At 37.7% G+C, this 57671-nt stretch carries 60 protein-coding genes, 1 tRNA gene, 1 riboswitch and 1 other annotated feature (2 of these 63 running past the window's edge); of the genes, 19 read left to right on the plus strand and 42 right to left on the minus strand.

Annotated features, from left to right (window positions below; translation table 11 throughout):
* Positions 1 to 506 carry the 5' portion of a helix-turn-helix domain-containing protein gene (locus tag ACQKN2_RS07460; RefSeq protein WP_427414405.1) on the minus strand. 1525 nt of this gene lie to the left of the window's left edge, so 506 of the gene's 2031 nt are visible here — the first part of the coding sequence; the start codon lies at positions 504 to 506; its stop codon lies off the left edge, out of view.
* A gap of 137 nt (positions 507 to 643) precedes the next feature.
* Between ACQKN2_RS07460 and ACQKN2_RS07465 the strand changes: the two genes are divergently transcribed.
* Together ACQKN2_RS07465 and ACQKN2_RS07470 are read left to right on the plus strand one after the other, a co-directional pair.
* Entirely contained in the window at positions 644 to 1885 is a 1242-nt protein-coding gene (locus ACQKN2_RS07465) for an MFS transporter (protein ID WP_427414406.1), read from the plus strand.
* A 12-nt stretch (positions 1886 to 1897) separates the two neighbouring features.
* Positions 1898 to 3340, plus strand: coding sequence for a M20 family metallopeptidase (locus tag ACQKN2_RS07470; RefSeq protein WP_427414407.1), 1443 nt, complete (start codon positions 1898 to 1900; stop codon positions 3338 to 3340).
* Positions 3341 to 3497: 157 nt separating this feature from the next.
* Here the strand turns inward: ACQKN2_RS07470 and ACQKN2_RS07475 are convergent, their stop codons facing one another.
* The 4 genes from ACQKN2_RS07475 to ACQKN2_RS07490 all read right to left on the minus strand — a co-directional run bounded on the left by ACQKN2_RS07475 (position 3498) and on the right by ACQKN2_RS07490 (position 5825).
* The gene (locus tag ACQKN2_RS07475; protein ID WP_427414408.1) at positions 3498 to 4223 is read right to left on the minus strand and encodes a metallophosphoesterase family protein; all 726 of its coding nucleotides are present in this window, start codon (positions 4221 to 4223) and stop codon (positions 3498 to 3500) included.
* A gap of 22 nt (positions 4224 to 4245) precedes the next feature.
* On the minus strand, positions 4246 to 4749 hold the full coding sequence (locus ACQKN2_RS07480) for a DinB family protein (RefSeq protein WP_427414409.1): 504 nt from the start codon (positions 4747 to 4749) through the stop codon (positions 4246 to 4248).
* A 105-nt stretch (positions 4750 to 4854) separates the two neighbouring features.
* A complete protein-coding gene (locus ACQKN2_RS07485; protein ID WP_427414410.1) occupies positions 4855 to 5397 on the minus strand; it encodes a TlpA family protein disulfide reductase in 543 nt (180 codons plus the stop codon).
* 50 nt (positions 5398 to 5447) lie between these two features.
* Positions 5448 to 5825 (minus strand): hypothetical protein, encoded by a 378-nt coding sequence (locus tag ACQKN2_RS07490; protein ID WP_427414411.1) that lies wholly within the window; start codon positions 5823 to 5825, stop codon positions 5448 to 5450.
* Between the two features lie 619 nt (positions 5826 to 6444).
* Here ACQKN2_RS07490 and ACQKN2_RS07495 point away from each other — a divergent pair.
* Both ACQKN2_RS07495 and ACQKN2_RS07500 read left to right on the plus strand, forming a co-directional pair.
* The gene (locus tag ACQKN2_RS07495) at positions 6445 to 6924 is read left to right on the plus strand and encodes a DUF6530 family protein (protein ID WP_427414412.1); all 480 of its coding nucleotides are present in this window, start codon (positions 6445 to 6447) and stop codon (positions 6922 to 6924) included.
* 20 nt (positions 6925 to 6944) lie between these two features.
* Positions 6945 to 8321, plus strand: a complete 1377-nt coding sequence (locus tag ACQKN2_RS07500; protein WP_427414413.1) for an MATE family efflux transporter — start codon at positions 6945 to 6947, stop codon at positions 8319 to 8321.
* 100 nt (positions 8322 to 8421) lie between these two features.
* Here ACQKN2_RS07500 and ACQKN2_RS07505 read toward each other — a convergent pair whose 3' ends face one another.
* Both ACQKN2_RS07505 and ACQKN2_RS07510 read right to left on the minus strand, forming a co-directional pair.
* On the minus strand, positions 8422 to 8757 hold the full coding sequence (locus ACQKN2_RS07505; RefSeq protein ID WP_427414414.1) for a hypothetical protein: 336 nt from the start codon (positions 8755 to 8757) through the stop codon (positions 8422 to 8424).
* A 267-nt stretch (positions 8758 to 9024) separates the two neighbouring features.
* The gene (locus ACQKN2_RS07510; protein ID WP_427414415.1) at positions 9025 to 9225 is read right to left on the minus strand and encodes a cold-shock protein; all 201 of its coding nucleotides are present in this window, start codon (positions 9223 to 9225) and stop codon (positions 9025 to 9027) included.
* A gap of 501 nt (positions 9226 to 9726) precedes the next feature.
* Between ACQKN2_RS07510 and ACQKN2_RS07515 the strand changes: the two genes are divergently transcribed.
* Positions 9727 to 10779, plus strand: a complete 1053-nt coding sequence (locus ACQKN2_RS07515) for an ABC transporter ATP-binding protein (RefSeq protein WP_427414416.1) — start codon at positions 9727 to 9729, stop codon at positions 10777 to 10779.
* Between the two features lie 61 nt (positions 10780 to 10840).
* Here ACQKN2_RS07515 and ACQKN2_RS07520 read toward each other — a convergent pair whose 3' ends face one another.
* Entirely contained in the window at positions 10841 to 11755 is a 915-nt protein-coding gene (locus ACQKN2_RS07520; RefSeq protein WP_427414417.1) for a substrate-binding domain-containing protein, read from the minus strand.
* Positions 11756 to 11919: 164 nt separating this feature from the next.
* Here ACQKN2_RS07520 and modA point away from each other — a divergent pair, with 164 nt between their 5' ends.
* Entirely contained in the window at positions 11920 to 12705 is a 786-nt protein-coding gene (modA, locus tag ACQKN2_RS07525; protein ID WP_427414418.1) for a molybdate ABC transporter substrate-binding protein, read from the plus strand.
* 3 nt (positions 12706 to 12708) lie between these two features.
* A complete protein-coding gene (gene modB / locus ACQKN2_RS07530; protein ID WP_427414419.1) occupies positions 12709 to 13365 on the plus strand; it encodes a molybdate ABC transporter permease subunit in 657 nt (218 codons plus the stop codon).
* Positions 13366 to 13456: 91 nt separating this feature from the next.
* Here modB and moaD read toward each other — a convergent pair whose 3' ends face one another.
* The 5 genes from moaD to ACQKN2_RS07555 form a co-directional block, all read right to left on the minus strand.
* Positions 13457 to 13690 (minus strand): molybdopterin converting factor subunit 1, encoded by a 234-nt coding sequence (gene moaD / locus ACQKN2_RS07535; RefSeq protein ID WP_427414420.1) that lies wholly within the window; start codon positions 13688 to 13690, stop codon positions 13457 to 13459.
* Positions 13683 to 14162, minus strand: coding sequence for a molybdenum cofactor biosynthesis protein MoaE (locus ACQKN2_RS07540; protein WP_427414421.1), 480 nt, complete (start codon positions 14160 to 14162; stop codon positions 13683 to 13685). The genes moaD and ACQKN2_RS07540 overlap by 8 nt, the downstream gene beginning before the upstream one ends.
* A gap of 181 nt (positions 14163 to 14343) precedes the next feature.
* Positions 14344 to 14874 carry a molybdopterin-guanine dinucleotide biosynthesis protein B gene (gene mobB, locus ACQKN2_RS07545; protein WP_427414422.1) on the minus strand — a complete coding sequence of 177 codons (531 nt, stop codon included), beginning with the start codon at positions 14872 to 14874 and terminating at the stop codon, positions 14344 to 14346.
* Positions 14835 to 16127: a molybdopterin molybdotransferase MoeA gene (locus tag ACQKN2_RS07550; RefSeq protein ID WP_427414423.1), complete on the minus strand. Its 1293-nt coding sequence runs from the start codon at positions 16125 to 16127 to the stop codon at positions 14835 to 14837. The genes mobB and ACQKN2_RS07550 overlap by 40 nt, the downstream gene beginning before the upstream one ends.
* Positions 16128 to 16140: 13 nt before the next feature.
* On the minus strand, positions 16141 to 17157 hold the full coding sequence (locus tag ACQKN2_RS07555) for a thiazole biosynthesis adenylyltransferase ThiF (RefSeq protein WP_427414424.1): 1017 nt from the start codon (positions 17155 to 17157) through the stop codon (positions 16141 to 16143).
* A 120-nt stretch (positions 17158 to 17277) separates the two neighbouring features.
* On the opposite strand from ACQKN2_RS07555, the gene ACQKN2_RS07560 reads away from it, so the two are divergent.
* The 3 genes from ACQKN2_RS07560 to moaC are packed head-to-tail and all read left to right on the plus strand — an operon-like array spanning position 17278 to position 18837.
* Complete coding sequence (locus ACQKN2_RS07560; protein WP_427414425.1) at positions 17278 to 17772, plus strand: MogA/MoaB family molybdenum cofactor biosynthesis protein; 495 nt, start codon at positions 17278 to 17280, stop codon at positions 17770 to 17772.
* Positions 17769 to 18362 carry a molybdenum cofactor guanylyltransferase gene (locus ACQKN2_RS07565; protein WP_427414426.1) on the plus strand — a complete coding sequence of 198 codons (594 nt, stop codon included), beginning with the start codon at positions 17769 to 17771 and terminating at the stop codon, positions 18360 to 18362. The genes ACQKN2_RS07560 and ACQKN2_RS07565 overlap by 4 nt, the downstream gene beginning before the upstream one ends.
* Positions 18355 to 18837 carry a cyclic pyranopterin monophosphate synthase MoaC gene (moaC, locus tag ACQKN2_RS07570; protein ID WP_427414427.1) on the plus strand — a complete coding sequence of 161 codons (483 nt, stop codon included), beginning with the start codon at positions 18355 to 18357 and terminating at the stop codon, positions 18835 to 18837. Before ACQKN2_RS07565 ends, moaC begins: the two co-directional genes overlap by 8 nt.
* Before the next feature lie 78 nt (positions 18838 to 18915).
* Here moaC and moaA read toward each other — a convergent pair whose 3' ends face one another.
* The 3 genes from moaA to ACQKN2_RS07585 are packed head-to-tail and all read right to left on the minus strand — an operon-like array spanning position 18916 to position 21109.
* Positions 18916 to 19932 (minus strand): GTP 3',8-cyclase MoaA, encoded by a 1017-nt coding sequence (gene moaA, locus ACQKN2_RS07575; RefSeq protein WP_427414467.1) that lies wholly within the window; start codon positions 19930 to 19932, stop codon positions 18916 to 18918.
* 1 nt (position 19933) lies between these two features.
* Positions 19934 to 20749: a formate dehydrogenase accessory sulfurtransferase FdhD gene (gene fdhD, locus ACQKN2_RS07580; protein ID WP_427414428.1), complete on the minus strand. Its 816-nt coding sequence runs from the start codon at positions 20747 to 20749 to the stop codon at positions 19934 to 19936.
* Between the two features lie 12 nt (positions 20750 to 20761).
* Positions 20762 to 21109 carry a DUF2294 domain-containing protein gene (locus ACQKN2_RS07585; RefSeq protein ID WP_323651379.1) on the minus strand — a complete coding sequence of 116 codons (348 nt, stop codon included), beginning with the start codon at positions 21107 to 21109 and terminating at the stop codon, positions 20762 to 20764.
* Positions 21110 to 21724: 615 nt separating this feature from the next.
* Between ACQKN2_RS07585 and fdhF the strand changes: the two genes are divergently transcribed.
* From fdhF to ACQKN2_RS07600, 3 genes are read left to right on the plus strand one after another with little or no spacing between them, the layout of a single operon-like run.
* Positions 21725 to 24658 carry a formate dehydrogenase subunit alpha gene (gene fdhF / locus ACQKN2_RS07590; protein WP_427414429.1) on the plus strand — a complete coding sequence of 978 codons (2934 nt, stop codon included), beginning with the start codon at positions 21725 to 21727 and terminating at the stop codon, positions 24656 to 24658.
* Positions 24659 to 24662: 4 nt separating this feature from the next.
* A complete protein-coding gene (locus tag ACQKN2_RS07595; protein ID WP_427414430.1) occupies positions 24663 to 25139 on the plus strand; it encodes a DUF1641 domain-containing protein in 477 nt (158 codons plus the stop codon).
* A 16-nt stretch (positions 25140 to 25155) separates the two neighbouring features.
* Positions 25156 to 26199 (plus strand): Mrp/NBP35 family ATP-binding protein, encoded by a 1044-nt coding sequence (locus tag ACQKN2_RS07600; protein WP_427414431.1) that lies wholly within the window; start codon positions 25156 to 25158, stop codon positions 26197 to 26199.
* 93 nt (positions 26200 to 26292) lie between these two features.
* Here ACQKN2_RS07600 and ACQKN2_RS07605 read toward each other — a convergent pair whose 3' ends face one another.
* Together ACQKN2_RS07605 and ACQKN2_RS07610 are read right to left on the minus strand one after the other, a co-directional pair.
* Positions 26293 to 26580: a hypothetical protein gene (locus ACQKN2_RS07605; protein WP_049667586.1), complete on the minus strand. Its 288-nt coding sequence runs from the start codon at positions 26578 to 26580 to the stop codon at positions 26293 to 26295.
* A 162-nt stretch (positions 26581 to 26742) separates the two neighbouring features.
* On the minus strand, positions 26743 to 28101 hold the full coding sequence (locus tag ACQKN2_RS07610) for a lytic polysaccharide monooxygenase (RefSeq protein WP_427414432.1): 1359 nt from the start codon (positions 28099 to 28101) through the stop codon (positions 26743 to 26745).
* 2055 nt (positions 28102 to 30156) lie between these two features.
* Between ACQKN2_RS07610 and ACQKN2_RS07615 the strand changes: the two genes are divergently transcribed.
* From ACQKN2_RS07615 to ACQKN2_RS07625, 3 genes are all read left to right on the plus strand, one after another.
* Positions 30157 to 30375 (plus strand): hypothetical protein, encoded by a 219-nt coding sequence (locus tag ACQKN2_RS07615; RefSeq protein ID WP_427414433.1) that lies wholly within the window; start codon positions 30157 to 30159, stop codon positions 30373 to 30375.
* A 379-nt stretch (positions 30376 to 30754) separates the two neighbouring features.
* Complete coding sequence (locus tag ACQKN2_RS07620) at positions 30755 to 30952, plus strand: hypothetical protein (protein WP_427414434.1); 198 nt, start codon at positions 30755 to 30757, stop codon at positions 30950 to 30952.
* A 442-nt stretch (positions 30953 to 31394) separates the two neighbouring features.
* Positions 31395 to 31709 carry a hypothetical protein gene (locus ACQKN2_RS07625; protein ID WP_427414435.1) on the plus strand — a complete coding sequence of 105 codons (315 nt, stop codon included), beginning with the start codon at positions 31395 to 31397 and terminating at the stop codon, positions 31707 to 31709.
* 389 nt (positions 31710 to 32098) lie between these two features.
* Here the strand turns inward: ACQKN2_RS07625 and ACQKN2_RS07630 are convergent.
* Positions 32099 to 32172 (minus strand) — tRNA-Arg (locus ACQKN2_RS07630).
* Between the two features lie 643 nt (positions 32173 to 32815).
* On the opposite strand from ACQKN2_RS07630, the gene ACQKN2_RS07635 reads away from it, so the two are divergent.
* On the plus strand, positions 32816 to 33481 hold the full coding sequence (locus ACQKN2_RS07635; RefSeq protein ID WP_427414436.1) for a hypothetical protein: 666 nt from the start codon (positions 32816 to 32818) through the stop codon (positions 33479 to 33481).
* A gap of 14 nt (positions 33482 to 33495) precedes the next feature.
* On the opposite strand, the gene ACQKN2_RS07640 is transcribed toward ACQKN2_RS07635, so the two are convergent.
* The 9 genes from ACQKN2_RS07640 to ACQKN2_RS07680 form a co-directional block, all read right to left on the minus strand.
* Positions 33496 to 34185, minus strand: coding sequence for a YqjF family protein (locus tag ACQKN2_RS07640; RefSeq protein WP_427414437.1), 690 nt, complete (start codon positions 34183 to 34185; stop codon positions 33496 to 33498).
* Between the two features lie 61 nt (positions 34186 to 34246).
* Positions 34247 to 34420 carry a DUF2639 domain-containing protein gene (locus tag ACQKN2_RS07645; RefSeq protein WP_427414438.1) on the minus strand — a complete coding sequence of 58 codons (174 nt, stop codon included), beginning with the start codon at positions 34418 to 34420 and terminating at the stop codon, positions 34247 to 34249.
* Between the two features lie 726 nt (positions 34421 to 35146).
* A complete protein-coding gene (locus ACQKN2_RS07650; RefSeq protein WP_427414439.1) occupies positions 35147 to 36607 on the minus strand; it encodes a protein adenylyltransferase SelO in 1461 nt (486 codons plus the stop codon).
* Between the two features lie 321 nt (positions 36608 to 36928).
* Positions 36929 to 37432 (minus strand): metallophosphoesterase, encoded by a 504-nt coding sequence (locus ACQKN2_RS07655; protein ID WP_427414440.1) that lies wholly within the window; start codon positions 37430 to 37432, stop codon positions 36929 to 36931.
* A gap of 12 nt (positions 37433 to 37444) precedes the next feature.
* The gene (locus ACQKN2_RS07660; RefSeq protein WP_427414441.1) at positions 37445 to 38038 is read right to left on the minus strand and encodes an XTP/dITP diphosphatase; all 594 of its coding nucleotides are present in this window, start codon (positions 38036 to 38038) and stop codon (positions 37445 to 37447) included.
* A gap of 1 nt (position 38039) precedes the next feature.
* The gene (gene rph, locus ACQKN2_RS07665; protein ID WP_427414442.1) at positions 38040 to 38789 is read right to left on the minus strand and encodes a ribonuclease PH; all 750 of its coding nucleotides are present in this window, start codon (positions 38787 to 38789) and stop codon (positions 38040 to 38042) included.
* Between the two features lie 131 nt (positions 38790 to 38920).
* A complete protein-coding gene (gene racE / locus ACQKN2_RS07670; protein ID WP_427414443.1) occupies positions 38921 to 39718 on the minus strand; it encodes a glutamate racemase in 798 nt (265 codons plus the stop codon).
* Positions 39719 to 39728: 10 nt separating this feature from the next.
* Positions 39729 to 40181 carry a MarR family winged helix-turn-helix transcriptional regulator gene (locus tag ACQKN2_RS07675; protein ID WP_053484913.1) on the minus strand — a complete coding sequence of 151 codons (453 nt, stop codon included), beginning with the start codon at positions 40179 to 40181 and terminating at the stop codon, positions 39729 to 39731.
* 75 nt (positions 40182 to 40256) lie between these two features.
* On the minus strand, positions 40257 to 40478 hold the full coding sequence (locus ACQKN2_RS07680; RefSeq protein ID WP_107923449.1) for a helix-turn-helix domain-containing protein: 222 nt from the start codon (positions 40476 to 40478) through the stop codon (positions 40257 to 40259).
* 404 nt (positions 40479 to 40882) lie between these two features.
* Between ACQKN2_RS07680 and ACQKN2_RS07685 the strand changes: the two genes are divergently transcribed.
* Entirely contained in the window at positions 40883 to 41197 is a 315-nt protein-coding gene (locus ACQKN2_RS07685; protein WP_427414444.1) for a hypothetical protein, read from the plus strand.
* Here the strand turns inward: ACQKN2_RS07685 and ACQKN2_RS07690 are convergent.
* The 4 genes from ACQKN2_RS07690 to ACQKN2_RS07705 all read right to left on the minus strand — a co-directional run bounded on the left by ACQKN2_RS07690 (position 41174) and on the right by ACQKN2_RS07705 (position 45421).
* A complete protein-coding gene (locus ACQKN2_RS07690) occupies positions 41174 to 41632 on the minus strand; it encodes an acyl-CoA thioesterase (RefSeq protein WP_427414445.1) in 459 nt (152 codons plus the stop codon). The genes ACQKN2_RS07685 and ACQKN2_RS07690 overlap by 24 nt on opposite strands.
* A 574-nt stretch (positions 41633 to 42206) precedes the next feature.
* On the minus strand, positions 42207 to 42986 hold the full coding sequence (sdhB, locus tag ACQKN2_RS07695) for a succinate dehydrogenase iron-sulfur subunit (RefSeq protein ID WP_427414446.1): 780 nt from the start codon (positions 42984 to 42986) through the stop codon (positions 42207 to 42209).
* Positions 42987 to 42991: 5 nt separating this feature from the next.
* Complete coding sequence (gene sdhA / locus ACQKN2_RS07700; RefSeq protein ID WP_427414447.1) at positions 42992 to 44746, minus strand: succinate dehydrogenase flavoprotein subunit; 1755 nt, start codon at positions 44744 to 44746, stop codon at positions 42992 to 42994.
* 66 nt (positions 44747 to 44812) lie between these two features.
* The gene (locus tag ACQKN2_RS07705; protein WP_427414448.1) at positions 44813 to 45421 is read right to left on the minus strand and encodes a succinate dehydrogenase cytochrome b558 subunit; all 609 of its coding nucleotides are present in this window, start codon (positions 45419 to 45421) and stop codon (positions 44813 to 44815) included.
* A gap of 272 nt (positions 45422 to 45693) precedes the next feature.
* Here ACQKN2_RS07705 and ACQKN2_RS07710 point away from each other — a divergent pair, with 272 nt between their 5' ends.
* The gene (locus ACQKN2_RS07710; protein ID WP_323648969.1) at positions 45694 to 46128 is read left to right on the plus strand and encodes a YslB family protein; all 435 of its coding nucleotides are present in this window, start codon (positions 45694 to 45696) and stop codon (positions 46126 to 46128) included.
* Between the two features lie 50 nt (positions 46129 to 46178).
* Here ACQKN2_RS07710 and ACQKN2_RS07715 read toward each other — a convergent pair whose 3' ends face one another.
* From ACQKN2_RS07715 to ACQKN2_RS07760, 10 genes are all read right to left on the minus strand, one after another.
* Positions 46179 to 47438: a methyl-accepting chemotaxis protein gene (locus ACQKN2_RS07715; protein WP_427414449.1), complete on the minus strand. Its 1260-nt coding sequence runs from the start codon at positions 47436 to 47438 to the stop codon at positions 46179 to 46181.
* A gap of 126 nt (positions 47439 to 47564) precedes the next feature.
* A complete protein-coding gene (locus tag ACQKN2_RS07720) occupies positions 47565 to 48791 on the minus strand; it encodes an aspartate kinase (protein WP_427414450.1) in 1227 nt (408 codons plus the stop codon).
* Between the two features lie 235 nt (positions 48792 to 49026).
* Positions 49027 to 49205: riboswitch (Lysine riboswitch) on the minus strand.
* A gap of 140 nt (positions 49206 to 49345) precedes the next feature.
* Positions 49346 to 51136 (minus strand): excinuclease ABC subunit UvrC, encoded by a 1791-nt coding sequence (gene uvrC / locus ACQKN2_RS07725; RefSeq protein ID WP_427414451.1) that lies wholly within the window; start codon positions 51134 to 51136, stop codon positions 49346 to 49348.
* Between the two features lie 133 nt (positions 51137 to 51269).
* Positions 51270 to 51581 (minus strand): thioredoxin, encoded by a 312-nt coding sequence (gene trxA / locus ACQKN2_RS07730; RefSeq protein WP_004226420.1) that lies wholly within the window; start codon positions 51579 to 51581, stop codon positions 51270 to 51272.
* Between the two features lie 133 nt (positions 51582 to 51714).
* Positions 51715 to 53064 (minus strand): amino acid permease, encoded by a 1350-nt coding sequence (locus ACQKN2_RS07735; protein ID WP_427414452.1) that lies wholly within the window; start codon positions 53062 to 53064, stop codon positions 51715 to 51717.
* 191 nt (positions 53065 to 53255) lie between these two features.
* Positions 53256 to 53489: a binding site (T-box leader), on the minus strand.
* Between the two features lie 236 nt (positions 53490 to 53725).
* A complete protein-coding gene (locus ACQKN2_RS07740) occupies positions 53726 to 54703 on the minus strand; it encodes an electron transfer flavoprotein subunit alpha/FixB family protein (RefSeq protein WP_427414453.1) in 978 nt (325 codons plus the stop codon).
* 51 nt (positions 54704 to 54754) lie between these two features.
* Positions 54755 to 55528 carry an electron transfer flavoprotein subunit beta/FixA family protein gene (locus tag ACQKN2_RS07745; protein WP_427414454.1) on the minus strand — a complete coding sequence of 258 codons (774 nt, stop codon included), beginning with the start codon at positions 55526 to 55528 and terminating at the stop codon, positions 54755 to 54757.
* A 117-nt stretch (positions 55529 to 55645) separates the two neighbouring features.
* A complete protein-coding gene (locus ACQKN2_RS07750) occupies positions 55646 to 56419 on the minus strand; it encodes an enoyl-CoA hydratase (protein WP_427414455.1) in 774 nt (257 codons plus the stop codon).
* A 14-nt stretch (positions 56420 to 56433) separates the two neighbouring features.
* Positions 56434 to 57015 (minus strand): TetR/AcrR family transcriptional regulator, encoded by a 582-nt coding sequence (locus ACQKN2_RS07755; protein WP_323648982.1) that lies wholly within the window; start codon positions 57013 to 57015, stop codon positions 56434 to 56436.
* Between the two features lie 188 nt (positions 57016 to 57203).
* Positions 57204 to 57671: the end of an AMP-binding protein gene (locus tag ACQKN2_RS07760; protein WP_427414456.1), read on the minus strand. Its footprint extends 1224 nt past the window's final position; 468 of the gene's 1692 nt are visible here — the last part of the coding sequence; its start codon lies beyond the right edge, outside the window; it ends in the stop codon at positions 57204 to 57206.

The following is a 57671-nucleotide window of genomic DNA, read 5'->3' on the forward strand; positions in this document are numbered from 1 at the left end:
CCCCCTGCCCACGCTTTTGGTATAAGTGCATCTTCTTCTTCTTCGTACATCCAAAGAACACCAATATCTGCTGACGGAATAACCGAAAGAGCATTTTCTAGAATTTTTGTCAGTAAGGTATTTATATCATTTAAAATAGAAATCTCCCGAATACTTTCCATCATTTTTTTTCTAATAAATTGCTCTTTTTTTAACATTGTCTCCGAATAATATGCATGCAGCAATGTATTTAAAGCGTGTTCTTCTGCTAACGAAAGGGAACAATTTGTCTTTAATCGAATAACAAAAATGCACTTTTCCTGAAGGTAATAATAATAGTCGGTATAATCAGAAGTTCGCCACTCCTTTTCCACTTTTGTATAGCAATAAGGAGCTGGCAAATGTGCTTCCATCTCTTCAGAAATAACAAGAGAGAAATGATCGTCATGGATGTTCTGCCATAGCTGAAAATGTGTAAGGTTACATGTTTCTATGAAAAACTGTTTTAGTCTTTTCTTATTTGTCATTACGTTTCTCCTCTATTTAATGTGTAAGTATCTATATTTAATAACTATATTATATGGAAATACACATTGTCTGAAAAGTCCGATTTTTTTATACTTTGCATTATACACAAACCTAGATAGCACAGAGGAGGGGGAAAATGGTGAAAGCAACAAGATCGCAAAATATGAAGTATGTCGTTATTGCCATGTTGTTTTTAGGTTGGTCATTAGGGAACTTCGATCGTTTTATCATAAATTTTGCTATTCTTGATATTTCTAAAGAGCTAAGCCTCACTGATTCATTAACAGGAATAGTGTTAAGTAGCTTTTTTGCTGGATATGCTTTAATGCAAATTCCAGGAGGATGGCTTGCGGATCGCTTTGGTTATAGAAAAGTACTTGTCATTACCATTTTAGTGTGGTCGATTTTTACAGTTCTAACTGGCGTAGCATGGTCATTTATTTCTCTAATTATCATTCGATTTCTTTTCGGAGTCGGGGAAGGAAGTTATTTCCCTGCTGCATCAAAAGGAATTGTCAATTGGTTTCCTAAGAACGAGCGCAGTAAAGCTATGTCGTTTATGTTAATATCAGGCTCAGTAATGGGGGTTGTTGCACCTATTGTAGGAACATTTCTGATGAAGCAAATGGGCTGGCGAGCGATTTTTTACAATGTAGGTGCAATCGGTGTGCTCGTGACAATGTGTTTCGTTTTCTTCGTGAAAGAGCGGAAAACTTCAAATTCGGTACAAAATGAACAAATTCCTCAAACAAAAACACCTTTAAAAGATGTTTTGAGGACACCGATGATATGGCAATTATTTATTTCTTATTTTAGTATTTACGCTGTAAACTGGGGATTAATGTCTTGGATGCCTATGTATTTATCGAAGGTAAAAGGTTTAGATTTAACAGCGGTCGGAATCTATTCGGCGATCCCCCCTTTTGTAGGCATATTCGCTATGCTATGTAGCGGCTATATTTTAGATAAAATGTCACAAAGGAAAGATAAAATAGTTGCTGGTATATTCGCACTCGTAGCAGGAGCCTTTCTTTTATTAATGGCAACCGCATCAAATATGCTAATATTTACTCTTTGTCAGTGCGTTGTAACAGTCATGCTGTCATTTAATATTATTTTAATTACAACCGTTCCACTGAAAACGCTTCCAGAAGGAATTGTAGGAACAGCGAATGGCTTTATTAATACAGGCGCACAGTTTGCAGGCGTATTAACACCTATGTTAATTGGATTTTTAGTTGAGGCTTTCGGAGGGTCCTATAATGCAGCATTTACGATGCTTATTTGTTTTACCATTGTGTGTGCTGTGTCGTTATTTATGATTAAACAGAACAAACAAACTGTTGCCATCCATTCTACCAATGAATTAATAGATTGAGGAGCTGAAAAAATGAAATTCACGGATAAAATTGCAAATTTAGTTGATGAAAAGAGTGAACTATACAAACAAGTGAGTGATAAAATTTGGGAGTTTGCAGAGATAAGATTTGAAGAAATGAACTCCGCAAATTTATTATGTGAGACCTTAACGAGTGAAGGATTCAACGTTGAGCGAGGGGTTGCAAACCTAGAGACTGGGTTCATCGGAACATTTGGTAGCGGGAAACCTGTGATTGCAATACTTGGAGAATATGATGCATTAGCTGGTCTAAGTCAACGTGCTGATAATATTGAATATGACCCAATCACACCAAATGGTAATGGACATGGCTGTGGACATAACTTACTAGGTGTCGGTGCATTGGCAGGCGCAATTGCTGTTAAAGATTACTTAAAAGAAAATAGCCTATCTGGAACGGTGAAATATTTCGGATGTCCCGCAGAAGAAAGTGGCTATGGCAAAACATTTCTAGCAAGAGACGGTTATTTTAAGGATATAGATATTGCACTTTCTTGGCATCCTGGAACGGTTAATATAGTCTTACATGCACGAGCAAATGCTGTTATTAACGCTACTTTTAAATTTAAAGGTCGTAGTTCGCACGCAGCTGCTTCACCACATCTCGGAAGAAGTGCGCTAGATGCTGTAGAACTAATGAATGTTGGCGTTAACTATTTAAGAGAACACACCGTGGATGAAGCAAGAATTCATTATGCTGTCACGAACACAGGTGGAATTGCACCAAATGTTGTACAAGCAGAAGCAGAAGTAACTTATCTTATTCGAGCACCAAAGCCATATCAAGTAAAAGATTTATATCATCGCGTCCTTAATTGTGCAAAAGGTGCAGCAATTATGACGGAAACTACAGTAGAAGAGCAAATTGTCGGCTCTTGTCATAACTTAATTCCAAACAAAACATTAGAGGAAGTCATGTATCAACATATGCAGGATTTAAGCAAGGTTAAACTGACTGAGGAAGATATTCATTTTGCACAGAAAATATACGATACACTTTCAGAAGAAGAGAAACATGTAGCAGCTTTACAGGTAGGCAAAGAAGTTACGCAGCAATTGGATAAAAGACCAATCATAGATTTCATTACACCACTTCCAGAGGAGCCATTTTTCATGGGAGGCTCAACAGATGTTGCCGATGTCAGCTGGAATGTACCAACCGCACAATGCTCGACAGCTACTTGGGCATTTGGTACACCATTCCACACATGGCAGGTTGTCGCACAAGGAAAGTCAGCATATGCACATCAAGCGACACTTCTTGCAGGTAAAGCTATTGCTTGCACAGCGATTTCTACACTAGAAAATCCGACGTTAATCGAAAAAGCAAAAGAAGAGCTGAAACAACGCCTCGACGGGAAAACATATGAAGCATTGATTCCAAAGGACTTAATACCTCCTAAACTTACAGAAGCAATTCCTGTAAGGGTGTAAATGTAAGAAGTATTTTGTAAGACTTTCTATACGAGAAAGTCTTACTTTTTTGTTTGAGCATAAAAAAATATAGCGTGTTGTAAAGCTCACGACAGTATTTAAGTTGATTGAAAATAGGACTTGTTTTTTGATTTACCAACAAGTCCTTTTACTCACTTTAAACTCTTCCACATTTTAATGCTCTGGCCCAATCAGATCTATTTTGACCTTCGCTTTGTTTAATCACTTCCGTAGTATCATAAGGGATGCTTACCTGTTCAATAATCCATTCAACATTCCGTTTTTCTACAACTGTATAATTTGCAAATGGGGTGCCTGATTCAATCTTATAATAGAACGGTTCAACTTCTTCATAGGCTGGCAAACCGACACTGCCTGGATTAATAATGATTTTGTTATTAGGTAAATAAACAATCGTTGGTAAATGGGAGTGACCACAAAAAATAATATGTTGAGGGATATCTTTTACTAAATACATTATTTCTTCTGTCTTTTTTAATGTAACACCATTTGGCTTAATGTCATTCAACATATATAGCTCATCATTTTCCGGTGATGCATGACAAAAGTAAAAGTCATCTGTCTGAATCGAAAATGGCAGGTTAATTAACCAGCTTTTATGTTCTTCCTTGAGCATGTCTACTACATTTTGAACGGTTGGATTTTCCGATGAAGATTGCAATAATATCCGATCACAATTCCCACTTATACTTTTAATATTTGTACTCATTATCAATTCATATGTTTCTAACGGGAATAATGGTCCATAAAGAGTGTCGCCTAAATTATAAACCTTATCGATATTTCTATATTTTATATCCTCTAACACTGCTTTTAATGCATCTTTGTTTCCATGAATATCTGATATAACGGCTATTTTCACAATTTCCTCACCCTCATTCATTTTACATTTCTGGAGCTTCCATACCGAAATTTGCCCATTCCTCTTTAGCCGGACCATAAATGCCGGGAACAGTTAATCCCGCCTGCCGCATAAGAACCGTCATTTGTCCTCGATGGTGATTCTGATGTTGAATCAAAAACATTAACAGTATACCGATTTGCATTTCTTGACCGAAAAATTGGATGTGCTCACGAAGGGTTTGATCGGTCCAATTTGTTTTTACCGCTTGCACAAACGCATTATTAGCTTGAGAATAGCTCTCTGCAATAAATTGTGCTGAAGTAGGAACAGGATAATCTTTAGTTGGAGCTTCAAATGTTAAATTTGTATTTAAAGTAATAATGCGAATTGCAGCAACCGTATGCCAAGCAATACGTCCTAAAGTCCAATTTTCAGACGTTATTTCCTGCTTAAGTGATTCATCAGTTAGATTATTCAATAACTTCTGTGTACAATTTGCTTCGAACTCCCAAGACTTTAAAAAACCATTTAAAGTCTGATACATAATAATATCCCCTCTTTTCTTGCATAATTATTTAAAAATTCCACCTATCAATTACGCCTCGGCATAATCGCGTCTGGAATCGGCAAGGAGCTGTGCGTTTACAAATTAGTAAAGTTTATCAATATAATCATTTAATTCTTTTTGATTAATCGATCCCTTTATCGTGTACTTTAATATACCTTTAGAATCAAAAATCAAAGTTGTTGGATAAGCCACTATTTCAAATGATTTTTGAAGTGTACCATCTAAATCAAGAAATATAGGGAAATTCAAGTTGTATGTATCTTGAAATTCCATAGCCTTTTCACTACTATCATGAGAAGTTGCATTAATCGCTAACAGCTCAACATTTTCAGATTTATTATTATAAAAATCCCTTAATTCAGGAGCCTCTTCTTGACAAGGCCCACACCAAGATGCCCAAACGTTAACGATTAAGACCTTTCCATTGTATTCTTTAAATGTTGTTGTTGATTCGTCTAATCGTGTTAACTTTGCATCATAAACTAGCTGTTTTGTTCCATCTTCATTTCCTACTATTGGGTTAACTGCTACTTCTTTTAGGAATACATTTTTCAAAACAATTCCAACAAGTAACACGATTAACAAAGCTGAGAAATATAAACCTAAACGCTTTTTAAACTGCATAAGTGATCACCTATATTACCCCTTTAAATATCATTTTTCTTCAAACGTACCTAGATTGAATTTTGATAAGCTACTATTAATTTTTCTTTGGCTTTCTGACCAGTCAATCCTGTTTTTAATAATTCATTAGATTTTTGATGATCTACTATTTTTATAAATTGTTTTAATAAGTTATCTATCAAAACATCGGGCATCTCGCCTGTGCTTTGATCTGAGTCATGTCCCTTTGGTAATTTGGTTTCTTTAATCATTACTCTTTCACCATTTAATTTTGTGACATAATGACGAATATAGCCACCTTCCTTTTTAATTTCGTATTTTGCTTTGCTCTGTTTATTTTTATCTAAAAATAAATCTGGCGATAGTCTATTTAGTTCATCTTTTTTAATAGTATCTATGTAATTATTATTTGTAGATTGGATCATCATTCGTTCGACCTCCTTCATTCGTTTTTTATTCTCCACTATATAAATTAATTGGATCATCACCATTACGTGTGGTTGATCTCCGTTCCAACTGCGCACTTTCCTAGGAGCGTCCGAGCCGCTTGTGCCAACAAATGTTTTCTGTGCGAAAGCGACGCGGCAGCGATGTTGGTCACGAAGGCGTTATCACAGAACGTGATGCTTTTAGCTTTCGTTCCCCTATTGCTGCCCCCAAGGAGTCGCCCGGTCTCCACTTCATTCAACAAATGGCACCCACAACTTTCAATGACCAACCGATTATTTACCATTTTATCCAATTTTATTAACTCAGTCTACTCTCTATAGAACGTAGTGTCTATCTCCTCTTTTATTCAATACAATCTGGCAAGATGACATTTTTCAGCTGCGGAAAAATTTTTCTAACAAATCCGTAGTGATTTCCATATTAATATTGCGAAGATCATCTTGATGTTTTCCTTTTATAACTGGTTTGTTTATGCGATCCATGTTACGAAAAAATTTCCATATAAAAATTGACCTCCGAATTTGTCCAATGTTATATTTACTGATGCAGTAATTTACTAAATTACTAAATTTTTGAACAAAAAAGGGGTTGCAATTGATGAAAATACCTACACATTTAAAGCATAAACCTGTTATTGTTGCTGAGAATTATGCCGATATTGATGGGCGCACTGCTTATCATACAGACGCACAGGGGCTTTCACTTGGCTTAGCTCAATGGAATGACAGAGGCAAGGTTGATATTTCGGCTAAAGTGTGGCGCCATACAGGTGGTAAATGGTCACGTCAATCGGAGGAACTACCGCTTCATCGCGTACTTGACCTAGCTATTTTAGTTTGTGAGTCTCAGCTTTATTTTAAGGAAGCTTATCGCTACGATAATTTATATGATGAAGAAAATCCTATTATTAAGCGTGTTGGCTTACAAGGGGATGCAATGACCGTGGAAGTATGTACGGAAAATGAACAAATTAATGAGGACATTCAGCTCTTTAATCAAGCATTAAGTGCGGATGGTGAACTAATTGGCGAACGCCTGCGCACGCTATCACATATTTTAAAGGAAATGGGTTATTAAAACCCAGGAGGGCAAAAAAAATGGACCAACAAATTTTACATGATGATAAAAAGCTACAGAAAGCTTTTTTTAACTTTTTAATCCCTGTAATGCTAGCGAATGTGTTGCAATCATTAGGGCAAGTCTTTGGCATGTTTATAGTTGGGCGCAATTTAGGGGTCGATGCGCTAGCGGCGATTTCAGCATTTTTCCCGTTCTTCTTCTTTTTAATGGCGTTTGCTATTGGGATTGGCTCAGGTAGCTCGATTTTAGTAGGGCAAACATATGGAGCTGGCAATCATGAGAAGATGAAGGAGGTTGTTGGGGTAACCCTAGCCTTTACGACGATTTTATCAATTGTCGTCGCAATTTTTGGTGGCTTTTTCATTGAGTGGATTTTACGCTTTATGCAAACTCCTGCAAACATTTTAGATATGAGTATTAGTTATGCTCAAATTTTATTTTTCACACTACCAATTATGTTTTGGTATATGGTGTACACAACCTTTATGCGTGGTGTAGGCGACTCTAAAACACCCTTTTTATTTTTAGTCACAAGTGTTATTTTAAATATCGCATTCCTACCACCTTTAGTTTTTGGCTGGCTTGGTCTGCCTGAGTTTGGCTTAAACGGCGCTGCTTATGCCTCTGTTTTATCCAATCTGGTGACGATGTTATTATTATTTGCCTACTTGCATAGAACAAAGCATATTTTGCGCTTAGACAAATCGATTTTACAGCATTTTAAATTAAAGAAGGATATTTTAGCTTCATTATTAAAGTTAGCCATTCCAGCAAGCATTAGTATGGTTGCGATCTCTGTAGCAGAAATTGCTGTCATTGGCTTCGTTAATGTTTACGGCTCTGATGCTACTGCCGCTTACGGTGTTGTCAATCAGGTCGCTAGCTATGCACAAGTGCCTGCGATGAGTATCGCGATTGCGACATCTGTATTTGTGGCGCAAGCTTTAGGGGCTAACTCTACAGAAATGATTAAAAAAATTCGTCAATTAGGTGTGCTTATTAACTATACTTTAGGCGGCGCTATTATTTTAATTATGTATTTATTTGCAGAGCCTATTTTATCTTTCTTTATTGATAAACAAGATACGGTCCTGATCGCAAAGGATTATTTATATATTGCATTTTGGAGCTATTTAATTTTTGGGCATACACAAACCGTTTCAGCTACAATGCGAGCTACAGGTGTTGTCTTATGGCCTACAATTTTCCTAGTCATCGCGATTTGGGTAGTCGAGGTGCCATTGGCGTTTATTTTATCGCACTACACTACATTCGAGCTAAATGGCGTTTGGTTAGCTTACCCTACTGCCTTCTGTGTACATTTTGTATTACAATACGCATACTTCAAGCTAGGCTGGCAAAAACGAACATTAAAAGCAATGCTAAGCGATTAATCTTTATAATAGCGTCTGTAGACAAAGCCGCACGTAACTTTGTCTACAGGTAATTTCATAAGTATTTAGGGTAGGTAGAACACCCGATAGCATTAATAAATCAGGATTCAGGAGGAATTATTCCCCAAACTAATAGGAGAAAGAAAACTAAACCAATTAAAAAGAAGATGACTGAAGCAATAAATATCGGACCTATTTGATAAGTGAACCGTTCCCTTTTCTGAATTATGCCTGTTTGCCCACTAGCTTGAGATGCAAATAACCTAGTCATAGCTCCTCCACTACTCGAAAAGTAAAAAGTGCCCCCAGCAAAAGCTATACCAGTGAAAAACATTACCTCGATAAACCTTACGGAGAAAAATGAAGCAATAAAATACGTAATTAAAACTTCTACAATAAATACCACTATCGTAATAATTAAATTTTCACTACGCATATAAACCCTCCTCCTTAAATTGTATACTCCTTACTCTGTATACGATTGAACAGGAATTAAGTTCCATTTTTAGCTATATTAATACGCTATTTTGCATTCTTTTTTTGTTAATGGAATAGAAATTAAATGAATGTTTGATGAGTTGAATTGTGAGATGGAGTAAAAACAGGATGTACTAACTACTTTTCCATTACATCACATCCTTTTTTGCATAAAAAAGAGGCATCCTACTGAAAGGATGCCTCTTTTATGGTTACATCATTAAAATTAAAGTTTTACGATGTTTGTAGCTTGAGGTCCACGTTGACCATCTTCTACTGAAAATTCAACTTTTTGACCTTCTTCAAGAGTTTTGAAGCCGTCACCTTGGATAGCTGAGAAGTGAGCGAATACGTCATTTCCACCTTCTACTTCGATGAAACCGAAACCTTTTTCTGAGTTAAACCATTTTACTGTACCTTGTGTCATTTGAATGACCTCCATTAATTGTATTAATTAAAATCATATTACCAAAAGAAAATCCACATATTACAAAAAGCATCAAATAAAACACGATTACTCTTTGTAATATGTGAATTTATTGTTCTCTTGAAAACGATTTTATTAATTATAGTATATAAAAAGAAATCATGTTTGTCTAGTGCAAAAGCAAATTTTTTTAATATCTATTCTCAAACTTACCTACTCCGTTACTAAAATAAGCTCAACTAACGTGGTATAGTAACCCTTTTTGATCAACAAATCCCCTTAATTGAACATTGATGATCTTTCAAAAATAGTTAGTCACTATCTTTGAAGATGTTCAGCGCAAGTGTTGAATCACCTAGAACATGATTGCCGAATCCTCTTTGATCTACTCAGCATTTTTTTAGATTTTGTCCTGCGTTAATATCTCTATCACGATGTGTGCCACAAGAATATGTTACAATGACTTTTATTTTAGTTATCATGTGGAACGAGGTTTAACAAATGAGTTTTATTAAGCTAACGGATGTAAAAAAAGCATATAATTCCCAGAAACCTGTATTAAAAGATATTAATATAACGATTGAAAAAGGCGAATTCTTTGTATTAGTAGGCCCGTCTGGTTCAGGTAAAAGTACACTTCTGCGCCTTATTGCCGGCTTAGATAAAATGACGACTGGCACCATACAAATAAATGGAGAAACATTAAATATGGCTTCCCCTCAAGAACGAAATCTATCAATGGTTTTTCAAAATTATGCACTATACCCTCATCTAACAGTGGAACAAAATATCTTATTTGGTTTAAAAAGAAAGGGAGTCCATAAACAAGAGCAGCAGAAACGTTTGCAAGAAAGTGTTGAACTGCTAAAGCTGACTAATTATTTACATCGAAAACCTAAAGCTTTATCAGGAGGTCAACGGCAACGTGTTGCACTTGCACGTGCTATTGTAAGCCAATCTCCGCTGTGCCTGATGGACGAGCCTTTATCCAATTTAGATGCACAATTACGAACACAAATGCGGACAGAAATCAAACAACTACAAAAAAAATTGGGCTTAACAACTATTTATGTAACCCACGATCAAACAGAAGCGCTGACCATGGGGGATCGAATAATGGTTTTACATAATGGATGTATTCAGCAAATTGGAACACCTCTAGAATTGTATAATCAACCAAAAAATCTATTTGTCGCAAGTTTTATAGGCTCGCCAACTATAAACATGGCAACTGCGGTTCTAGAAGATTCTACGCTCATTATTGAAAATCAATTTAAAATGAAACTTCCAACCGATGTTTGTGCACGTTTACCTCAACATACACCATTATCAGTCTGCGTTCGGCCAGAGCATCTCCAAAAAGGAGACGTTTTACATCTACCTATAGTAAATATTGAACAGCTAGGACATGAAACGCATATCATTGTCCGATTGGCCGATCAAACATGGACGATTAAATGGAGTGGCCAACATGCTTTTAAAATCGGAGAAACACTTTCTCTCCAGCCTCAACACCTATTATTTTTTGATGCGGAAACAGAAATATTATTATAACTATTCCGATCAATGTAAAAAAACTTGCCTTTTCGGCAAGTTTTTTTCTCACTATACATTATTAAAGTGTTTCATATATAATTTGTCCCATTTGAGTGACGTCATAATCTCCTAATGCGACTACTTCTGATTGGAAATCTGGTGAATTTAAAATCTCATTTACCGATTCAATCAGCAGTTGGTTTTCAGGAGTTTTTAATAGGACAATATCATAACGTTCTCTAACAAGTGGTATAAAGTCAACATCTATGAGCTTTGATATTTTTTCAATGCCTATCCCAATGTCTGCATCCCCATTTGCGACAGCAGAAGCTACATCTATATGGCTCATTTCTTCATCGTTATACCCTTCAATTGAGGATGGAGATATGTGATGAATGCGTAATTGTTCATCTAGGAAAGTACGAGCACCTGAACCTTTTTCACGATTCATCAATTTTAGTGATTTGTTCTTAAAATCATCCATTGATTGAATTTGCAATGGATTTCCTTTTTTTACATAAAAGCCCGCTCGACGTGAAATCAGATTGAGAAGAACATAAGAGTGACTTACAAAAATCTTTTTCAAATAAGGTGTATTATAATCCCCTGAATCACCATCGTACAAATGTAAACTAGCAATATCACATTCCCCATTATACAGCGCCATGACACCATTAAAGCTACCTTCATGTGAGCGCAATACTTTATTTGATTGTTTTTTCTCTATATATTTTCCTAATAAGTCTAAAGCTAAATCTTGTCCGCTAATAATAATTTTTTTATTGTTTGTCAAAAGGGTAGTCGAGGCAGTAGGAGTTGCTCCTGTCTTGCTCTTTTGGATATATAATTGTAAATCGGTTCTATCTACACGCATTTGTCGACCTACACGAAAAATAGGTAAATCCCCCTTTTTCACTAAATCGTAGATCGTTAATTTTGAAACCTTTAATAATTGAGCCACCTCTTCAATCGTATAGGAATGTTCATGTGACATGTAAAAAATCTCCCCTTCTGCTTCTATTGCTTACTATAGTAACGTAATTATACTATTTTTAACATCTTGAACGTTTATAGCAATTTGGTATTTCTTTTTTAGACATAACTAATTATAATTAGTTATGTCTTGTTATAACGAGTTATAAAAGGAGTATAATCAAAGTGAAAAAGTATTATAGTTTAATAGCTTCATTGTTACTATTGGTCGGCATATTAGCAGGTTGTGGTAGCCAAGGAAGCAACAACAAAACAAACGAACCAGTTGAATTAACGATTTCCGCAGCAGCTAGTTTACAAGAATCATTAGAAGAGCTTCAAAAAGCCTATGAAAATGAACACGATACTATTAAAATCACATTTAACTTTGGTGGCTCTGGTGCTTTACAACAACAAATTTTAGAAGGTGCTCCTGTTGATCTTTTCTTTTCAGCAGCAGAAGATAAGTTTGATGAGCTAGTTCAAAAAGATTTAATCGATAAAAAACAAGGAACGAATCTTTTAGCGAACGAATTAGTATTAATCGTTCCTAAGAAAAATGAAAAACAGATTCACTCATTTGAAGACTTAACGAAAGTTGATAAGATTGCTGTTGGTACACCTGAAACGGTTCCTGCTGGCAAGTACGGTATAGAAACATTGAATAACATGAACCTTTGGAAACATGTAGCATCAAAAGTAGTGTATACAAAAGACGTACGACAAGTTCTTACATATACAGAAACTGAAAATGTTGATGCAGGTCTTGTTTATAAAACAGATGCCCTTGTATCAGAAAAAGTCGATATCGTTGCTACAGCCAAAGAAGATACACATACACCTATTATTTATCCTGTAGGTGTTATCAAAGAGAGTAAGCATGCAAAAGAAGCGGAAGATTTTTATCACTATTTACAAAGTGATCAAGCGATGAAAGTTTTTAAAAAATATGGCTTTCAAGGAACTCATTAATAGATGAGTACTGATTTCTGGTCACCTCTTAAACTTTCTATCGAGATAGCCCTTGTATCAGGAATAATTGTGATAGTAGCAGGTATTCTATTTGGTAAATGGATGGCTAAACGCAATTTCAAAGGAAAATTATTTCTAGAAACGGTGTTACTTTTACCATTAGTATTGCCTCCTACTGTAGTAGGATTTCTTCTCATTATTATTTTTGGCAAAAACAGTGTGCTAGGTAACTTGATGACATGGCTTTTTAACCAACCCGTTATGTTCACATGGTGGGCAGCTGTCATAGCCTCTACTGTTGTTGCATTTCCTTTAATGTATCAATCTGCAAAAACCGGCTTTGAATCTGTTGATGAGGACATTGAGAACGCTGCACGTGTTGATGGTGCTAATGAATGGCAAGTCTTTTTCTTTATTTCTATTCCTCTTGCATTAAAATCAATTGTCTCAGGTGGAATTTTAAGCTTCACACGAGCTTTAGGTGAATTTGGTGCAACCTTAATGTTTGCCGGAAACCTACCAGGCAAAACGCAAACTACGCCGCTTGCTATTTACATGGCGATTGGTTCGGGTAACATGTCACTCGCTTGGTCATGGGTGATTTGCATGATAGGTATGTCCTTCCTTATGCTTCTGAGCGTTCATCTCATAAAGGCGTAAAGTGAATCTTTAAGCAGTGGGGGCTTTTTCAGGATAAAAATAAGAAAAGATGTAGTCGGTACCTATACTGTACCAACTACATCTTTTCTTTTTACCCTCCACTAATGGGTGGAATAAACGCGACTGTATCCCCTTTTTTTACAACCGTTGCATCTGTTGCAAATTCTTCATTTACTGCTGTCATGACATGTTGTAAATTAACTTGTGGATATTGCATTTCCATCCATTCTTTAATTTGTCCAATTGTTCTATCTGACAGGTCTATACTTAATTTTGACTCACCGATACTTTCTTGTAGGTGAGCAAATAGTAATATGTTAATCACAAGATTCCTCCTCACTGATGGCTGGATTTCCTTTTGGATAAGGGACATTTTCTAATTGATCCCCAATCCATTCGGTCCCGTCTTCCCAATATTCTTTTTTCCAAATAGGCACAATTTGTTTTATACGATCAATAGCATATTCATTTGCTTCATAAGCTATTTTACGATGTGGTGATGAGACTGCGATTACTACGGCAATATCCGAAATTTCTAAATGGCCAACACGATGTGTAATGGCTACTTTCGCTTCTGACCATCGTTCTTGTATTTCTTTAGATATTTGTTCAAACATTTTAATAGCCATAGCTGGATAAGCTTGATATTCCAAATGTAGCGTTTTCTTACCTTTCGTCATTTCACGCACTGTTCCGATGAAAACAGTGATCGCACCAGCATTTCGATCTGTTACTTTTTGTCTAACTTCTTCAACATCAATTGGTTTATCAATAATTTCAAACAACGATGTAGTCATGACTTTCTCCTCATTTCTTGCAATCAATTATGCCTCGGCATAATTGCGTCCGGAATCGGCTTTGTGCTTGCACAAAGAACTCCCTTTCCGATTCCGTGACATCCGCCGGAGGCTTTAACTTCTTTCAGCAGGTGTTTGGACACCCGCTGAAAAGTAACTTTAATTCGTATTTATCTCATCACTATGAAGGCGGGAGACTTCTGATGAAAGAAGTTAAAAATTCCGTATATTGTGCTTCTTCTCGGATTGAAAAAGTTGGAAAATCTAACTGTTTATTTAGTGGATAGGTCGGCCAATAAAGAACACAGACGATATTGCTTACTTTTTGTAGCAAAGATTCATCTTCCGCCTGGCGCAAAAGAACAACCTTCGGATAGTCTTCATTTTTATAGCCTTCAATAAAAATGATATCCATATTAAATGTTTCATAAATAGCTAGTATATCAGCAAGCTGCCAGTTACTTTGGTGAATACTCATGCGCAAAGTACCTTCTCCTTCAACTGCTGTGACACTTGCGCCAGCCTTCTCATGACGAACACTATCTTTTGAACTTTCAATCATAGGGATACCACCATGTCCATGGTGCTTGATTGTTCCTACACGAAAACCGTCTATGGTGGCTTGTGTAATGAGTTGTTCCATTAACGTTGTCTTGCCACTATTTTGATAGCCTACGATTTGTAAGATTTTTCGATGATGTCCCATGGCCACTCACTTCCCTGCAAATCTTCTAACAATAAGACAACAACTTGCATGCCTTTTTCGTAACCACGTGATCCACCTGGTAATACAATAAAAGAATTGGCTTCTGCTAAGGAAGAAACCGCACTAGATTTATCAAAACCAGAGGGAACTGCTACTAATTGACCGTTTTCGTAAGAAGCATTAGCACGCACAAAACGGGTAAACGGATTCGGTTTTTTAAAGTCCGCACCTAAAACAGCCTGCTCTCTACGTAGATGTGGTTGCTTATTACCAAATGCTGTTCGAATAATAGGTCGTGTAAATAGTTCAAAACCAACATAGCAAGCTGAAGGATTACCTGAAAGCCCGAATAATAATTGACCATTTCGAGCAGCAACAGTAGTTACACTTCCTGGTCGCATCGCCACTTTATTAAACAGCACTTGTGCGTCAATGGCTTCATAAATGGCAGGTAAGTAATCGTAATCACCTACTGATACTCCTCCTGTTGTAATCAATATATCTACTTCCTGAAGAGCTTTTTCTACAGCTTGAATACATAAATTTAACTCATCGCTAAATTTACCAAAATATTTGACGGTTGCCCCAGCACGTTCAATTTGAGCCATTATCATATAGGCATTACTATTACGAATTTTCCCTGGCTGTAAAGCATCACTTGGTTCTAGTAATTCACTTCCTGTTGCAATAACGCCTACAATTGGTTTTCGAAAAACGGGTACTTGATCATAGCCAAACGTAGCAAGTAATGCGACAACGCCCGGATTGATGTATTGTCCTTTTTCAATAAGAATTGCGCCTTTTTGAACGTCCTCACCCTTATAGGAAATATTTGTTCCTGCTTCATAAGAGCGTTTAATGGACATATTACGTTGATCGTCTTCTTCAAAGGTGTGCGTTAATTCTAGCATAACGACTGCATCACATCCGATTGGGATAGGAGCTCCTGTCATAATGCGCACCGCTTCTCGATTACCTACTCCTTCCTCAAATACATAGCCAGCGCCAATTTCCCCCACTATTTTAAAGGTTACTGGATTTTCTGAACACGCCTCTTGACTATCAACCGAGCGAATAGCATAACCATCATATGGTGAACGATCAAATGCTGGTACATCTTGATCCGCAGCAATATCTTCTGCTAAAAAACGTCCATGTGCTTGTTGTAGTGAAACGACCTCTACTTTTTCTTGGAATGCAAACTCCATGACCCGTTGAACTGCTTCCGCAACAGCAATTGGTTTTCTTTTTTCTAACATTTTAGTACCTCCTTTATCCGAATAAACGATAATAAATGGTTTTAGCTTTTTGTATATCTTTTACACCGTGAATGACAACTCGTCCATCTTGGAAAATCACTAGTCGATAATCTTCTGCTTGGCAAGATAATAAATAGGGATTTTGTTGAATATCACCATAAGGACGAAGTTGGACAGCGAGCTGATCCAAATTATAGTGAATCGGTTTAGGTGGACGTATTTGAATAGCGTCCCGACCACATAATACATTTAATTTTGTTTGATTTTCATATGACAAATATGGATAGGTCGGATTATTGCCACAGGATGGACAATCATGATTCCGAATTTTTTCTACGTTTATTTCATAGTGTTGATTTTGCCAAACATCAAAAGTTAAATAACTTTTACGCAATGCTTCTTCATTGCCAACTAAAAGTTTTAATACCTCAGCTACTTGATAAGCTGCTACGATTTGAACAGCTGGACTTATAATTCCTACTGTATCGCATGTCATCCCAGTATTGGGCATCGCTGCTAGCAAACAATGTAAACAAGGTGTTTTACCTGGCACAATCGTATAAGTAGCGCCATAACTGCCAATACAAGAACCATAAACCCAAGGAATTTGATATTTTTGTGCAAGATCGTTCATCATAAAGCGAATATCAAAGTTATCCGTTGCATCCACCATCATATCTACATCTTCAAGCAATGAAATTAATTGCTCTGCACACGCATCAACAATATGTGCGTTGATTTCCACCTCAGAATTAATGCTTTGTAGTCGTTTTTTTGCAGCGATTACTTTAGGTACTTTTTCTTGCGCATCTTGTTCCGTATATAGTTGTTGTCTTTGTAAATTACTCCACTCTACATAATCACGATCAATAATCGTCAATTTTCCGATGCCTGCCCTTACTAGAGCCTCTGCGCTAGCACTGCCTAAAGCACCAACCCCTATCATCAGGACATGCTTTTGTTTTAGTAGCAGCTGCCCGTTTTCTCCGATTGGGCTGAATAATTGTTGTCTAGAATATCTATTATGCATAAACGGTTTTGCCTTTCTTTCTATGAATTTTAGTTTGACCTTTTAATTTATAGCTTTATAATAAAAGCAATGTTTTTCAGCAAAAAACAATATCAACTCTATAAAAGGAGGTCTTTTACCTTGCATCCCACACATAGTCAACTTCCTATACAAGCTGCCATTTTAACAGTGAGTGACACACGCACGAAGGCGGATGATCATGGTGGTCAGCGTATTCAATCATTACTTCAAGAAGCTTCATTTGAATTAATAGACTATCAAATGTCAAAAGATGAACCGCTTGAAATCTTAAACCATGTACAAAAATGGTGCGCTGATTCTACCATTAATACCATTATCGTAACAGGAGGAACAGGGTTTACACCGAGAGACCAAACTTACGACACGATTCTCCCTCTTTTCGAAAAAGAAATGATGGGATTTGGTGAATTATTTCGAACACTAAGCTATGAAGAAATCGGCCCAAAAGCCATGTTTAGTCGTGCAACAGCAGGTAGTCGCGATAAAACGGCTATCTATGTGCTACCAGGTTCCACGAATGCCGTGACTCTTGCTATGACAAAACTGATTCTTCCTACTGTGCAACATTTTGTCGGTGAGTTGAATCGCATATGAAAATGGCTGGTGTTGTCTTAGCTGGCGGTCAATCTTCTCGGTATGGTCAACCGAAAATGTTCGAATCATTTGCTGGTCTGCCTTTATATAAGCAAAGTCTCATAGCTTTACAAAAAAATCAACTACATCCTCTCATTATTGCTACGAATGCTAGCTTGCAATCGAAGTTTGTAGAAGAAGATGTCCAATGGATCATTGAAAAAGAGCCTCATCAAGGACCTCTGTTTGCCTTGCATAATATCATGATAAATTTCCCAGAAGTAGAGTGGTTTTTCGTAATTGCAAGTGATATGCCTTTTATTAATGCAGAATTTGTCCAAACTATGCTAACATTTATCGATGATCGTTATGAGGCTATTGTTCCTAAACAAGCTTCAAGATTACAACCTCTTGCTGCTTTATATCGACGCAGTGCTTTACCAAAAGCACATCAATTAGTCCAACATAACAAGCGAAGTATGAAAGTCTTGTTAGAGCAACTTCAAGTGTGTTATGTTCCCTTTGAAGAAGACAGCTCAACATTTATCAATATCAATTCACAACAAGATTGGCTACAAACATTGGAAAGGAAATCTAATAATAATGAGTAATTTTACACACTGGAATGAAGAAGGTCGTCCTAAAATGGTCGACATTTCAGAAAAAACAATCACAAACCGTACAGCTATCGCCCGCAGTACAATCACGTTATCCGATGAGGTCTACCAAGCCATCCAACAAGGAGGCATTAAAAAAGGCGACCCAACGCAAGTGGCACAAATTGCTGGGATTATAGGTGCTAAAAAAACGTCTGATATTATCCCAATGTGCCATCCGATTATGTTACAAGGAACAGATCTTCAATTTGACTATACAAAAGCAGAGGTTGGTTACGAACTACACATTCAAGCTACAGTGAAATGTAGTGGTAAAACAGGTGTCGAAATGGAAGCACTAACTGCTGTATCCATTGCTGCACTGACTTTTTATGATATGTGTAAAGCCGTCGACAAGTCTATGGTGATTAAAGAAACATACCTTGTTCAAAAAACAGGCGGAAAAAGCGGCAACTTTGTGCACAAATAAACAGAAAAAATCCGGCATTATTTTGCCGTTTTTTTTCTGTTTTTTTTACCATAAGTCACTAATACCACTCTATTTCGTCTAACCACCGATGTGTGACATTTCAATTTTTGCGCTTTTCCGTTTCTCCATTGTCTGTTCATTTCGTTCATCGGAATAGCGATCTTTTCTATTTTCCCAAACGTTCGAAATGCATTGGGTAATAGTTTCATCATCTTCCCCAGACCTTAACAATGCTCGTAAACTCGTTCCCTCTGTTGCAAATAAACACGTATATAATGTTCCTTCTGCAGAAATACGGGCACGCGAACACGTTGAGCAGAAAGAATCTGTTACAGATGATATCACGCCAATTTCACCCTGGGCATCCTCATATTGATAACGTGTAGCTACTTCCCCTTTATAATTAGGGTCGACAGGATGCAAGGGAGAGAATTGATGGACTTGGTCAACGATTTCTTTCTTCGACAGAACTTCATCTAGCCGCCAACCATTCGAATTACCGACATCCATATATTCAATAAAGCGAAGAATATGCTGTTTCTCTTTAAAATATTCTGCCATTGAAACGATATCTTGCTCATTTTTTCCTTTTTGAACAACCATATTAATCTTAACTTGTAAACCTGCTTCTGCCGCTTTTTCGATACCTTCTAATACCGCTTTCACTTTTCCTCGATGCCCATTCATCTCGAAAAAACGTTCCTCATTTAGAGAATCTAGGCTAATAGCTACTCGTGATAAACCAGCTCTCGCCAATTCATTTGCATATTTTTTCAACAATGTGCCATTGGTCGTTAAAGCAATATCCTCTACTCCATCTATGCGATGTATACGTTCAATTAATTTCGGCAGATCACGACGTAGTAAAGGCTCACCACCAGTAATGCGTACTTTTTTCACACCTAATGAAACAAAAATCTTTACTAATCGTTCGATTTCTTCAAAACTCAATATTTTATCGGACGGTAAAAAAGCATAATCTGGACCAAATACTTCTGCAGGCATGCAATATTGACAACGAAAATTACAACGGTCTGTTACTGATATCCTTAAATCTCTTAATGGTCTTTGTAGTTGGTCTCGTAGATTAGTAATTTTAATCTCTTCCTTTCATTTTATTTGTAGGTAAGTGAATACGTTCTTTATGTGTATAAATATTAAGTGTATTTTGGCGAATAAAACCTACCGTCGTAATACCGAGTTGCTCTGCCAATTGCAATGCCAATTCTGTAGGAGCAGATTTGGACAGAACAATTTCACAGCCAATTTTCGATACTTTAAGTAAAATTTCCGATGATATCCTTCCACTAAATACGATAATTTTGTCCTGAATGCTAATGTTGTTTTTTAGGCAATACCCATAAATTTTATCTAAAGCATTATGGCGCCCAATATCCATTCGACTTAATAAAACGCCATTCGTATCACATAGCGCTGCATTATGAACGCCACCAGTTTGTTTGAATATTTCAGCTAAATCTTGCATATCGCGCATTAAACGAAAACAATCATCTGTTGTAATACGTACATGAATACCGTCCATTTTTTTAGCTACTAATGCATCATTAGCAAAAACAAAACCTTGGCGGCTCATGCCACAACAAGAAGTAATGTAGCGTTTATTTTGAATTTGTTGAAAGTAAGGATTCACACGCTTTGTTTTAACATGTACAAAACCTTCTTTTTCTTGGTGCCAAATATCTTCAATATCTTCGTAACCACGAATAATTCGTTCAGAAGCCAAATAGCCAATAACCATATCTTCTACATACTCCGGTGTGCAAACCATCGTCACAAATTCTTGCTCATTAATCTTCACTGTCACAGCATATTCTGTGACAACAGTATCTTCTATTTCTTTGCTTTGATTACCTTCAACACGAATGATGTCTCTTGTTACTGCTCGTTCCATATGGCATCCCCTTTATTCACTAATATTATTTTCAAAAACAAATACAGAAATAGCAAAATCTTCTTCAATTTTAATATCTGAAAATAAATGGAGTAGCTTAGTGCCCATCAATTCTTCCATGCCTTCTGGAGGTGATTTAGTATACAAATCTTGAATCATTCTTGTACGCGCAGCATGCACCATTTTTAACCCTTCAGGTGTACTCGCAATAAATTTTTCTGTCGGTGTGATATTACCATATAAAGTTGAGACAGCCATGTTCTCAACGAAAACAGTATGAATACGCTCCGGTCCTTTTCCAAATATATCTTTGCGTAGTTTTCGAATAATGTCGTTGAATTCATGCACTTTTTTTGACATTTTAACGATTCTCCCAACGTAATTAATCTTTTTTTCCTATGTTCATGGGGGTCACCCTTATAGTTTGTTAATAATATAGCAACTTAAATAAAAATTAAAGAGAAAATATCCAATGATAATCATTCTCAAACAATAAATTTTACTATAATTATTGTCCATTTTGGCAGAAAAGGCTATAATAAGTGATATTATAAATGGAATGAAAGTATTTTGATTCTTATGTCATGGTTTTATACAAATAGGTTTGAACTATTGGCATGGTGGTTTTGATATTTATATTCTATTACTTATATTGAATAAAAAATAAAAGTAGATTGAATTTTTAGCAAGGCCTGTTAAGAATTTTATCCACCATGAATAAATAGCATGTTAGTACATGCCTTTTCATGGTGGATTTTTTTATTTTTCAGCAATATCAACATTGACAACTCGTAATACATGTTTCTTCATCTATCTTAGTGTAGAAATGATCAATCGGGAAATGACATTATAACAAGAACATTTTTTAAATGAACAAGACATTCAAAATTAAAAAACTCGTAGTTCTATTCCCGGTTTATCCTCAGTATTAACCTGTTGCCAAAGAGTCTTAAAGAACAAAAGGAGGAAATCACCTTGACTAAAATTAACATTAATGGCCAACCGTATGATGTAGCAGAGGGAGCTACAATACTTGATACCATTAATCAAAATGGCATCGCCCATCCACAAATTTGTCATGTACCATCTGTTGATCCTATCAAAACTTGTGATACATGTATCGTTGAAGTGAATGGACAATTAGTTCGCTCTTGTTCAACAAAAGCTATAGACGGCATGGATATCCAACTTACTTCTGATAAAGCGAAAGCTGCTCAAACAGAAGCGATGGATCGTCTACTAGAAAACCATCTGCTGTATTGTACAGTTTGTGATAATAACAACGGCAATTGTACATTACATAACACAGCAGAATTAATGGAAATTGAACATCAGAAATATCCTTACCAACCAAAAGTTGAACCACACGAAGTAGATACGTCGCACCCGTTTTATCGATATGATCCAAACCAATGTATCGCATGTGGACAATGTGTAGAGGTTTGTCAAAACTTACAAGTTAACGAAACATTATCTCTTGACTGGGAAGCTGAAAGACCAAAAGTAGTATGGGATGAAGGCGTTGCCATTAACGATTCTTCATGTGTAGGCTGTGGACAATGTGTTACCGTTTGTCCATGTAACGCATTAATGGAAAAATCAATGCTTGGTGAAGCTGGTTTTATGACGGGGCTTAAACAAGAAACATTAGATCCGATGATTAGTTTAATTAAGGAAGTTGAACCCGGATATAGCGGTATCTTCGCTGTTTCTGAAGTCGAAGCTGCTATGCGTAGTAAACGTACTAAAAAGACAAAAACAGTTTGTACTTTCTGTGGTGTAGGTTGTTCGTTTGAAGTCTGGACAAAAGACCGCAAAATTTTAAAAGTGCAACCTTCTGACGGTCCTGTAAATGCTATTTCTACTTGTGTAAAAGGAAAATTCGGTTGGGACTTCATCAACTCTGAAGAACGAATTACAAAACCATTAATTCGTAAAAATGATGCATTTGTTGAATCTTCATGGGATGAAGCGCTTGACTTAATTGCTACTAAACTAGGTGGCATTCAAAAAGAACACGGTTCTGGTTCTGTCGGCTTTATTTCTTCTTCAAAAATTACAAACGAAGAAAACTACTTAATTCAAAAAATGGCACGTCAATTATTCGAAACAAACGACGTTGATAACTGCTCACGCTATTGTCAATCTCCAGCTACAGATGGCCTACTACGCACAGTTGGTATAGGTGGCGACGCTGGAACGATCAAAGATATCGCAAAAGCTGGCCTTGTTATTATTGTTGGGGCAAACCCTGCAGAAGGTCACCCTGTTTTAGCTACTCGTGTAAAACGTGCCCATAAGTTACACGGTCAAAAATTAATTGTTGCCGACGTTCGTAAACATGAAATGGCTGAGCGTTCTGATATTTTCATGCGCCCAAAACAAGGAACAGACCAAGTATGGTTAATGGCCGTTACAAAATATATGATCGATCAAGGTTGGCATGATGAAGCCTTCATTAAAGAGAACGTGCACTTCTTTGATGATTTTAAAGATGTACTTGAAACATACACACTAGAATATGCAGAAAAAGAAACGGGCATTTCAAAAGAAACGTTGATAAATGTTGCTGAAATGATTCGTGATGCTGACGGTACATGTGTACTTTGGGGTATGGGTGTTACACAAAATACAGGTGGCTCATATACATCAGCTGCAATTTCTAACCTACTTCTAGCTACTGGTAACTATCGTCGTCCAGGTGCAGGTGCCTACCCTCTTCGTGGTCACAACAATGTTCAAGGTGCTTGTGATATGGGTACACTACCAAATCTATTACCAGGTAATCAAAAAGTAATAGACGACGAAGCACGTAAGAAATTTGAAGAAGCATATGGTGTGAAAATCAAACCTGAACCAGGTCGTACGAATATGGCAATGTTAGATGCTATCATGGAAGGTAAAATGAAAGCAATGTATTTAGTTGGGGAAGATATGGCACTTGTAGATTGCGATGCTAACCATGTAGATAAAGTACTTTCACAATTAGACTTCTTTGTTGTACAAGATTGCTTCCTTTCACGTACAGCACAATATGCGGATGTTATTTTACCAGCAGCACCTTCTCTTGAAAAAGAAGGTACTTTCACGAATACAGAGCGTCGTGTACAACGACTATATCAAGTATTACCAACACTTGGTGAATCAAAAGCCGATTGGGAAATCCTTCAATTAGTAGCACGTCGCCTAGGTGCTGACTGGAATTACAGTCACCCAAGTGAAATCTTTGCTGAAATGGCTAGTCTTGCTCCATTCTTCTCGCAAGCGAACTATGATGTATTAGAAAATTGGGGTAGCTTCTGTTGGGGTAGCCATGATGGTAAAGACACACCTTTACTATATGAGGATGGCTTTAACTTCCCTGACAAAAAAGCTCGTTTTGCATTAAATGATTGGATCAGACCGGTTGAATATGAAGCGCAATATGATTGCCATATTAACAACGGTCGTATGCTTGAACACTTCCATGAAGGTAATATGACAAATAAATCAAAAGGTATTCAATCGAAAGTACCTGAAATTTTTGTTGAAGTATCACCAGAACTAGCAAAAGAACGTGGCATTGAAGATGGAGCTCTTCTTCGTTTAGTGTCTCCTCAAGGCGCATTAAAATTAAATGCCCTAGTGACAGACCGCGTACAAGGAAATGAACTTTTCTTACCAATGAACTCTGTTAGCAAAGATTCAGCGATTAATTTCTTAACGGGCCCGGCTGGAGACATCAATACATCGACACCGGCGTACAAACAAACAAAAGTACGCGTAGAAGTATTGAAACAAAAAGGAAAATCGCCACTTCCTAGAACAAACCCACGTTATAAAAAACGTCATCCACAAAATGGTGTTGAGGTAGAGCGCAAATGGAATCGTCCTGGCTACGTTCACTTAACAACTAACGAAAGGGAGTGAGTTCATGGCAGCACCAATTACGACAATTCAAAAAGCGCAAGTAACAGAAGAACAACTAAAGGAAGAAAAGTTAGAGAATTTAAAGCAACTACTTTCTGAGAATGAAGAAATGGTGAATCAGGTCTTTACGATCATGGCAGAATTAAATGATATTGGAGCGCTAGAGGCAGCTACGAAACTACTTGAAGCAAAAGAGGATGTTGCACATATTGCTCTTGGTCAATTAACTCGTAAGCCTGTTACGAATATCATCAACAACTTAATGGGTGTTGCGGGAGCATTAACCGAACTGAACCCAGAAACAACAACAAAGCTGATTGAAGGCTTAAATACTGGCTTAAATGAAGCGAACAAAGCCGTTGAATCTGACGAAAAAGTTAGTGCCTTTAAGCTGTTCAAAATGCTAAACGATCCTGATGTTAATCGTGCTGTGAATTTTGGCGCTCACTTCTTAAAAGGGCTTGGCAAAGGCCTAAAATAGGAGGATGATTTCTTATATGCTAACGAACGAGCACATTTTAAAAACTTTGCAGAAAGTTGATGACCCAGAACTTCATAAAAGCATCGTTGACTTGAATATGGTACGTAATATTCAAGTCAATGGTACGCATATCTCACTTGATATTATCTTGACTATTCCAGGTTGTCCTTTAAAAGCAAAAATTCAACAAGATGTTGAAGAAGCGTTGACAACGATCGGTGCATCAAAAGTCTCCATCAAGTTTGGTTCTATGACAGATGACGAGCGTCGTAGTCTAACAACTTCTTTAAAATCAGAAAAAGTTACGGATAAAGGTATGCCTACAATGCTTCTACCCGATTCTGGTGTCAAATTTATTGCAGTTACTAGTGGTAAAGGGGGCGTCGGTAAGTCTACTGTGACGATTAACTTAGCAGTAGCCCTTGCCCGTCTTGGCAAACGTGTAGGTATTTTAGATGCAGATATATATGGATTTAGTATTCCAGCTATGATGAAGATTCATCAAAGACCAACAATGCTTGACCAAACAGCTATTCCAGTAATAAGTCATGGTGTGAAAATCATGTCGATGGGTTTTTTCACAAACGAAAACCAACCTGTCATGTGGCGTGGTCCAATGCTTAATAAATGGATTCGCAATTTCCTTGTCAATACACATTGGGATGAATTAGACTATCTTCTCATAGATTTACCACCTGGTACGGGAGATGTTGCCATTGATATGGCGGCAATGATTCCACAAGCACAGGAAATAATTGTAACAACACCGCACCTTGCAGCTTCCCACGTTGCTTCTCGTGCAGGTTTGATGGCTCAACATACGAACCACTCGATTCTTGGTGTTGTTGAAAACATGGCATACTTTGAAAATTCGAATGGTGAAAAGAACTATTTATTCGGTCAAGGTGGCGCCGAAAAATTAGCAGATGAGCTTCAGACAAATATCATTGCTCAAATCCCATTTGCGCAACCTGAGGAAAATACAGGTTCTTCCGTTTACGACGAAGACTCCATTATCGGTGAAGTATTTACCCACCTTGCAGAAGATTTGATGTATTAATAAAAATGCAAGATAAAACAAGTAAACCCTTGGCTCGTTCTTATACGAGACAAGGGTTTTTTCATGGAGCCAAACACTCCCCTACTATTTAATTCAATAGCCCGCCTTCTTTAAAACCTGCATAAAATAAAAACGGTACGTATTTTTAACGAAAGAATCTAAAGGCAGCCCAACATTTAATTGATACTTAGTAAAAATAAAATAAAAACGCTTATCCCATTTTAACCGTAATAATTCCCCAGCATCTTCACCGTATTTCTCCGTAAATTCCTCAATTAAAGGTTCAATCATATAGTAGCAATAGTCTTTTAAGTTTGCGAGAGCCTCTATATCTTTCTCCTTTTGAAAACGTGTAATCCAATCTACTAATTGTTCATTCATTTTAAAATCCATCTTTCTATCTTGAGTTTCTTCCTATTATATTATAACTTTTTTTATAAGTTTTCTCTTCTCTCGTTTCTTAGATATTTGGATTGATAAAGGCATTAACTAAATTTTAAAAAAGCCTTGCATGAGCAAGGCTTTTTATTAGGACTTTACTTTTTATTTAACTTCTTTCCATAAAGACAATGCGAAAATCCAATTCGGATCTCCATATCCTTGATAGCTTTGAACCGCTTCATATACTTTACCTTGGTGCTCTACTTTATCACCTTTTGTATACGCCTTATATGAACTCCATTGCTCATAAGACGCCCCTTGCTCTTTTGTAGTCACAGTTAAAACGGAACTTTTAATAGATTCATTTCCAGCTGCATCAACAGCAGTGACTGCATACTTATAAGTTGTATTGGCTTGTAGATTCATGTCCATAAAAGATGTAGTTTTTGATGTTCCAACTGCAGTCATTTGTCCTACTGGTGTTTCTCGATAGATAACATAATGGTCAACTGCTACATTATCCTCTGATGCACTCCACATTAAGTCTACACTTGATGATGTTACTGCCATCGTGTGCAGTGTAGTTGGTTGCGTTGGTGCTTCTGTATCTGGAGTTGCTTTCATTGTCTCTACAAATGTAGATTCACTTTCTTTAGAAACATTTCCAGCGGCATCCACTGCCTTTATTGTATATGTATATTTTGTTTCCGCTTTTAAATTTTTATCTGTGAATGTAGTTCCCGCTACATTTCCAACTACTTTACCATCACGGAATACTTGATATTCTTTTACACCTACATTGTCTGTAGATGGATTCCATTTTAGCTCAGCACTGTTAGAAGTGACTTTGGTTGCTTGTAATCCATTTGGTTGAGATGGAGCTTCCTTATCTACATCCACATTATTCACCAAATTAACATCAATGACATTATAGAAAGCATTTGCAGTATTCGCTACATCCCAAACAGCTAAAATAACGTGGTAGCCACTACGATCCGTTGGTACGTTAATTGTATGCGTTAAATTATTAGTTGCATCAGTACCATTATGTTCAACAGTTCCAATTGGCTCAAGATCAGCACGAGTCAATGGCTTATTAGAATCCCATCCCTTTTTCGTAATATAATAGTGCCATTTGCTTGTAAAATGTGATGCAGTGTACTTCCACGTAAAGGTATTTGATCCCCCTGTAATCGTATTCTTAAACCAGCGATTTGCAGTTTGTTGATCTAGGATGCCATCAAACTGACCTCCTGCAGATGCAATTTTACCATCTACTGGTCCACCTTGTGGAAATCCTTTTTTGGCCTCTAAGCTCTGTGGCTCATACATAACCCTTCCACAACTCAAGTTAAGCGCGCCATAACTTTGGCTACATAAAGCAGCACGGCTAGCTGGTTTTTCAACAAACCCATGGGCAGATGCATTTGGTGCCATTGCAATCCCCATGATTCCCGCTGCTAATATTGCAGCACTTATCCCCTTTTTATTCTTACTTAATTTTGTGAATTTAATGTTCATATTACTAGTCTCCTTACTTTTGAAATTGTGTTTCTATTGGTATGATAGCCATGATCTTATTAATAAGCAAACTATGAATAAACATGATAATAGGTGTATTAAGTGAATATGTTTTTTCTTAAAGAAGGTAGATAAATAGTGCTAAACATAGTAAATATCTTATCACTTAGTTATATTCCATTCAAAAGTGATATAGATTTTAATAAAACGTTCATAAAGTGTTCAAGTTAAATTTGTCATTTTTACGATTTCAACAAAGAAATAAAGTCTAAAAAACAGCTCATGCTTCCTAGGCATGAGCTGTTTTTACCTTTGACTACTACTGGGGCATAACTTTCAAAGTACTTTCAATTCCATACGAACTCTTTTGCTTCTTTACTATCTATCTGAAATATATATAAACCATTATTAATGAGATTAAAAATACTTATTCTTTCTCTACTCGAACGAGGAAAACTTCGAAATTGATTTTGGAATATCTACCGGTGGATCAATTATGCCTCGGCATAATTGCGTCCGGAAACGGCTTTGTGCTTAGGCCTGCAGATATTTTTTGTGCGAAAGCGCAGTGCTAACGTAGCGGCAGCAACACGAGGGCCTACACGATGTCGGCCATTTCGGTAATGCCACAGGACGTGGCGTTTTTACCGATGCAGGTCAGTTAACCGTTATCGCATGAATGCGATGATTTTAGGCTAACATCCTATATTGAACTCCTTTCCGATTCCGTGACAGCCGCCGGAGGCTTTGGGCAAACGTGATGTTGGTCACTCAGTCATTGCCACAGGACGTGGCGTTCTTAGACTGAGTTCCTCTATTTCAGCGGGTGTTGGACACCTGCTGAAAGAAGTTAAAAATGGATAATAGACCCTTATTCTAATTTGCGAGCCCTTTATTATATTCAATCCACTTTTCCATTTCTCTCTCCACGGCTCGATTTTGCCATTCAAACCAAATACCGGAACATTCACTACAGTGACTGTCTACCCCACTTTTATGATGCATATCTTTACATGTGAACACAGTTTTTTTACGACAGCTGTAGCAGTAAATGTCTTTCTCTTTATCAAATTCCATAACTACCAACTCCAACATTTTTACACATATTTCTTTCCATTTTTTATATAAATTATTCTAATTTATAAAGGAATCTTTACTGAGGAGGTTAGCATTAAAATGTAGCTTTGTAATAAAGTTTGATAATAAGAAGTTCATCAGGACTAATCGTAATCCTTGATAGTACGTGGACGATAGCCACTCACTTGCATTTGATTGATGATTGCCTCCAACGCTTCTGTAAAGGGGCTACAACGTGAGGTGTACGGAGCAGGTACTCCCAGTTGCTAGAAGTACCTTTACATGCGTTTATTTGGAAAATCCAATAAACCCCTTATACAGCAAGAGGTTTGAATTTAATAAAGTCAGAGTTGACTCCATTAAAATTTTTCATTGTCATAACATGAAGTTATTTCAATGAATGAGTTTATGGCAAAAATGCCATAAACCTTTTTGATGTGCAAATGGCGCACATCGGGCAGAACAGGGACTCTCCGATATTCACAAGGTACTACAATAGGGTTGGTCATTTCTGTAGTAGGAATGATTATTTCTTTAATTGGTTTTTTCAGAAATGAACGTACATAGGGGCTATTATCACCTTTTCGACAATCAAAACAACATCCCATCACACATCAATCTAAGGGCTTGTGCGCAATTAAAATCAGACACACAAGTCCTCTTGTTATGCTCCCTCAATCTCTCCTGTAGCTCCACACATAGCTCTGTAGCAACGATTAAACAACCTATGTCAGTGATTCCTCTGCTCCACTATCAACGCTTATAAGCTCGTTAAACATACCTAAGACCTTGCTAGGATTGTTGTTGTAGGCTAACTCAAAGTTGAATCTGTTTAGACAGTATTACTTCGCCCTGCTGTTATTGTCAATCTTTCTTGTTAGTGTTTCACATTCATCCCACATCAATATTTGTCAATATGTTACACTTTTCTATACAGTTTAAGTTATTAGAAATAAAGTAAAACAAAGGGGGATTAATATGAATAGTGAAAAATATGACAATGGAAGTAATGAAATCTACAGTTATAAAACCTACAATATTTTTGCTTATATTATCGGTATTTTATTATCACCATTGTTAGGGGTGATTATGGGGATTGTTGGTGTAACACAGCGTAAAAAATATGCGTGGAGTATTATTATCATTTCTATTCTCGGTTGGATTCTGAATTTTTTCTTGCTTAATAGGGTTGTATAAACATTAGGCAAAGTTTTCAAGGTTTCAAAAACAATAACTAATTCTTATCAAAACATCAAGATAGGACTTGCGTGTATGATTGAATCCCATATATGCAAGTCCTCTTGTTATGCTCCCTCAATCTCTCCTGTAGCTCCACACATGGCTTTGTAGCAACAATTAGACAACCTGTGTAAATGCTTTCTCTGCTTCCCTATCAACGCTTACAGGCTCGCTAGACGGCTTCAAAGAGGTGTTATTCAGTTCTTATAACCGTCAATCTCTTTTGTCGTGAATCCCCATTTATCTACCAACTCGCACCTCACAATGTTATAATTGCTATATAGACAGAATGTTCAGTTTTTTTGGAATGAAGACCTGAAAAAGGATGATGATTTCAATGAAACGATTCTTTTGGTCATTTATTCCAGCAATCAGTGGGATTCTTATAGGTATGTCTATTTTTGATATAATTAACGGAAGTTTATCAGGAGTTTCCATTTCTGTTTTAGTGATTGGAATAATAATTATGCTGATTAGTATTTGGGGATATAAAGAATATGTCGGTAAAGGTTTACTGTTTAAACATAATGAATAATGTGGGATATTATCCCCAAATTCAACTAACGATACAACATTCCATCACACATCAGTCTAGAGGCTTGTGCGTAAATTACACGCAAGTCCTTTTGTTATGCCTTCACAGTCAACCTGAGAGCAACCTATGCAACCAAGCATATGTCTATCCCATTCTCGAATCATATGATAGCTGTTCTGTGGAACTTAACAATGCACATTAGCTTAATGATGCGCTACCGCAATCTCAACATACCTTGCTTTATAAGCCCACACCTCTACCCCCATATTTGTAAATATGTTACACTTTACCAAGCAACTGATTATTCAGTTATTGAACCAACGGCGCAGATTGTGCAAGAAAAAATTATAAAGAACTATTTAGATGGAGGTTTTTATATGAAAAGAAAAGGAAGTTAGTCTTCACTATTGGTTTAACAGGAGTTTTAGCATTAACACTTGGTTTGGCAAAAGACTTGCAAAGCACAAAGGTATCAGCAGCAGAACAAACAGTAGTTGCTTCAAAACAAACAGACATTACTACGGTTATAACAAAAGAAGAACAAAATATGGTAGAAAATATGGCTGCTAAAGAGAGCTATGTGCCACAAGAAAATGGAACAGGCTTCTTTTTTATAAAAGGGGCGCCAACTGAAAGGAAGGATATTACCACTGTAATCACAGCAGATGAACAAAAAATGGTGGAAAAAATGTCCGTTAAAGAAGGATTTGTGCCACAAGAAATTAGAACAGGCTTCTTTTTTATAAAAGAAAAATAATTACGGAGTTACGTTAATAAGATTAGGACTTGTGTTTATGATTATTCTTCCTATACGCAAGTCCTTTTGTTATGCTTCCTCAACAGCTCCTGTAGCTTCATTTATACAACCTTTGTAAATAACTCTCTCTACTTCACTATCAACGCTTAAAGGCTCGCCTCCTCCCCTTTAATAGAAGCGGTAAGCTCTTTAGTTGTCAGCGTGAAATCCACATCAAACAATTTGATCATAAAAAAACCCTCCAACTGAATTGGAAGATAGTTGTCTGTCTATATGAATACGTAATTTAAGGGTACAAAAAAGGAATTCTACATCAATGACCGAAGCCCTGAGCGAATCCCTTATCTGTCTCAAACCCCTTCATATCAAGGCTTGAACTGTGTTTTAGACGTCCCAGGAGGGATTCGAACCCCCGACCGACGGCTTAGAAGGCCGTTGCTCTATCCTGCTGAGCTACTGAGACATGATATTATTTATGTAGTCCATATCAAGGACAATATTTATTATATGTCCTTTTTACGATAAAGTCAACATTAATTTTACTATGGAGGCAAGGTTTGCCTCATTATTAATATTATATGATTTACTGCACCTCATTATGCCATCTCTCTACTCTACTTTTGTTAAATAATAAAAAGCAAAAAACTGGTGGAAGTAGTCGTCATAACTGGCGGTGAACAAGGGATTGGTAAATGCATTGTGCTAACGTATGCCTGAAATGATGCCCATGTAAATAAAGAATTAGAGCTGCAATTAGAAAAAGATTTATTGGAGCATGGATATTCTGTTCTTTTTGGTCAAGCAGCTAATACGAAAGAACAGGATGTCTTGTTGATCATTTCGATACTATTCATATTTTAATTAATAATGCGGGTAAATTTCAACATAAATCTTTTTATGAACATAACAGTGGATGAATGGAATAATTTAATTCAAACAAATAATTTTTTATAGGCATTAATCTAACAGTTGATGGTGGGATGACATAGAAAATGATGTATGAAGAATAGCCATATTCACTCCTTTCATAACATTGTTCTTTCATATATAGAAATACCTCAGAGTATTCTACAGTAGAAGAAAAAACTAGAGGGAGTGGATATACATTGTACCCATATTCAAATGGATATTACGGTAGTCCTTTAAGTGCGTTATATAGAGCTACTTCCACACATTATACTGCACCTGTTCGCCATTTTTTATTGCCGCAGAACGATCATCGTCGCTGTATCAGTAGAGCTGAAGCTGATTTTATGGCAATGAATCGTTTATTATGGATGGAGCATGTCAATTGGACGAGGATGACGATTATTAGTATTGTGTTTGGCTTACCTGATTTGCCCTTTGTGCAGAAGCGACTGTTACAAAATGCGACTGACTTAGGTAATTGTCTACGTCCATTTTACGGTGATCAAATTGCTGATCGTTATGCTGAGCTGATTAAAGAACATCTTCTTATTGCTGCACAGCTAGTAACCGCAGCTGCCAAAGGAGATGCTGCAACAGCGGATGCAAAGGAAAAGGAATGGTATCGTAACGCTGACGAAATTGCCATATTTTTAAATCGAATTAATCCGTATTTAAGTATTGAGGAAGTGCAAAAAATGTTCTATACACATTTAGCTTTAACAAAAAAAGAAGCCGTGACTATGATTCAGAAAAACTATCTTGAGGATGTTCAAGTTTTTGACGACATTGAGGCAGAGGCACTTGCTATGTCGGATATGATTGCAAGCGCCATTGTCATGCAATTTTGTTACCTCTTTTATTAACGTTAATAAATCGGTTATTTCTTTTCCAAAATTGGCGAAAAAATTCTAGCCTGTTTACTCTTTGAATAATGAGCAATCGGTTGAATGCCTTGTATTGATTCCTTCACAAATGGAGCTAGTGTATTGCTTTCAATATTAATGTGGACTCGTTGCAGTTGCCATGGTATATGATCTATATCTATCCGAAATAAAGAATTTTTCCATTTTGACCAAGAATGATAACGTTCCACTAGCCATTTTTCAAAGGGAGAACTAATTATTTCACTGGCAATCGGTTGATATGAAATTTTCAACCTTTCTGCCAGCGCACCGTAATATAAACTTGTAAACGAAAAATTGTTCTCTTTTTGTTTTATAGATATTTTAGAATGGCGATATGATAAACCACCCTTTGTAGTTATTTGTACAATAAAACGATTCGTAACATCTGAATTTAAAAAATAGACTCCTTTCATGCCGTTATATGTAACATATGTCCGGACATTAAGCTGCAAATAGGAATCAACTCCTGGGAATAGTGGTAGAAATCTTAGTCGTTGTCCTTTCACTTTAAAAAGGACAGCACTAAGCCAAGCGTTATTTTCATAGAGATCCAGTTGTAACTCTTGCGGAATGTACTGCTCTAAATCCTTAGGTGATACTGGCCAATGTAGAAACAACACATCTTGCCAAATTTGCGTCAAAATCCATGATTTACTCCACATAAAATAACTCCTTTCTGTAGTTAAATTCTTTCCTACAAAGGAGTTATTCAAACGAACATGACTATTTTTGTTCTGAATCTAACGTTTCTTTTTCAACATATCGGTAATATAAATTGCGTAGTTCGGATTCTTTATAATTGCCTAAATGACTTTTAAATTGTGGATGCACCAAAATACCATGATCTCGTAGTTGCTTCACAAACCAACCTTTTGAATACTTATGCACTTTGCACATTCTCCTTCACTAATACTCTTACATAGCGTATGCTCAGGAAATTATGTAGTGACAATTTTTTCAAAATAAAAAAACGAGATGGTCAAAGAAATTTTGATGAATGTTGTGGCTCTTTAAATGGTGATTTCCGTTCCAGGCTACTCGCTTTCCTGTGGGCGATCGTCGAGCCGCTTCCTCCGCTTACGCTCCGTGCAGGGTCTCGCCTGTCTCGCTTTCCCACGGGAGTCGAGTAGCCTTCCACTCCAATCTGCAATACCGTAGAACTTTTATAAATTTTATACACTTCAAAAGTGAACCCTATTTCTTCTCACCATAATCAACAGAAAAGACTAATTACAGTGCCGCAATTGTACACCTGTTAATTCTAACGCTTTGCTCTCGCACATAAATTGCTACCACTACGTTAGAACTACACTTTTGCACAAAAACTTCTATTGCCAAAATTCCTTTTATTGCCACAAATTAGAGAGTGTCCTATGCACATATGTGAAATGGTTGATTGGAGTGGAGGCTGGGCTACTCCTCGGGGATCAGCGATAGGGGAACGAAGGCTAAAACCATCACATCCTGTGATAACGCCTTCGTGACCAACATCCTGTTGGCCCGAGACCCTGCAGCGAAGCGAAGCGGCTCATCGGGCGCCCCCAGGAAAGCGCCCAGCCGGAACGGAAATCAACTCCTCGTTTTGCTGAAGAGCCATACTTTAAATAACCGTTCGTTTTCAACTTATGTGCCACAAAACGTTCGATATGGTTGGTTAGATGGTGTTGGTAATGTTGTGTACTCCTGTTGCTCCTTAGAATGTGCAAAAGGGTTAGCAAGAGCTTCTAGTAATCGCTCCATTACACTATAGTCTTCCTGTTCAACAGCAGCCTCTAAAGCTTCTTCTACACGGTGATTTCGTGGAATAACTGCTGGATTATGCTCACGCATTAATTGTTGAGACATGTCTTTTCTTTCTTGTTGTCTTTCTAGTCTTGCTTGCCAATTTTTATGCCATTCTTTAAATTCTTCTGTACTAAATAACGCTGATTTAGTGAATTTATCAAAGGTTAATGCAATAAATGTATTCGTATAGTCTGCTTGATGTTCCTGCATTAACTTTAGAAGCTCTTCAATTAGTGCCACGTCCTGATCTTCTTCGTTGAATATCCCAAGCTTTGCTCGCATACCTGCTAACCAGTTTGCATAATACAATTGAGGATATTGCTTTAGAGCCTCTTGAGCTAAGTGTATAGCATCTTCCTCATTTTCATGGATTAACGGTATTAATGATTCGGCAAATCGTGTTAAATTCCATCCTCCGATATTAGGCTGGTTACCATAAGCATAACGTCCTTGTCGATCAATAGAGCTAAATACTGTCGCTGGATCATAAGTATCCATGAAAGCGCAAGGACCATAATCAATCGTCTCCCCACTAATGGCCATATTATCTGTGTTCATGACTCCATGAATAAAACCAACTAGCTGCCATTTTGCAATAAGAGACGCTTGTTTCTTTATAACTTCCTGTAGTAGGGTTAAATAACGGTTTTGAGCTTTATCAGCATTGGGAAAGTGCCGTTCTAAAGCATAATCCGCTAATGCTCTCAACTCCTCCTCCGTTCCAAAATTCGCTCCATATTGGAACGTTCCAACACGCAAATGACTGCTTGCAATGCGCGTTAAAACCGCGCCTGGAAGCTCTGTTTCACGGAGAATCATTTCGCCTGTAGTCACGACAGCTAAGCTTCGAGTAGTTGGAATGCCAAGTGCATACATGGCTTCACTCATAATATATTCACGTAGCATTGGACCAAGTGCTGCTCTGCCATCTCCGCCACGGGAATAAGGCGTTCTTCCTGAGCCTTTTAGTGCGATATCAAAGCGTTCATGAGCTGGTGTTATTTGTTCACTTAATAACAATGCTCTTCCGTCCCCTAGCATATTAAAGTGACCAAATTGATGCCCTGCGTAAGCTTGTGCTATAGGCATGCCTCCGGTCGGATTGTTGTTACCTGCAAAAATCGCTACCGCTTCTTCGCTTTTCAGGGCATTGCTGTTTAATCCAAGTGAATTGGCAACTGATTCATTTAACATGATTAACTTTGGTGAGCGAACTGGATTTAAATTGATTGATGTATAAAAAATGCTTGGTAGCCGGGTATAGCTATTATCAAAATTCCATCCCATTGTATTTTCCATGTTTTCTCCTTTGTTTCGTTTATATTTAGTTTTTCTACTTCATCATAAACAATTCATAGCCATTTTTACCATTTGCATTTAACTACCTTCAGCAAATGTTTTATGTACCGAAAGCAAAGCGTCAGCTACAAATGATTTATGTAATGTAACGTAAGTGAAACGGCAGTTACAAATGTCTTTTGTACCGAAAGCGTAGTGACAGGTACAGAATTCTCCCACCTCTATAGATGGTGACCGGACTCAATTATGCCAAGGCATAATTGATTGTGGGATAAAACAAAAAACGCTTAGAGTTTCTATAACTTAAGCGTTTTTGTTTCATCATTTTCGCATAAACTTGTGGGTGGAAATACAGCTATTATCGTCCGTAAAGAACTTTACTTCAAAATACGTATCTTCAACCTCTACAAGGGCAAAGCTTTTTTCTTTACGACCTCGTGGTTTTAATAAGCTCCCCGGATTTAAAAATAATACATCATCAATCATTTCCGCTCCAAGAATATGTGAGTGACCAAAGCACGCAATTTGCGCGTTTACTTCTTTGGCACGATAGGATAATGACAAGATTGAAGTTTTAACATTGAATAAATGGCCATGTGTGACAAAGATTGTAGCGTCCTCTAAATCGAATACTTCTTCATCAGGGAAGGCTTTATCGATGTCACAATTACCTCGTACTTTCTTCATGCCCTCCAATGCTTTATGGGAGAAAGGAAGCTCACTATCTCCACAATGAATGACAGCATCGACATGTGGGTAAAAGCCATGAACTTTTTCAATCACATTACTATCGCCATGTGTATCACTCATGACAAGTATTTGCATGGATATCACCTCTTATTTTATAAGATTAGGTAATTGTTCCTTTAACTTACGAATCGCATTCCCACGGTGGGAAATTGCTCCTTTTTCATCGGCTGTTAGCTCTGCCATCATACGGTTTAAACTTGGGACAAAGAAGACTGGATCATAACCAAATCCGTTTGTACCACGTTTTTCGTGTGCAATAACACCTTCACAAGTACCAAAAACTGTTGTCGTCTCAAAATCAGGCCCTGCAATAGCAATGCAACAGCAGAAGCGTGCTGTACGCTTTTCATCCTCGACATTTTTTAAGTTTTCTAGTAGTTTAACCATGTTGGCTTCATCATCATGATCACCAGCATATCGTGCAGAATACACACCTGGTTCACCATTTAATGCATCAACAGCTAAGCCACTATCATCAGCAATAACAATTGTACCAAGCTCTTTTGCTAATGCTTCTGCCTTTAAGATAGCATTTTCCTCAAAGGTAGTGCCTGTTTCGTCTATTTCCATCTCTGGGGCAACATCAAACATCGTTACAACTTCATAGCCAAGTGGTCCAAATAACGCTTCGAAATCTTTTGCTTTTCCTTTATTTTTTGTCGCAATTACTACTTGTTTCATGTTATTCATTTCCTCCCACTTTGTTAGCCAATTCACCTAGTGTCTCTTTTTGAAGTGCAATCAATTGTTGAATGCCCTGTTCACCTAACGCCAGTAGTTCATTTAACTCTTCACGAGAAAAGGTTGCTTCTTCACCTGTCCCTTGTAGCTCAACAAATCGTCCTGCTCCCGTCATGACGATATTCATATCTACGGCAGCAGCGACATCTTCAACGTAGTTTAAGTCTAAAATGGCCCCGTGATCCTCTACAACACCAACACTTGTTGCAGCTAAATAGTCTGTCACCGGGAATTTTTTGAATTGTTTTTCTTCAGCAAACTTAGCAATTGCCTGGGTCATCGCTACAAATGCTCCTGTTATTGAAGCTGTACGTGTCCCTCCGTCTGCTTGAATCACATCACAGTCAATCCATACAGTACGTTCACCAAGTGCTTCTAAGTCCACGACTGCACGTAATGCACGACCGATTAATCGTTGGATTTCCATTGTACGGCCATTGACTTTGCCACGAGATGATTCGCGTGCTGTACGCTGTGCTGTTGCACGAGGTAACATCGAGTATTCTGCAGTGATCCACCCTTTGCCTTGTCCACGTAAAAAACCAGGAACCTTATCCTCAATCGTTGCTGTACAAATCACTTTCGTATTACCTACTTGAATTAATACTGAGCCTTCTGGGTGCAATAAATAATCACTATCTATTTTCACCGGACGCAGTGCATCTACATTTCTTCCATCAAATCTTGTCATATTTTTCGTTCCTCCTAAAAACTTTCGCGCACTCATCTTAACATAATTTTGACCTTCAAAAAAGTGCTCAGTCCCTTTATACAATGCTAAAAACGTCAAAAATCAGCCTAGCCCATAGCTAAGCTGATTTTTTATTTTAATGTCATACGTTTTATATGAAGAGTACCTTGCTCAAGCCAACTTTCAGCAATCGAACGGAAAATTGGAACCGAACCAGTTGCATAAAATTTATGAGCAGGCACAGCGTCTGGGTCAGCCAAAGTGCCATTATAAGCAAGCATTTCTTGAACATCCTTTGCTGTTTCCTCTGCGGAAGATAGCACAAAAACTTCTTCTCCTACAACACCTTCAATTTGTTTTTGCAAAATTGGATAATGCGTACATCCTAGTATGACCGTATCAAATTGTTCATTTTTCAGCGGCTTTAAGCCTTCCGCAATTAATTTATTTGCAAATTCACCTTTATATTCGCCACTTTCTACAAGTGGTACGAATGTTGGACAAGCAAGTGGAATAATATGAGTTGACGTATTCAGTGAAAATAAGGCTTCCTCATACGCCCCACTTTTAATTGTTCCTTCAGTTGCAAGCACAACGACTTCATGTCGCTTCGTTTTCTTTACAGCTGCACGTGCGCCAGCATTAATAACGCCTAGTACCGGAAAAGGCATATTTCTTTGTAAACTTTCGAGTGCTACTGCAGTCGCTGTATTACAAGCAATGACGAGCATTTTGATATTCATTTTCTCTAGTGCTTTTGCCATTTGCCAAGTAAAATTCCGCACTTCCTGTCGAGTTCTTGGACCATACGGACATCTTGCTGTATCACCAATATAATAGATTGTTTCGTTTGGTAATAGCTTCATTATTTCTTTTGCTACGGTTAAACCGCCTACTCCTGAGTCAATAACGCCTATCGGGGCATTCATACTTTCCGCCTCAATCCTGTTTCATGTGTACATGTAGTTTTTCTAAATAGCTTGATAATTGCGCGACTTCTTGTTCGTTAAAACCAACAAGTTTTTCTTGCAAATATTGCTGTCTTTTTTCAATAACCTCTTGAATAATACGTTCGCCCTTTTCGAGAAGATGAACAACAACGACACGACGATCATTTTCGTCACGCACTCGCTTAACTAATTCATTTTTCTCCATTCGGTCCACTAAATCTGTTGTTGTACTAAAAGCTAAGTATAATCGATTTGACAGGTCGCCAATTGTAATATCTCCAAGCTCTTCTAACCACTGTAATGCAACAAATTGTGGCGGCGTAATCGCATATTGTGAAACAATCTCTCTTCCTTTTTGCTTCACAATCGCCGCTATATAGCGTAATTCCTTTTCAACCGTTGCAACGGTTTCAGGTGAGTGTTTGGTTACTTCATCCGACATATAACTATTTCACTCCTAAAAATACGTTGAATAGTTCTATTTTGTCGTTTTTTTTCTGAAATAGCAAGTGTCCATTTAGTCTAATTTAAATTCTTCTAAGCGTAACAGCTCAATTAACGCCTGAGATCGATTCGTTACACCTAACTTTTGAATTGTATTGGAAATGTGATTTCGCACTGTTTTTTCACTAATACCAAGTTGCTCTGCAATATCCCTCGTTGTTTTTTCAGCTAATAAAAGCGCAAATATTTCACGTTCTCGGTTAGTTAAAAGAGAACGATGATGAGAGCCAGTCATATTCAGTTACACCCTCCTCCCCCGCACGTATTGTAACTTATGTTAAGAAATGAGGAGCGGTGACGGCTATTTTCATGAATATCTCGTGTTTTCTAAAAAAAATCGGAAATTGCTTCCATAAATTAATGCATTTTATGTAAAAGTGGCTCATCACCATAACGCGTGGTTGATTTTCGTTTCGACTGGGTGTGTCCGATGCTGCTTGCGCCAACAAATGTTTTCTGCGCGAAAGCGTATCGACAGCAGCAGATGTTTTGTGTGCGATAGCGTATCGACAACAACAACATGAGGCGTGATTACAGGACTTGATTCGTTCCCCTATTTGCTCAATCCAGCGTCTCCGGCCAACAGATGTCTTTTGCGCGAAAGCGTAGTGCTAACGTAGCGGCAGCAGAGGGTTTTGTTTGTGCGAAAGCGCAGCGACAGCAACAGGTTTTGGACTGTGCGAAAGCGAAGCGACAGCAACAGGTTTTGGACTGTGCGAAAGCGCAGCGACAGCAACAGGTTTTGGACTGTGCGAAAGCGAAGCGGCAGCAACAGGTTTTGGACTGTGCGAAAGCGAAGCGGCAGCAACAACAGCACCGATGTTGGTCACGAAGGCGTTATCACAGGATGTGATGGTTTTAGCCCTTCGTTCCTCTATCGCTAACCCCCAAGAAGTTGCCCAGCCTCCACTTCACAATCCGTTTCCAATACTATATGAACACCAAACTTGCTAACTGAACTTTTACTTCTTCAGATAGAGGTACACTCTTCCCTGTTTGAGGGTCCATTTGCACTACCGTCCCACGACCCGTAAAGCAAACCTCTTCATGCTGATTTTTCGCTAAGTAATGAATATCCATCGATGAGTTCCCTACTGTCGCTATCTTCGTATAAATTCTTAGCACATCATCAAAGAAAACTTGCTTCACGTAATCACACTGTAAGTCAGCTACTATCGGAATCGCTTCTACATTTCCATCAATTGCTGATGGCATGAGAACACCTAAATGACGGAAATAATCAATTCGTGCCTGTTCAAAATATGTAAAGCTAACTGTATTGTTCATATGACCGTACATATCTGTTTCTGAAAAACGTACACGAACCTCAATAAAAAATGCAAAATCCTTTGTCCATTCCTGAAAATCTCCGATATAATTTGCTTTCATCTTAGCCATCCCCCTAATTTTCATCGCTTATTCCCGAAACAACAGATGGAATTAGCAAGTCACAAATGAATATATATTCATTATAAAAGAAAACAATATATTTTCACAGAAAATTCAATATTTCACTCAATTTATTTACAATTTCCCTTTTTTCATTCAGGTCAACTAATCTCATTCTAAAAAGTACGATCAGGTGTTTTGACTAACCATTTTTATCCATCATAATTTATTAAAAGGCTCTGATTTCCGCTACGGGCTACTCGCTTTCCTGCGGGCGAGCGTCGAGCCACTTCCTCCGCTACGCTTCGTGCAGGGTCTCGTCTGTCTCGCTTTCCCGCGGGAGTCAAGTAGCCCTACGCTACAATCAGTTAAAATGGGCATATATTAGCAAAATATCAGCAAAAAAATCCTTTTATCAATAAACCTATATTTCCCCAATCAACACGCCTGAAGTACCATATTACTTCTAGTTTATTAATCTTTATTAAATATGACTCTTAATTTGTTGAACTTTACATAGAAAAAAACTCCCTCACACATTAAGTGTAAGGGAGTTTGGGTAAAGCTTGTACTATTAGTCAACGTAGTGGTCAGAACCGAAGAAGTTACGGAACATTTGCACTGTAGTTGCACGGTTTAATGATGCGATAGATGTTGTTAAAGGAATACCTTTTGGACAAGCAGCTACACAGTTTTGTGAGTTACCGCAGTTTGCAAGGCCTCCATCACCCATGATCGCATTTAAACGTTCGTCTTTAATCATTGCACCAGTTGGGTGAGTGTTGAATAGACGTACTTGTGATAATGGTGCTGGTCCGATGAATGAAGCTTTTTCAGACACGTTTGGACATGCTTCCATACATACACCACAAGTCATACATTTAGATAATTCATAAGCCCATTGACGTTTACCTTCTGGCATACGTGGACCTTCACCTAAATCATAAGTACCATCGATTGGAACCCATGCTTTAACTTTTTTAAGTGCGTTGAACATACGTTCACGGTCAACTTGTAAGTCACGAATAACTGGGAAAGTTTTCATAGGCTCAAGTTTAATTGGCTCAGTCAATTGGTCAACAAGTGTTGAACAAGATTGACGTGGGCGGCCATTGATAACCATTGAACATGCACCACAAACTTCTTCAAGACAGTTCATATCCCATGCAACTGGTGTTGTTTTTTCACCATTTGACAAAACTGGATTCTTTTGAATTTCCATTAATACAGAAATGACGTTCATACCATGGCGGTAAGGAATATCGAATTTCTGCCAGTAGCCATTGCCACCTTGTGTATCTTGACGTAAAATTTCAACTTTGACCATTCTTCCAGTATTAGCTGCGATATTCATAATTCTTAGTCTCCTTTCGCAGAGTAATCACGTTTACGTGGTGGAATTAATGAAACGTCGACTTCTTGGTACGTGATGATTGGATCACCAGTAGTTGGGTCAAATTTCGCCATTGTAGTTTTTAAGAACTGCTCATCATCACGGTTCGGGAAATCTGGTTTATAGTGTGCACCACGAGATTCGTTACGTAATAATGCACCTTTTGTCATTACTTTCGCTAGGTAAATCATATTTTTCAACTGACGCGTAAAGTGAGCACCTTGGTTACTCCATTTTTGTGTATCGTTGATGTTAATGTTTTCCCAACGTTTTTGGAATTCATCAAGTTTGTTCAATGTATCTTCAAGTTGGTCGTTGTAACGTACTACTGTCATAGTAGCTGTCATCATTTCACCAAGCTCTTTATGAAGCAAGTAAGCGTTTTCTGTGCCATCCATTTTCATGACAGCATCCCACTTAGCTTGTTCTTCTTTAACGCGAGCATCGAAAATCTCTTGTGGAAGATCTTCAGCATGCTTTTTAAGATGTTTAACGTAATCTACTGCGTTTGGTCCAGCAACCATACCGCCATAGATAGCAGATAATAATGAGTTCGCACCAAGACGGTTTGCACCATGTTGAGAATAATCACATTCACCTGCTGCAAATAGACCAGCAATTTCAGTCATTTGGTTGTAGTCAACCCATAATCCACCCATTGAGTAGTGAACTGCTGGGAAGATTTTCATTGGTAATTTACGTGGGTCATCCCCTACGAATTTTTCGTAGATCTCGATGATACCACCTAGTTTAACGTCTAATTCATGTGGATCTTTATGAGAAAGATCTAGGTATACCATGTTTTCGCCGTTGATACCAAGTTTTTGGTTTACACAAACGTCGAAAATTTCACGTGTTGCAATATCACGCGGTACTAAGTTACCATATGCAGGATATTTTTCTTCTAGGAAGTACCAAGGTTTACCGTCTTTATAAGTCCAAATACGGCCACCTTCACCACGAGCTGATTCTGACATTAGACGGTTTTTGTCATCTCCAGGAATCGCTGTTGGGTGAATTTGGATGAACTCACCATTCGCGTATGAGGCACCTTGTTGGTAAACGATAGAAGCAGCAGAACCTGTATTAATTACAGAGTTTGTTGTTTTACCGAAGATAATACCAGGGCCACCAGTCGCCATAATAACAGCGTCTGCACGGAATGATTTGATTTCTTCTGTACGCATATCTTGCGCTACGATACCACGACAAACGCCGTCAGGATCGACTACTGCACCAAGGAATTCCCAGTGCTCATATTTGTTCACTAAACCAGCTACTTCGTGAGAGCGAACTTGCTCGTCTAGTGCGTATAGTAATTGCTGACCAGTTGTTGCACCAGAGAAGGCTGTACGGTGCATTAAAGTACCACCGAAACGACGGAAGTCAAGAAGACCTTCTGGTGTACGGTTGAACATTACACCCATACGGTCCATTAAGTGAATAATACCAGGGGCTGCATCACACATACCCTTAACAGGTGGTTGGTTCGCTAAGAAGTCCCCACCATAAACTGTATCATCAAAGTGGATCCAAGGAGAATCCCCTTCACCTTTTGTATTTACCGCACCATTAATTCCGCCCTGCGCACATACAGAGTGTGAGCGTTTTACAGGAACTAATGAGAATAAATCAACTTCAGTACCAACTTCAGCTGCTTTAATCGTTGCCATCAGACCAGCTAGACCGCCGCCGACAACAATTATTTTGCTTTTCGCCATGATTATTTCTCACTCCTCTTAAAAAATTGCAATGATTGCATGTACTCTATAGTAGCTTCTATTAAATTAAACGAAAGCTAAAATAGCAGCCACACCAACTACACTTAGAATTACGAAAATAATGTTTGTTACATAAGTAGCAATCTTTTGAGACTGAGGAGATTGTACAATACCCCAGCTTACTAGGAATGCCCATAAACCGTTAGATAAGTGGAAAGTCGCTGATATAATACCAACAATGTAGAATCCAAGCATAAATGGATTAGAAACGATATCTGCCATCATGTCGTAATCAACTTCTGTACCAAGCGCTTTTTGAATACGAGTTTGGAAAATATGCCATGCAATGAAAATCACTAAGAATACACCAGTGAAACGTTGTAATGAGTACATCCAGTTACGGTATGTGCTGAAACGTCCTGTATTTGGTGTAGCAGTGAATGCAATGAAGACACCATAGAATGCGTGGAACATTAATGGAATATAGATGACAATCCATTCAACTAGGATAAGGAATGGAATCTTTTCCATATTTGCGGTAGCTGCGTTGTAACTTTCTGCTCCGCCTGTTGCTGTAAAGTTAATTAACAGGTGCATCGTTAAAAACAAACCTACTGGAATGATCCCAAGTAGAGAATGTAAGCGACGCCATAAAAACTCTCGATCTTTCGACAAGACTGTTACCCCCCTTAGTACTTAAAATATCACAACAAAAGAAGTCATCATTTTGTAACTGATACTTCATTGACTGTGTATTTCATCATGGTACAATATTATGACATGTTTATTGTACTCTCAAGAGCTACGAGCGTCAAGGCAACTAAGAGTTTTTCACTTTCCTTATTAAAGTAAGAATCTAGTACATGATGCATCGTTTTTTCTCGAAAAATCTGCCTTTACTTTATCAGTGTCAAATTATAAGAAAATTCTAAGAAAGAAGGATTTTAATGTTAAACACTTCATCTCCTACAATCTCAGCATTTGGCTATGAGATAATTCGCGATTATATTTTATCTTCTATTCTCGGTAAACATGAAGGAGATGTACTTTACTGGGCAGGAAAAGATCTAGCTCGGAAGTTCCCATGTAAAAGTCAAGATGAACTTATCGCATTTTTCGCAGATGCCTGTTGGGGTAATTTAGAGCTTGTCAAAGAATCGAAGGATGGACGGACATTCCAGTTGACAAATGATCCAGATCTATTACAAATCGGTCTTCGTAGCTTTAGACTTGAAGCAGGATTTATAGCTGAACAAATCCAGCAAGCAAAAGGTTATTTAACAGAATGCTATGATGAAAAACGCGAAAAGCAACAGAACGTTACATTTACAGTAAAGTGGGACGTCAAGGAACGAATCATGAACACCGTTCCTTCAGAATAAAACGAAAAGGATTGTCATTCCAAATTTACGGATGACAATCCTTTTTCTATTTATAGTTGGGCATGTCTTTCTTTTAACAGTACATCTATTAACGAAATAAACGCTTCTAAAATATTAAGTGAGTATTGTATCATTTCCTCTAAGTTTTTGATTGACAGTTCATTCACTAATTTTTGTGCGGCCGTATGTACTAATTTATGGGGTTGTTCTATATGACGATATTCTGGTAAATTCCGATATTCCTCGAAATGGCAATAATACCATTCCCCAAACTTACATTGATGATGCGTTTTTATAGTTTCTTTATGGCCAGCCTTTTGAATTGCATTTCGTAAAAAGCTAGCATGATCCATTAACCTTGCTGCCAATTGGCTAACTACCGTTTGCTCTTGGGGTTTACGGATTGTAGGTGCAATAGCTTTTAACATTTCAGATACTTGATTTTGTATTATATCCGAGAAGTCACTAGTATGTGATAATTCCGTCGTTGTTTCCGCTAAACGACCTACAGCTATTACATTTTCTTCTGATGCGGCTGTTATTTGATGAATTCCATGTGCTGCTTCTTCAATATTTTTACTTGTTACAGTCAAATTAGCAATATTGTTCTTCATGATACTTAAAAAGTCAGTTAAATAATGTTCGACTTGTTTGATATTTGTGATTGTATTATGTAATTTCTTATCAATGACTGATCGAATCTTCGTCATTTCTTGCAATGAACCTTTCGAGCTGTTGGCTAGCTTCCCTACCTCCATCGCGACAACATTAAATCCTTTGCCATGCTCACCAGCACGTGCGGCTTCAATAGAGGCATTTAAGGAGAGTAGTTGTGTTTGATCAGCAATCCCGGTTACACTTTTACCGATATCATCCATTTTAGTCATTTCATTATACAGCTGCTCTGTTGAATGAGCTCCTTTAGATAACAACTCCTGAACCATTTCACCTTTTGTAATGGACGATTCCATTTCCTCTACAAGGAGTAATGAATGCTGTTTGATTTCTTGAATGTTTGCATTAACATTTTGCTCAACCGCAAGCATCTCTTCAGTATTTAACGACATTTCTTCACTCATGGCTGAAAGATCCCCTACACCCGTTGAAACATGTTGAACCTTTAAAGCCGTTTGAAAATTAATTAACTCCATATGCGCTAGTACAAAGTCCAAAATCGCATTTTTCACATCAATGCTTTCCTGCTCAAGTTCCAATTCCAGAATGCGCTTTTTTAATATTTGTATTTCTAAATCGTTGTTTCTCTCAACGCCTTCATCCACTGGCTTTTGAAACAAACCAAACAATACCATTTAACCCCCACCTTCCACTTGGTAAAACATGTCACATTTTATTATATAACAATAGAATTGGATAAAAAGTAATAAATTACTGTAAACAAAAAAGATGTGCCTTTTACGGACACATCCTCTTCAATATTATATGTAAAGCGCTTGTTCTAAATTAAATTCGTCATGTAATGCATTCGCTGCACGAATCATTTCGTCCTGAGGCACAACGACAGACACTTTTATTTCAGAAGTACTTACCATTTTCACGGGGATACCTTCTCGACGTAGACGATCAAACATACGGGCAGCCACTCCTGGATTAGATGCCATTCCTGAGCCAATAATGGAGACTTTCGCTAAACCGATTTCAAAATCAGCAAAACTAAACCCTAGTGATAATTTGCTATCTTCTAGGACACGTAATGCATCGGCGAACTCCTCTTTTAAAATGGTAAATGATACAGTCGGCTTTAAGCCATCAATTATTGCTTGTACGATGATATCGACGTTTATGCGATTTTCTGCAAGTATTGCGAACATATCTGCTAACGAAGCATTAGAATAAGCATCATACCCTACCGTTAGGCGAATAACGTCTGACTCATAGGCAACACCACGTACAACTAAATTTTTCTCCATTTCAACTTCCTCCTTCAATAAAGTACCTACTGTATCTTTTTCGCTTGACCGAATGGTAACTGGGATTTGAAATTTTTTTGCTATTTCTACAGCCCGTGGGTGTAAAATTTGTGAGCCTAAGTTTGATAGTTCCAGCATTTCATCATAGGAAATTTCTTTTAGCTTTTGTGCCCCAGCAATCTGACTTGGATCAGCTGTATAGACGCCATCCACATTCGTGTAAATATCTACGCGCTCCGCCTCTAATGCTGCAGCAATTGCTATCGCCGTCGTTTCCGCCCCACCTTTACCAAGCGTCGTAATATTCCGTGAATTGTCGATACCCTGTTCCCCTGCAACGATGACGATTTTCCCCTGCATAAAATGTGCTTCTATTCTACTAGCGTCTATCTCATCAATACGTGCATTGCCATACATGGCATCGGTTTGAATACCTACCTGCCAGCCTGTTAATGACACCGCTTCATATCCTTCTTCCTGTAATGCAATCGCCACTAATGCACTTGTTAGTTGTGAGTTTGTTGACAATAGTGCGTCTAGTTCACGCTTAGACGCATTGTCTGATAGATCACGAGCCATCTTTGCTAATTCTTTAGCCATCCCCCTCATTGCCGTAGTGACAACGACAATCTCAAAACCTTTTTCCTTTTCTGCAATCACCTTTTTCGCAACATCTTGAATGTGCTCTGTTGATGTTAATGTAGCACCACCAAATTTCATCACAATTCTCGCCATCCTTATCATTCTCCTTCGTATTTAATCATTTTGCTGATTATAAAGTAGCTATACTTTTGGGCCTCATACAAAAATAACGTTGCAATTTCAAAGTGACCTTAAGTTATAGGGCTTGAACTAATACGGTTGGCATCACCTCTTACATAGTAGTAATTGCCTTGAAAGAAAGCTAAAAAGGCAGCTCTCACGTAACGTGAAAGCTGCCTATAACATGTACAATAAAAGTAACTTGCGCATGTGTGATAGCTCTCCGAAACGTATAGAATCGACAGTCTTACATCTCTTAAATGTAAAACCAGTGCAGCATCGGAAACAACGATGCTTCACTTCGGCAAGCTCCCCTTTCATACATTTTCGCCGGACTTGTTCATCCTCGAATGTATTACTCTTGAACCTTGCACCTCTATCATCACTAAATAGTGAATGTATTTAATTGAACCTTAGCGGAAAAATTTCTAGTTATGGCTCATCGCAATCAACTTATAATAAGCTAATGAACCGTATATAACATTGCTATATTGAAGAGCAATATTATATACAACCTTAGCATATGTCTAATCCTTTGACAATGTATCCTGTTGAAAATAAGTATAAATATTGCTAGCTAGACTAGCAGGCATCCCGGCTTCTTCTAACGCCTGTACACTTGCCTCACGAATTTTTTTGACAGAGCCAAAATGCTTAAGTAATTGCTGTTTTCTCTTTGGACCAACGCCCTCTATATGATCGAGGACAGATTGTATAGCATGCTTCTCGTGCTGCTGTCGTAAGAAGGTAATAGCAAAGCGGTGTACTTCGTCCTGAATTCGTTGCAGTAAATAGAAGCCATCACTTGTGCGCTTTAATGCAATTACTTCAGGTGGATCACCAAATAGAAGCTGTGACGTATTATGCTTTTCATCTTTTGCTAATCCGGCAATTGGAATGACAAGGCCGAGCTCATCCTCTAATACTTCTCTTGCAACTTCCATTTGCCCCTTCCCGCCATCAATTAGTACTAAATCTGGTAAAGGTAGACCTTCCTTTAATACTCGTGTGTAACGACGACGGATTACTTCCTGCATTGCCCCATAATCATCGTGCTTGGCAGCAGTGCGTGTTTTGTATTTTCGATACTCCTTCTTTGTAGGTTTTCCATCGATAAATACTACCATTGCAGATACAGCATCTGTTCCATGCATATGACTATTATCAAAAGCTTCAATCCGCAAAGGCGTAGAAATACCCATAGCTTCACCGAGCGCCTCACATGCTCCTATTGTGCGTTCTTCTTGACGCTCAATAAGCTGGAATTTCGCTGCTACAGCTATTTCAGCATTTTTGATCGCTAATTCAACAAGCTCTTTTTTTTGCCCACGTTTTGGTGTTAGTACCTTAACTTCTAATAATTCCGTTAAAATATCTGCATCAATGGATTGTGGGATAAAAATCTCCTTTGGCTTAATGTGCTCTAGCTTTTCGTAAAATCGCCCAACGAACGTTAAAAATTCCTCTTCTGCCTCTTGATAAATCGGGAAAATAGAGACGTCTCGCTCAATGAGCTTACCTTGACGGACAAAGAAAACTTGCACACACATCCAGCCCTTCTCAACTGCATAGCCAAATACATCGCGGTTAGTTGTATCACTTGATACGATTTTTTGCTTTTGCATGACTGTATCGATATGTGCAATTTGATCGCGAAATTCCTTTGCACGCTCAAACTCTAAACTTTCTGCGGCCGCTAGCATTTTTACCTCTAGCTCCTTTTTGACTTCCTCAACCCCACCATTTAAAAATTTTGTCATATCCTCAATCATCTCGTTGTAAGTGACAACATCAATCTCTTTTACACAAGGAGCTAGACATTGTCCCATGTGATAATACAAACAAACCTTTGAAGGAAGTTGTACACATTTTCGAAGAGGATATAAACGATCTAGCAGCTTTTTCGTCTCACTTGCTGCATACGCATTTGGATATGGACCAAAATATTTTGCCTTATCCTTTTTCACTTTTCGTGTTGTAATAAGTCGTGGGTGTTTTTCATTTGTAATTTTTAAATACGGATACGTTTTATCATCCGTCAGCATAATATTGTATTTCGGGTCATGTAGTTTTATAAGATTAAGCTCTAAAATTAATGCTTCAATATTGGAGGATGTCACAATGTACTCAAAATCTTCTATTTCGCTTACAAGTCTCTGTGTTTTTCCTTCATGCGTACCAGTAAAATACGAGCGTACTCGATTTTTCAGCACTTTTGCTTTCCCGACATAAATAATGGTTCCTTGTCGATCTTTCATCAAATAGCAGCCAGGCTGATCTGGTAAAATTTCAAGCTTTCGTTTAATTAAATCATTCATTGCCTACCTGCCCCCCTTTTTTGTTCAAACTAACGTTCGTTCTCTACATGCATTATGATACTTATCTCTTTATTATATAACGAAAAAAAGCCGAGCACATCTATTGATGGCTCGACTCTTCTTTTCTTACAAATTAAGCATGTTTTGCGATAAACGCTTCTAACGCTTCTTTTGGTTGGAAACCAACTGTTTTATCTACTAATTCACCGTCTTTGAATAATAGCAATGATGGGATAGACATAATTTGGTATTGCGCTGCAGTACCTTGGTTGTTATCTACATCTACTTTTACAATTTTAGCCGCACTACCTGCAGCATCCATTTCTTCAAGAACTGGTCCAATCATTTTACAAGGTCCGCACCAAGCAGCCCAAAAGTCTACTAGTACTAAACCTTCTTTAATATCGTCTTGGAAAGTTGCATCTGTTGCATGTACAATTGCCATTTGAAATCCTCCTTAAACTTACTATGTTTGTAGTATAGCATGGATAAATTCTCTTGAGCGAACAATCTGCCTAGTATGCATAATTTATGAAAATTTAGGTCGAATAAGGCATTAAGTTCATTTTTTGTGTAGCCTAATTTTCTTGAAAACGACCTTTAAAGACATAGGCTAACGTAATAAAGAGATAAATAGCTAATGTAATACCTGTTACGATAATAGACGTTGTGAAAATAATACCAATTAGAATTGCACTTAACGCAATAATAGCTATCCAAGTTGTGTAAGGAAACCATTTTACCGCATAGGTACTTGTTTTTTTCGGCTGTTTTTTACGCGATTTCAGATGGGCAATCGCAATAATTAGCCAAATAAATAACACGGTATATCCAAGTGAACCCATTAGGAACTCAAATGTTTTGCTACCCGCAAATAAAGAAAATATTACAGCTATATATAAAGCTAAGGTACACATTAATATGGCATATACCGGAACTTTCCTTTTTGATAAATGTGCAAAGATTTTAGGAACACGCCCGTCTACAGCTTGTGTATACAGAACTCGCGATGAACCATAAAGTCCCGAGTTCATTGATGAAATAATCGCGAGTATAACAACAGCGTTCATAATATGGTCAGCACCAGGAATCCCAATCATTTTAAAGACCATCACAAATGGACTTTCTGGCACCCCGTTTACTTCATTCCAAGGAATCAAGCTAACGATAATAAAGAAAGGAATCAAATAAAAAGTTACAATACGTACTAATGTACTGCGTACTGCTTTTGGCACTACTTTTTCAGGATTTTTCGTTTCAGCTAATGTAATACCAATAATTTCAGTGCCACCATAAGAGTAAATAACTACAAGCATTGCCGCAATCAATCCCGTTGATCCGTTCGGGAAGAAACCACCATGTTCCGTTAAATTAGAAAAACCAACAGCTGTATGATTACCAAAAGTAACAAGCAATAAAATTAATCCGGCTATGATGAACACCACAATTACAGTAATTTTTATTAACGCCAGCCAATATTCAGTTTCAGCAAAAACTTTCACCGATAATAAATTTATAGCTGTCACTAACACCGAAACAGATAATGCAAGTATCCAAATCGGATAATCTGGCAACCAATATTGAATAAAAATGGCCGCAACAATAGATTCTGCAGCAATATTTAACACCCACATTTTCCAATAGATCCAATCCAGGAAATATGCTGGATACTTTCCTAAAACGGCTTGCACTAAATCTCTAAATGTTCTGGCTTCGCTATTACGGACTGCCATTTCTGCTAAACCTTGCATAACAAATAGCAGAATAATCCCACCAATTAAGTACGCAATAAGTACTGATGGCCCTGCCATATCAATAGCTGCACTACTTCCTTTAAATAGACCTGCACCAATGGCACCACCTAAAGCCATCATCGTAATATGCCGTGAAGTCATCGTTCTTTTTAATTTCTGATTATCATTTTCCATTTCCATACCTCCTAAACTGAACAAATGCGCTAAAGCGCTCGTTTACATCCGACAAGCGCTGGAGAGCCCGAAGCAAAAGTGAGCGCTCCACCACTTTTGCCCGAGGGATCGAAGCGACCTCGAGGATGTACCGCTTTAGCCTAGACGAAATCAAAAAAGGCATATCGTCTGTTCCTTCATTAACAAATGAAAGAAGAGACGATATGCCTTAAGCAAACCGCGGTACCACTCTAATTGGTTCTTTAAGAACCCAGCTTAAAAACCTAATAACGAAGGTTAACCGTCCAACAAATAGAATATTCTGTAAATTCCATTTATCTTACCGCTCATAGGCAAGTTCAAAGTATTATTGGTCTGCGTTGCACCAACCCGCAGCTCTCTTCACCAAATAATGGGCTTTTACTACTCCTAATCTTTGCGTTTCTTTATAAAAATCAATTATGCCTCTCGGTCATTTCGGTAATGCCACAGAACGTGGTGTTCTTAGACTGAGTTCCTCTATTCCAGCAGAAGTTTGATCCGCTGAAATAAGTTAAATTAATATTCATCACTATACGTTCTAAAATTAATTATGTCAACATTTTATTTTGCAATAACTTTAAAAAATCAAAAAATTCAACAAAAAAAAGCAGGGAAGATACATCCTCCCTGCAATAATTATTTATGCGTTCACTTTTAACGCTTTAAATTCTTCGATTAGAAGAGGCACTACTTCAAATAAATCACCTACGATACCGTAGTCCGCAACTTTGAAAATATTTGCCTCTGGATCCTTATTAATCGCAACGATTACTTTTGAGTTTGACATACCCGCTAAGTGCTGAATTGCTCCAGAAATACCAGCTGCGATGTAAAGGTCTGGTGTTACTACCTTACCTGTTTGACCAATTTGAAGTGAGTAGTCACAATATTCAGCATCACATGCACCACGTGAAGCACCAACTGCACCACCAAGTAAATCCGCTAACTCTTTTAATGGTTCAAAGCCATCCTCCGACTTTACGCCACGACCACCTGCTACAACTACTTTTGCCTCTGAAAGATCGACACCCTCTGAAGATTTACGTACAACCTCTTTAATGATTGTACGAAGGTTTGTAATATCTACAGTAAGAGAAGTGATGTCACCTGATTTTCCTGCTACTTTTTCTAATGGCGCAATATTATTTGGACGAACTGAAGCTAAAACTAAGCCGTCTTTTACTTTCACTTTTTCAAAAGCTTTACCAGAGTAAATTGGACGGATGAAGACAACATCATCACCAGCACCTTCAATAGACGTTACATCAGATACAAGACCTGCTTGTAATTTACTTGCAATTTTTGGTGATAAATCTTTACCGTTTGCAGTATGACCAAAAACGATACCTGTTGGCTTTTCTTCCTCGATTACTGCTAATAAAGCTTGACCATAGCCATCAGATGTATATTGTTTTAAATGTGGGTGTTCCACCGTTACAACACGATCAGCACCATATTCAAATAATGGACCTGTTAAGTCTGCCACTGCATCCCCTAAAAGAACACCAACAACTTCACCGCCATCTGCAATTTGCTTTGCAGCCGCAATTGCTTCGAAAGAAACATTACGTAAGCTTCCTTCACGAACTTCACCTAATACTAATACTTTTTTTGACATAGTATATTCCCTCCGTTACCCTTTAAGATTCGATTTGTGTCATCAGATGACTTAAACTACTTTTGCCTCTGTATGAAGTAGGTTTACTAGCTCTTTTACTTGAGCAGAAAGTTCGCCCTCAAGAACACGACCTGCTGCCTTTTGAGCTGGTAAGAAAATATCAACTGTTTCTACCTTAACCTCTACATCATCTTCATCGATATCTAAATCATCTAACTCAAGTTCTGCAAGCGGTTTCTTCTTCGCTTTCATGATTCCTGGTAAAGATGGGTAACGCGGCTCGTTTAAACCTTGCTGAGCTGTTACTAAAAGTGGTAAAGTTGTCTCGATAACTTCTGAGTCACCTTCAATATCACGTACAATTTTCGCAGATGTTCCATCAATTTCAAGCTTTGTAATTGTTGTTACATAGTTAATGCCTAGTAAATCTGCAACACGAGGTCCTACTTGACCAGAGCCTCCGTCAATTGCAACGTTTCCTGATAAAATTAAATCAGCGTCTTTATCTTTTAAATATTCAGCTAAAATATATGCAGCTGCATTTTGATCTAGTTCATCTAAATCGTCTTCTGTATTAATTAGAACCGCTTCATCAGCTCCCATTGCAAGAGCTGTGCGTAATTGCTTCTCTGTATCTTCGCCACCAATTGAAATAACTGTTACTTTACCGCCAACAGCGTCTCGTACTTGGATGGCCTCTTCAATGGCATATTCATCGTAAGGATTGATGATGAATTCTGCGCCATCCTCTTGGATTTTACCACCCGACACAACGATTTTTTCTTCTGTATCAAACGTACGTTTAATTAATGCAAAAATATTCATATATTCATACCCCCTGAAACGTTTTTTATTTCTAAGTAAACTTATAAATATTATATATTTTCAGTGTCGATAACGTCGATAACACTTTTTCAAGTCGCTATCGACACTGATGGAATATTATTTACCAGTAAACACAGGCTCTCGTTTTTCAATAAATGCTTGAATTCCCTCTTTTGCATCTTCCGAAACGAATACTGTACCAAAGGATTTTGCTTCCGCCTCAATCCCTTCATAGTATGAAGCATGCTTTGCATATTGCAATGTTTGAATAGCTGCTTTTAAAGCAACTGGGCTCTTCTTCGCAATTTTCTTCGCTACCTTTAGCGTTTCTTCTAGTAATGCTTCATCTGTAAATGCACGATTTGCTAAACCCCATTGTACAGCTTCTGTACCAGAAATCGGCTCACTTGTAAACATCATTTCTGCAGCTTTTGCAACTCCTACATATCGTGGTAGACGTTGTGTACCCCCAAAACCTGGAATAAGACCTAATTGTAATTCAGGTAGCCCTAATTTCGCAGATTCTGTCACAAAGCGCAGATGGCAACTCATCGCTAGTTCAAGGCCCCCGCCTAGTGCAGCACCATGAATTGCAGCAATAATAGGTTTAGAGAACGTTTCAACTCGCTCAAAAACTTGTTGACCATTGTTCGCTAGCTTTGAAAATTCATCACCAGATACAACCTCTGTAAACTCTTTAATGTCTGCACCTGCTGAGAAGAAACGACCTTCGCCATGAAGTACAAGGACACGTACAGTGTCATCATTTTCTACTTCATCTAGCACTGCATTTACTTCGGCAATGATTCCTCGAGATAAAGCGTTTGCTGGTGGGCGTGCAATTGTAATAATCGCTACTCCATCCTCTGCTTTCCAACTTAGAAATTCCATTTCTCCACATCCTTTTAAGCTTTAATACCGTTCAGGATTAATGCCTGAACTTTTGGAACCTGTTCTATCAAATCATATCGATATTCATTCATAACCCACGACGTAATGGTTTCGTCAATGGTTCCAAACACCATTTGGCGCGCCAAGCGTACATCCATCGTTTGATTGAACTCACCTGATAGCATACCTTCAATTAAAATTTGATCCAGTAATTGTAAATACTCTCTTAATACCGAATTGATCTTTAGTCGTAAATCTTTATTCGATTGTCGTAGTTCCAATTGTGTGACGGTTGCTAGGTATCGATCTGTCGCTAGAACATTAAAATGATTTGCTATCATTCGTGAAAGTTTGTCCTTAGACGTACTTCCATTTTCTATTATATCTTGTAATGACTCTACAAAAACAGCCATTTTTTCATTAAAGACAGAAATTAATATATCTTCTTTATTTTTAAAATATAAATAGATTGTTCCATCGGCCACCCCTGCCTGCTTAGCAATCTTCGATACCTGTGCTTGGTGATACCCATTTTCTGCAATAACGATGACAGCTGCATCAATAATTTGCTTATATTTTGGCTTATCACGTTTCACCTTTATATCACCACCTAAAAAAACTTGCACACGTCGCATTCATGCTCGATTAAAGTATGATTTCATCCTGATGTATTATGAAGGATGTGACGTGGTAACCTAAAAAAAATATGAAAATATGAATGGTCATTCATTCATATTTTCATATTATAATTTACATCTTTGCTTGTCAATACTTTGCCACGTATTTATTTTGCTTCTTTATTCATCAATTTTGTTTTTTCTTCGTCGACTAACGAGCGACGCAAAATTTTCCCAACAGCTGTTTTTGGTAGCTCATCTCTAAACTCATAATAGCGTGGAACTTTGAAAGCTGCTAAGTTTTGACGGCAATATTTATTTAATTCGTCTTCCGTAATCGAATATCCTTCTTTTAAAACAATATAAGCTTTTACTGTTTCTCCTCGATAAGGATCTGGTATGCCCGCAACTATACATTCTTGAATTTCCTCTCGCTCATATAATACTTCCTCTACCTCACGAGGGTAAATATTAAAACCACCTGCGATAATGATATCCTTTTTACGGTCAACTACATAAAAATAGCCTTCTTCGTCCATATAGCCCAGATCGCCTGTTAAAAACCAGCCATCTACAAACGCCGCTGCTGTATCCTCAGGTCGATTCCAATAGCCTTTCATAACCTGTGGTCCCTT

It is taken from the genome of Lysinibacillus sp. NPDC093688 (assembly GCF_050280145.1).
In the GTDB taxonomy this organism is placed as follows: domain Bacteria; phylum Bacillota; class Bacilli; order Bacillales_A; family Planococcaceae; genus Lysinibacillus; species Lysinibacillus xylanilyticus_B.

Excerpts from the sequence above, each read along its gene's own strand:
- ACQKN2_RS07605 (WP_049667586.1), bottom strand. The coding sequence starts at position 26,580 with ATGAATGAACAATTAGTAGATTGGATTACACGTTTTCAAAAGGAGAAA.
- ACQKN2_RS07750 (WP_427414455.1), bottom strand. The coding sequence starts at position 56,419 with ATGGAATTTCTAAGTTGGAAAGCAGAGGATGGAGTAGCGATTATTACA.
- ACQKN2_RS07465 (WP_427414406.1), top strand. The coding sequence starts at position 644 with ATGGTGAAAGCAACAAGATCGCAAAATATGAAGTATGTCGTTATTGCC.
- ACQKN2_RS07505 (WP_427414414.1), bottom strand. The coding sequence starts at position 8,757 with ATGCGTAGTGAAAATTTAATTATTACGATAGTGGTATTTATTGTAGAA.
- ACQKN2_RS07640 (WP_427414437.1), bottom strand. The coding sequence starts at position 34,185 with ATGTGGAGTAAATCATGGATTTTGACGCAAATTTGGCAAGATGTGTTG.
- ACQKN2_RS07645 (WP_427414438.1), bottom strand. The coding sequence starts at position 34,420 with ATGTGCAAAGTGCATAAGTATTCAAAAGGTTGGTTTGTGAAGCAACTA.
- ACQKN2_RS07690 (WP_427414445.1), bottom strand. The coding sequence starts at position 41,632 with ATGAAAGCAAATTATATCGGAGATTTTCAGGAATGGACAAAGGATTTT.
- ACQKN2_RS07680 (WP_107923449.1), bottom strand. The coding sequence starts at position 40,478 with ATGACTGGCTCTCATCATCGTTCTCTTTTAACTAACCGAGAACGTGAA.
- ACQKN2_RS07615 (WP_427414433.1), top strand. The coding sequence starts at position 30,157 with ATGAATAGTGAAAAATATGACAATGGAAGTAATGAAATCTACAGTTAT.
- ACQKN2_RS07520 (WP_427414417.1), bottom strand. The coding sequence starts at position 11,755 with ATGTCACATGAACATTCCTATACGATTGAAGAGGTGGCTCAATTATTA.
- ACQKN2_RS07610 (WP_427414432.1), bottom strand. The coding sequence starts at position 28,101 with ATGAACATTAAATTCACAAAATTAAGTAAGAATAAAAAGGGGATAAGT.
- ACQKN2_RS07600 (WP_427414431.1), top strand. The coding sequence starts at position 25,156 with ATGCTAACGAACGAGCACATTTTAAAAACTTTGCAGAAAGTTGATGAC.
- modB (WP_427414419.1), top strand. The coding sequence starts at position 12,709 with ATGAGTACTGATTTCTGGTCACCTCTTAAACTTTCTATCGAGATAGCC.
- ACQKN2_RS07740 (WP_427414453.1), bottom strand. The coding sequence starts at position 54,703 with ATGTCAAAAAAAGTATTAGTATTAGGTGAAGTTCGTGAAGGAAGCTTA.
- ACQKN2_RS07550 (WP_427414423.1), bottom strand. The coding sequence starts at position 16,127 with ATGTTAGAAAAAAGAAAACCAATTGCTGTTGCGGAAGCAGTTCAACGG.
- ACQKN2_RS07595 (WP_427414430.1), top strand. The coding sequence starts at position 24,663 with ATGGCAGCACCAATTACGACAATTCAAAAAGCGCAAGTAACAGAAGAA.
- rph (WP_427414442.1), bottom strand. The coding sequence starts at position 38,789 with ATGACAAGATTTGATGGAAGAAATGTAGATGCACTGCGTCCGGTGAAA.
- ACQKN2_RS07650 (WP_427414439.1), bottom strand. The coding sequence starts at position 36,607 with ATGGAAAATACAATGGGATGGAATTTTGATAATAGCTATACCCGGCTA.
- ACQKN2_RS07745 (WP_427414454.1), bottom strand. The coding sequence starts at position 55,528 with ATGAATATTTTTGCATTAATTAAACGTACGTTTGATACAGAAGAAAAA.
- trxA (WP_004226420.1), bottom strand. The coding sequence starts at position 51,581 with ATGGCAATTGTACATGCAACAGATGCAACTTTCCAAGACGATATTAAA.
- sdhB (WP_427414446.1), bottom strand. The coding sequence starts at position 42,986 with ATGAATATCGCAGCTAATACTGGAAGAATGGTCAAAGTTGAAATTTTA.
- uvrC (WP_427414451.1), bottom strand. The coding sequence starts at position 51,136 with ATGAATGATTTAATTAAACGAAAGCTTGAAATTTTACCAGATCAGCCT.
- ACQKN2_RS07720 (WP_427414450.1), bottom strand. The coding sequence starts at position 48,791 with ATGGCGAGAATTGTGATGAAATTTGGTGGTGCTACATTAACATCAACA.
- ACQKN2_RS07660 (WP_427414441.1), bottom strand. The coding sequence starts at position 38,038 with ATGAAACAAGTAGTAATTGCGACAAAAAATAAAGGAAAAGCAAAAGAT.
- ACQKN2_RS07495 (WP_427414412.1), top strand. The coding sequence starts at position 6,445 with ATGAAAATACCTACACATTTAAAGCATAAACCTGTTATTGTTGCTGAG.
- ACQKN2_RS07565 (WP_427414426.1), top strand. The coding sequence starts at position 17,769 with ATGAAAATGGCTGGTGTTGTCTTAGCTGGCGGTCAATCTTCTCGGTAT.
- ACQKN2_RS07500 (WP_427414413.1), top strand. The coding sequence starts at position 6,945 with ATGGACCAACAAATTTTACATGATGATAAAAAGCTACAGAAAGCTTTT.
- ACQKN2_RS07735 (WP_427414452.1), bottom strand. The coding sequence starts at position 53,064 with ATGGAAAATGATAATCAGAAATTAAAAAGAACGATGACTTCACGGCAT.
- ACQKN2_RS07515 (WP_427414416.1), top strand. The coding sequence starts at position 9,727 with ATGAGTTTTATTAAGCTAACGGATGTAAAAAAAGCATATAATTCCCAG.
- ACQKN2_RS07510 (WP_427414415.1), bottom strand. The coding sequence starts at position 9,225 with ATGACACAAGGTACAGTAAAATGGTTTAACTCAGAAAAAGGTTTCGGT.
- ACQKN2_RS07655 (WP_427414440.1), bottom strand. The coding sequence starts at position 37,432 with ATGCAAATACTTGTCATGAGTGATACACATGGCGATAGTAATGTGATT.
- moaC (WP_427414427.1), top strand. The coding sequence starts at position 18,355 with ATGAGTAATTTTACACACTGGAATGAAGAAGGTCGTCCTAAAATGGTC.
- ACQKN2_RS07485 (WP_427414410.1), bottom strand. The coding sequence starts at position 5,397 with ATGCAGTTTAAAAAGCGTTTAGGTTTATATTTCTCAGCTTTGTTAATC.
- ACQKN2_RS07470 (WP_427414407.1), top strand. The coding sequence starts at position 1,898 with ATGAAATTCACGGATAAAATTGCAAATTTAGTTGATGAAAAGAGTGAA.
- sdhA (WP_427414447.1), bottom strand. The coding sequence starts at position 44,746 with ATGGCGAAAAGCAAAATAATTGTTGTCGGCGGCGGTCTAGCTGGTCTG.
- ACQKN2_RS07585 (WP_323651379.1), bottom strand. The coding sequence starts at position 21,109 with ATGTCAAAAAAAGTGCATGAATTCAACGACATTATTCGAAAACTACGC.
- ACQKN2_RS07710 (WP_323648969.1), top strand. The coding sequence starts at position 45,694 with ATGTTAAACACTTCATCTCCTACAATCTCAGCATTTGGCTATGAGATA.
- ACQKN2_RS07490 (WP_427414411.1), bottom strand. The coding sequence starts at position 5,825 with ATGATGATCCAATCTACAAATAATAATTACATAGATACTATTAAAAAA.
- ACQKN2_RS07480 (WP_427414409.1), bottom strand. The coding sequence starts at position 4,749 with ATGTATCAGACTTTAAATGGTTTTTTAAAGTCTTGGGAGTTCGAAGCA.
- ACQKN2_RS07620 (WP_427414434.1), top strand. The coding sequence starts at position 30,755 with ATGAAACGATTCTTTTGGTCATTTATTCCAGCAATCAGTGGGATTCTT.
- ACQKN2_RS07675 (WP_053484913.1), bottom strand. The coding sequence starts at position 40,181 with ATGTCGGATGAAGTAACCAAACACTCACCTGAAACCGTTGCAACGGTT.
- ACQKN2_RS07715 (WP_427414449.1), bottom strand. The coding sequence starts at position 47,438 with ATGGTATTGTTTGGTTTGTTTCAAAAGCCAGTGGATGAAGGCGTTGAG.
- ACQKN2_RS07555 (WP_427414424.1), bottom strand. The coding sequence starts at position 17,157 with ATGCATAATAGATATTCTAGACAACAATTATTCAGCCCAATCGGAGAA.
- fdhD (WP_427414428.1), bottom strand. The coding sequence starts at position 20,749 with ATGGAACGAGCAGTAACAAGAGACATCATTCGTGTTGAAGGTAATCAA.
- racE (WP_427414443.1), bottom strand. The coding sequence starts at position 39,718 with ATGAATGCCCCGATAGGCGTTATTGACTCAGGAGTAGGCGGTTTAACC.
- ACQKN2_RS07540 (WP_427414421.1), bottom strand. The coding sequence starts at position 14,162 with ATGACTACATCGTTGTTTGAAATTATTGATAAACCAATTGATGTTGAA.